The sequence below is a fragment of the Polyangiaceae bacterium genome (assembly GCA_016715885.1).
Taxonomy (GTDB): Bacteria; Myxococcota_A; Polyangia; order Polyangiales; family Polyangiaceae; genus Polyangium.
This window is the reverse complement of sequence record JADJXL010000002.1, coordinates 692,056-739,272: the sequence shown is the minus strand read 5'-3', so window position 1 is coordinate 739,272 and position 47,217 is coordinate 692,056. Positions and strand designations below refer to the sequence as shown.

Annotated in this window: 38 protein-coding genes; 22 read left to right on the top strand and 16 right to left on the bottom strand. The window is 60.9% G+C overall.

What is annotated here, in order from left to right; translation table 11 throughout:
• Positions 1-16: 16 nt before the first annotated feature.
• The 12 genes from IPM54_06580 (at position 17) to IPM54_06525 (ending at position 15,408) form a co-directional block, all read left to right on the top strand.
• A complete protein-coding gene (locus IPM54_06580; protein MBK9259488.1) occupies positions 17-160 on the top strand; it encodes a hypothetical protein in 144 nt (47 codons plus the stop codon).
• Positions 161-219: 59 nt separating this feature from the next.
• Positions 220-1,431 (top strand): endonuclease/exonuclease/phosphatase family protein, encoded by a 1,212-nt coding sequence (locus IPM54_06575; protein MBK9259487.1) that lies wholly within the window; start codon positions 220-222, stop codon positions 1,429-1,431.
• 1,683 nt (positions 1,432-3,114) lie between these two features.
• Positions 3,115-3,846: a hypothetical protein gene (locus IPM54_06570; GenBank protein MBK9259486.1), complete on the top strand. Its 732-nt coding sequence runs from the start codon at positions 3,115-3,117 to the stop codon at positions 3,844-3,846.
• A gap of 869 nt (positions 3,847-4,715) precedes the next feature.
• The gene (locus IPM54_06565; protein ID MBK9259485.1) at positions 4,716-5,999 is read left to right on the top strand and encodes a hypothetical protein; all 1,284 of its coding nucleotides are present in this window, start codon (positions 4,716-4,718) and stop codon (positions 5,997-5,999) included.
• Positions 6,000-6,133: 134 nt separating this feature from the next.
• Positions 6,134-7,030 carry a hypothetical protein gene (locus tag IPM54_06560; GenBank protein ID MBK9259484.1) on the top strand — a complete coding sequence of 299 codons (897 nt, stop codon included), beginning with the start codon at positions 6,134-6,136 and terminating at the stop codon, positions 7,028-7,030.
• A gap of 53 nt (positions 7,031-7,083) precedes the next feature.
• Complete coding sequence (locus IPM54_06555) at positions 7,084-7,923, top strand: hypothetical protein (GenBank protein MBK9259483.1); 840 nt, start codon at positions 7,084-7,086, stop codon at positions 7,921-7,923.
• Positions 7,924-8,466: 543 nt separating this feature from the next.
• Positions 8,467-9,288 carry a phosphate ABC transporter ATP-binding protein gene (locus IPM54_06550; protein ID MBK9259482.1) on the top strand — a complete coding sequence of 274 codons (822 nt, stop codon included), beginning with the start codon at positions 8,467-8,469 and terminating at the stop codon, positions 9,286-9,288.
• 13 nt (positions 9,289-9,301) lie between these two features.
• Entirely contained in the window at positions 9,302-10,021 is a 720-nt protein-coding gene (gene phoU / locus IPM54_06545) for a phosphate signaling complex protein PhoU (GenBank protein ID MBK9259481.1), read from the top strand.
• A 123-nt stretch (positions 10,022-10,144) separates the two neighbouring features.
• On the top strand, positions 10,145-11,026 hold the full coding sequence (locus IPM54_06540; protein MBK9259480.1) for an SH3 domain-containing protein: 882 nt from the start codon (positions 10,145-10,147) through the stop codon (positions 11,024-11,026).
• Between the two features lie 322 nt (positions 11,027-11,348).
• Positions 11,349-12,734: a VanW family protein gene (locus IPM54_06535; protein MBK9259479.1), complete on the top strand. Its 1,386-nt coding sequence runs from the start codon at positions 11,349-11,351 to the stop codon at positions 12,732-12,734.
• A gap of 245 nt (positions 12,735-12,979) precedes the next feature.
• Positions 12,980-14,374: an adenylate/guanylate cyclase domain-containing protein gene (locus tag IPM54_06530; GenBank protein MBK9259478.1), complete on the top strand. Its 1,395-nt coding sequence runs from the start codon at positions 12,980-12,982 to the stop codon at positions 14,372-14,374.
• Complete coding sequence (locus IPM54_06525) at positions 14,371-15,408, top strand: hypothetical protein (GenBank protein MBK9259477.1); 1,038 nt, start codon at positions 14,371-14,373, stop codon at positions 15,406-15,408. Before IPM54_06530 ends, IPM54_06525 begins: the two co-directional genes overlap by 4 nt.
• Before the next feature lie 13 nt (positions 15,409-15,421).
• On the opposite strand, the gene IPM54_06520 is transcribed toward IPM54_06525, so the two are convergent.
• Positions 15,422-17,305 (bottom strand): hypothetical protein, encoded by a 1,884-nt coding sequence (locus IPM54_06520; protein MBK9259476.1) that lies wholly within the window; start codon positions 17,303-17,305, stop codon positions 15,422-15,424.
• 38 nt (positions 17,306-17,343) lie between these two features.
• A complete protein-coding gene (locus IPM54_06515) occupies positions 17,344-17,559 on the bottom strand; it encodes a Franean1_4349 family RiPP (GenBank protein MBK9259475.1) in 216 nt (71 codons plus the stop codon).
• Between the two features lie 183 nt (positions 17,560-17,742).
• Here IPM54_06515 and IPM54_06510 point away from each other — a divergent pair, with 183 nt between their 5' ends.
• Entirely contained in the window at positions 17,743-18,981 is a 1,239-nt protein-coding gene (locus IPM54_06510; protein MBK9259474.1) for a hypothetical protein, read from the top strand.
• A 24-nt stretch (positions 18,982-19,005) separates the two neighbouring features.
• Positions 19,006-19,527, top strand: coding sequence for a cyclic nucleotide-binding domain-containing protein (locus IPM54_06505; GenBank protein MBK9259473.1), 522 nt, complete (start codon positions 19,006-19,008; stop codon positions 19,525-19,527).
• 24 nt (positions 19,528-19,551) lie between these two features.
• On the opposite strand, the gene IPM54_06500 is transcribed toward IPM54_06505, so the two are convergent.
• The 6 genes from IPM54_06500 to IPM54_06475 all read right to left on the bottom strand — a co-directional run bounded on the left by IPM54_06500 (position 19,552) and on the right by IPM54_06475 (position 25,545).
• Positions 19,552-20,520, bottom strand: a complete 969-nt coding sequence (locus IPM54_06500) for a CPBP family intramembrane metalloprotease (protein ID MBK9259472.1) — start codon at positions 20,518-20,520, stop codon at positions 19,552-19,554.
• Positions 20,521-20,575: 55 nt separating this feature from the next.
• Positions 20,576-21,343 (bottom strand): molybdate ABC transporter substrate-binding protein, encoded by a 768-nt coding sequence (gene modA / locus IPM54_06495; protein ID MBK9259471.1) that lies wholly within the window; start codon positions 21,341-21,343, stop codon positions 20,576-20,578.
• Positions 21,344-21,347: 4 nt separating this feature from the next.
• Positions 21,348-22,250: a hypothetical protein gene (locus IPM54_06490; GenBank protein MBK9259470.1), complete on the bottom strand. Its 903-nt coding sequence runs from the start codon at positions 22,248-22,250 to the stop codon at positions 21,348-21,350.
• 42 nt (positions 22,251-22,292) lie between these two features.
• On the bottom strand, positions 22,293-23,390 hold the full coding sequence (locus IPM54_06485) for a hypothetical protein (protein MBK9259469.1): 1,098 nt from the start codon (positions 23,388-23,390) through the stop codon (positions 22,293-22,295).
• A gap of 271 nt (positions 23,391-23,661) precedes the next feature.
• Positions 23,662-24,912: a VWA domain-containing protein gene (locus IPM54_06480; GenBank protein ID MBK9259468.1), complete on the bottom strand. Its 1,251-nt coding sequence runs from the start codon at positions 24,910-24,912 to the stop codon at positions 23,662-23,664.
• A gap of 474 nt (positions 24,913-25,386) precedes the next feature.
• Complete coding sequence (locus tag IPM54_06475; protein MBK9259467.1) at positions 25,387-25,545, bottom strand: hypothetical protein; 159 nt, start codon at positions 25,543-25,545, stop codon at positions 25,387-25,389.
• 13 nt (positions 25,546-25,558) lie between these two features.
• On the opposite strand from IPM54_06475, the gene IPM54_06470 reads away from it, so the two are divergent.
• Positions 25,559-25,918 (top strand): hypothetical protein, encoded by a 360-nt coding sequence (locus tag IPM54_06470; GenBank protein MBK9259466.1) that lies wholly within the window; start codon positions 25,559-25,561, stop codon positions 25,916-25,918.
• Between the two features lie 43 nt (positions 25,919-25,961).
• Here the strand turns inward: IPM54_06470 and IPM54_06465 are convergent, their stop codons facing one another.
• Positions 25,962-27,728: a hypothetical protein gene (locus IPM54_06465; protein ID MBK9259465.1), complete on the bottom strand. Its 1,767-nt coding sequence runs from the start codon at positions 27,726-27,728 to the stop codon at positions 25,962-25,964.
• Between the two features lie 56 nt (positions 27,729-27,784).
• Complete coding sequence (locus tag IPM54_06460; GenBank protein ID MBK9259464.1) at positions 27,785-28,828, bottom strand: FHA domain-containing protein; 1,044 nt, start codon at positions 28,826-28,828, stop codon at positions 27,785-27,787.
• 101 nt (positions 28,829-28,929) lie between these two features.
• Between IPM54_06460 and IPM54_06455 the strand changes: the two genes are divergently transcribed.
• Both IPM54_06455 and IPM54_06450 read left to right on the top strand, forming a co-directional pair.
• Positions 28,930-31,695, top strand: coding sequence for a protein kinase (locus IPM54_06455; GenBank protein MBK9259463.1), 2,766 nt, complete (start codon positions 28,930-28,932; stop codon positions 31,693-31,695).
• Positions 31,696-31,809: 114 nt separating this feature from the next.
• Positions 31,810-33,390, top strand: a complete 1,581-nt coding sequence (locus IPM54_06450) for a C-type lectin domain-containing protein (protein ID MBK9259462.1) — start codon at positions 31,810-31,812, stop codon at positions 33,388-33,390.
• Between the two features lie 19 nt (positions 33,391-33,409).
• Here the strand turns inward: IPM54_06450 and IPM54_06445 are convergent, their stop codons facing one another.
• On the bottom strand, positions 33,410-33,553 hold the full coding sequence (locus IPM54_06445; GenBank protein ID MBK9259461.1) for a hypothetical protein: 144 nt from the start codon (positions 33,551-33,553) through the stop codon (positions 33,410-33,412).
• A gap of 95 nt (positions 33,554-33,648) precedes the next feature.
• Between IPM54_06445 and IPM54_06440 the strand changes: the two genes are divergently transcribed.
• On the top strand, positions 33,649-35,136 hold the full coding sequence (locus IPM54_06440; GenBank protein MBK9259460.1) for a hypothetical protein: 1,488 nt from the start codon (positions 33,649-33,651) through the stop codon (positions 35,134-35,136).
• A 544-nt stretch (positions 35,137-35,680) separates the two neighbouring features.
• On the opposite strand, the gene IPM54_06435 is transcribed toward IPM54_06440, so the two are convergent.
• Positions 35,681-36,130, bottom strand: coding sequence for a hypothetical protein (locus IPM54_06435; protein ID MBK9259459.1), 450 nt, complete (start codon positions 36,128-36,130; stop codon positions 35,681-35,683).
• Positions 36,131-36,144: 14 nt separating this feature from the next.
• Here IPM54_06435 and IPM54_06430 point away from each other — a divergent pair, with 14 nt between their 5' ends.
• The 3 genes from IPM54_06430 (at position 36,145) to IPM54_06420 (ending at position 40,937) form a co-directional block, all read left to right on the top strand.
• Positions 36,145-37,695, top strand: a complete 1,551-nt coding sequence (locus IPM54_06430; protein ID MBK9259458.1) for a putative metal-binding motif-containing protein — start codon at positions 36,145-36,147, stop codon at positions 37,693-37,695.
• Between the two features lie 296 nt (positions 37,696-37,991).
• The gene (locus IPM54_06425) at positions 37,992-39,794 is read left to right on the top strand and encodes a restriction endonuclease (protein ID MBK9259457.1); all 1,803 of its coding nucleotides are present in this window, start codon (positions 37,992-37,994) and stop codon (positions 39,792-39,794) included.
• Positions 39,795-40,037: 243 nt separating this feature from the next.
• Positions 40,038-40,937: a hypothetical protein gene (locus IPM54_06420; GenBank protein ID MBK9259456.1), complete on the top strand. Its 900-nt coding sequence runs from the start codon at positions 40,038-40,040 to the stop codon at positions 40,935-40,937.
• A 170-nt stretch (positions 40,938-41,107) separates the two neighbouring features.
• On the opposite strand, the gene IPM54_06415 is transcribed toward IPM54_06420, so the two are convergent.
• The 3 genes from IPM54_06415 to IPM54_06405 form a co-directional block, all read right to left on the bottom strand.
• A complete protein-coding gene (locus IPM54_06415) occupies positions 41,108-41,866 on the bottom strand; it encodes a glycerophosphodiester phosphodiesterase (GenBank protein MBK9259455.1) in 759 nt (252 codons plus the stop codon).
• Complete coding sequence (locus tag IPM54_06410) at positions 41,863-42,882, bottom strand: hypothetical protein (protein MBK9259454.1); 1,020 nt, start codon at positions 42,880-42,882, stop codon at positions 41,863-41,865. The genes IPM54_06415 and IPM54_06410 overlap by 4 nt, the downstream gene beginning before the upstream one ends.
• Positions 42,883-43,044: 162 nt before the next feature.
• Complete coding sequence (locus tag IPM54_06405; GenBank protein ID MBK9259453.1) at positions 43,045-43,860, bottom strand: homocysteine S-methyltransferase family protein; 816 nt, start codon at positions 43,858-43,860, stop codon at positions 43,045-43,047.
• A 64-nt stretch (positions 43,861-43,924) separates the two neighbouring features.
• Between IPM54_06405 and IPM54_06400 the strand changes: the two genes are divergently transcribed.
• Positions 43,925-45,844: a hypothetical protein gene (locus tag IPM54_06400; protein MBK9259452.1), complete on the top strand. Its 1,920-nt coding sequence runs from the start codon at positions 43,925-43,927 to the stop codon at positions 45,842-45,844.
• Between the two features lie 16 nt (positions 45,845-45,860).
• On the opposite strand, the gene IPM54_06395 is transcribed toward IPM54_06400, so the two are convergent.
• Entirely contained in the window at positions 45,861-47,048 is a 1,188-nt protein-coding gene (locus IPM54_06395; GenBank protein MBK9259451.1) for an ABC transporter substrate-binding protein, read from the bottom strand.
• Positions 47,049-47,217 lie beyond the last annotated feature (169 nt).

The following is a 47,217-nucleotide window of genomic DNA, read 5'->3' as shown; positions in this document are numbered from 1 at the left end:
ATGTATCGATCTGTGCATGCTCGTGGGCCTCGAATCGAAGGCGCTCACGTTGCTTGCAACTTGCGCTCGTGATGGCCTTTTTGATCTCTTGTGGATCGACCACAGTCCGCTCTTCGCGCCCTTGCGGTCGACGAAAAAGTTCGGCGAAATTCGTGATTGACGTCGTGAAGCGCGCGCGTCCGCTTTGACGCCGCCCCTCGTCCCGACACAGAATGCGCCATGCAAAATTCCCGGTGTCGTCTCTGCTTCCCGGTTTTGACGTTTTTGATGTTCGCCGCGTGCAGCGGCGATCCCGCCGTGGGCACGTCCTCGGGCGGCGGCGGTTCGGGCACCGGAAGCGACAGCGCTGGGGGCGTCTCGAGCGCATCGAGCGCATCGAGCACGTCGAGCACGTCGAGCGGCGGCGGCCAAGGCGGCCAAGGCGGCGGTGGATCCCAAAGTGGCCTCTCCATGCTCTCGCTCAACCTGCATTGCCTGCGCCTCGACGGGACGGTGTACGCGACGAACGCCGAGCGATTCGCGGCCATCGCGAAGCTCGCCGCGGACCGCGACATCGCCGTGCTCGCCTTGCAAGAGGCTTGCGAGCGGCCCGGGGAAAAAGCGATCGATATGCTGCGCGCCGCGCTCGAGCAGGCGACGTCGTCGACCTGGACCTCGTCCTGGGCTTTCGCGCACGTTGCATGGGAAGGCACCCCGGATCAGGCCAATGAGGGCGTGGGCTTGCTCGTGCGGGGCGTTTCGTCGAGCCCGGCAGAGCTCCAGCATGCGGTCCAGGGCGCATTGCGCAGGGTCGCCCTCTCCTCGACGCTTTCGCCCGAGCTTTTCGGCCTGCGCGTGACGAGCGTCCATTTCGAGGTCTTCGAGACCGCCGCGCGGGAAGGACAAGCGCGCGAGGTCGCCGCCGCGGCGCTCGTCGACACGGCGCCTTCTTTTTCGGCCATCGTGGCCGGCGATTTCAACGACGTGGAGGGCAGCGCGACGCACGCGGCTTTTCCTGCCATGGGTTATGTCGTCGCCGACGCGGGGCTCGACCCGACGGGCATCGATCACATCATGATTCACCGCGCGGCGAAGCTCCGCCCAGTTGCGGTGGAAAAAGTTTTCCTCGGCGCCGAGGCCGTCTCCGATCATCCGGGGATTTTTGCCCGCTTCGAAGTCGCGCCCGGCGATGTGGTGACCTCGACGCGCATCACGGCGAAGGCCGATCCGGGGGCGAACCATTTCATCAGCTTGCGCGGAGACACGGCGCCGCTCTCCTGGAGCGCGGGTTTTCCCATGCGCCGTACGGTGCCGGGGGAATGGGCGTTCGTCACGACCGAGCTCGGGAGCGATTTCGAATTCAAGGTGCTGGTGGACGACACGACCTGGCAAACGGGGCCGAACGTGCCTGGAAAGAGCGGCATGGATCAGGTGGTGACGCCGGCATTTTGATCGGGCGGGACCTCGCTTCGTTCAGCCGCCCAGCGCGATCACCCGTCCTCTTCTTCGTCCTCGTCGCCCGAATCCTCTGCGGGCTGTGCCCAGGAAAAATAGCCTCGAAATGTTGCCATTGACGCGTCTACAGGGCCTTGGGTTTTCGAAGACGCGTCACGCGTGAAACCGCGGGTCACGAAAATTCGACGCGCGCATAGGATGAAAAAACCGCCAATTTCGGTGCTGCGTCCTCGCACTGGCTCGTCCCAAGCCCGACGTGGCGTATTCGTTCCCACGGTTTGAAGACGACGCATCATCGCTGTTCGCCGAACGTGCAGGTCGCCATCGCATTTCCTCGTCAGCGCAACTTGGCGCCATTTCATTGGGCCAGCACACGCGGGGCACACGTTCACATCCACAGCAAGTACGTGTCTGAGCAGCCTCGCCCATGGCTTGCGTCGTGCGTGCGTCGGTTCTGCAACGTCTTTCTCGAATACCTCCCCAAACAGCGGCAACTGGACCCTCCGGTTGCGGCGAGACCACCTGCTCTGCTGGCTGAACCGCGAGCACGAAGAGACGCCCAGCGGCAGATCTTGGGCCGCATCCTCGTCGGTGCGCGCCGTAGACACACGCACGTGCATCGCGCAAGACCCGGGCAGCCATCCGACGCAATTCGTATGCAGTCGGTGGATTGAATCACAGCCGACGTTCACCCTCGACGGACAATCCACAAGGTAGGACATAGTCGGTCCGTGCGTGTGGATGGTTTTTCTTGCCTGCGCATTTCGAGGCGCGCATAAGCGTTCACGGTTGGGTTGTCCGACCCGCATATTCTCGAAGCAGGGGTAAAGGAACGTGCGCCTTTCGAACGAAAGGATTGGCAAGGTATTGCCTGGCGTTCGCCCGTCGACTCCGAAGGGACTTTGCAATGGTTCCGTTACGATATGGCCTGGGGACGGCAATCAATCACACGAGGGGCAAAACATGAAGCGAACGAATGCATGGGGCGCATTGGGCCTCGTCGTGGCCATGGGAATGGCTGTGCCGGGGTGTTTCTTATTCGGCGCGAGCGATGACGAAGTGAGGTGGGAGATATGCGCATCGCCCATCGATTCGCGCACGCATTGCGTGTCGTCCGCATCGGGGCCAAGCGCTGCCTGGGAGCGAGCCGCTGCAAATGGAGCTGAGCCCATTGAAATGTGGGTCGAGCGGGCCGATGGTACACCGCTCGACGAGTGGGTTTCGAGCCCCATGATGGTGGACGCATATATTGACGTGGTAGAGGAGGTCCTGAATTACTTGCGGGCAACGCAACGTAATGCGGAATCGTACCATGCAAGTTTGGCGGGAAGGCTGGGTCGAGACCTCGAGCAAGCGAGGCGATTGCAAGAAAAGCTCATCGCCGACAAATCGGCCGACCCGAAAACGCGCATTCAAAAGACGCTGCTCGACAAGGGTGCCAAAGAAACGGATCCCTTGAAAGCCGAGATAACGGCGGATAAGCAAACGATGGGCGACGTGCAGGCCATCATCGACGCGGCAAAGGTCGATGCGGGGCCGTTTGCTACGCAATACAAAGCGCTCGTGGACGATTTTGTTGCGTATCGAGCGACGGAATCGACCGATACCACGGCGTATGTGACGCTTGCCAAGGATGCGTCGAATGCGACGCTCGCGGAGCTGGACGGCGTGGAAACCGCCATCGTGGATGCGGCGCATACGGCGAGCGCCAAGCCGAATGAATTGCTCGTCGCGGGGATGAAGCTCTCCGCGCAGATTCTGCAATTCGAGAAAACGTCACGCGAAGCGATTTCACCGCATGTCGACTTCATGAGCTCACATGGGGCAGTGGTGCCCGACATGACCTCGGGGGCCTTGCGGTCGATTCACGCGATGCTCGGGTATGCGCAGCAGCGCGTGGCGCGGAGCGACGCGACGGCGAAGGGCCTTTTGCTGGGCGTGAGCATGCGCAGGCAGGCGCTGCAATTGCTCGCGGACGCGCCGTCGCCGGCACGCATGACGATCGCCAATGCATTGCTGGCGAAAGCGTCGACGAATTTTGCAAACGCGGCGCAGGTGCGTGTCGATGCGATAGCTGTGGCCATGTCGACGAGCGGCAAGCTGGGACTCCCGTACCTTGCCAAACGGTATGACGAATTCGCGGCGCTTTTGCAAATGGCGCCATTGTGCAATACCGCTACATCGAGCTGGCGAGAAGCGGGATGCGCATCGATGCGGCCGAAGTTGAAGGACGCGACGACATACCTGAAGAAGACGCTGCCCGCCGAGATTGCTCAGGGGCTTGTGGTCATGAAAAATCAGGGCATTGACACGGCGGTGATAACGCGGGTGCAGAAGAAATTGGACGCGGGGGACATCAAGGGCGCGGCATTGGCGCACGACGAATTGCTTCGCAGCACGGAGGGAACATGAAACGCTTTTTTACATTCGTAGGGCTCTTGCTTGGGCTGGTCTTGCCGTCGCATGCCATGGCGGGAACGCCGTACAGCATTCAGCGGTTGTTGACGTCTGAAGATCCCTCGTGCGCCCCCGCGGCGATTGTCGAAGGCGAACCATTCTTCGACGTAAACCGGACACCACTGCCCACGTATTCGGTACCTGGTGCGTATACCGTTCTTCCGAACGGATTCGAGAGCAATTTGGCCGAGGCTGGATTCGATTCAGTGCTCTTGCGAATGGGAGCCAACGAGGTCGGCTTTCGAGCCTCGACTCTGGGCGGAAATAATTGGTGCACTAAGCATAACAATGTCGTCAATCTCGTATCCGTCCCTCTGGGCATCGAGAAACCACTTTTCGTTGTGCGTCGCGACGGCACCGCATTTTCGGGCAGCACGCAGCTCGACATGCAGCTCGAGGAAATCAATCCGCAACTGGCCATGGACATTTCCATTCTGGAAGAGGAAATCGCCAACGAACGCAAATGGCTCATTGCAAATGCCGACACCATCGCGGACCTCGCCGTTCGTCTCAATGTTCTCCAGTCGCTCGAAACCGAGATTGCCGATTTGCTCACGCGGCCGCTCGACGAAATCACCGCCGAAGACCTGGACGACATCTTGTGGCGACATTCGTACATCCTCGACGAAGCCACCCGCGAAGCATTGAAGCAAGTCCTGGCGGACCTGAAGCAAAGCATTCTCGACTTGCAGAAGGAATTGGCGAGCCTCATCTCGAACTTCGGCGACCAAGCGAATGCGGTATCGGACTTTCTGACGGGGGACGCGCGGCAAAGCGGCTATAGCCCCGACGATCCATCGAATTACGGGATCGGACCGAACGACATTCCGTGGGTCGACGTGCCCGACATTTCGGATGTGCCGGGTGCATTCGATGCGGGCAAGGATCCTTATGCGGATTATGCCGACGCGGTGATTGCATCGCTGAAAGACTACGTCTCCGGCGGCGTGGTGATTGGCCGAGCAAGCTTCGTGGCGGAAGTGCGCGCGTGGCGGTCCAATCAAGCGGCGCTCGAAAAAGCGATCAAGGCGCGCATGAGCGTATCGCAGGCGGAGGTGAATGCGTTTCTCAATGCGCAGAACAAGGTGACGACGTACCTGCAGCAATTCATGGACCAGGCGGGTTGGCTGCACGATGCCAACGTACCGCCGGACGTAAAGGCCAACGTCGATGGCGTGCTGAAAAACTTCTATGCCGACCAGGCCGAGCAACTGAAGGATAGGCTCAATGAGTTGGCGAATTCGTGGGCGCCGGAAGTGTCGAATCCGTTTTTCGATACGGTACGAGCGTTTGCGGCGGGCATGTCGGCCATTTCGGAAGGGGCGCACGACTTCAAAGACGTGATGCAGACGATCGTGCATGGGGCGACGCGTATCGGGATTGGATTCGTGCCGTTCGCAGGGCCAGCATTGGATATATGCGAAGCCGTCACGGGCAAAGAATGGTGTTTGCCGTCGGGGCGAGTGCTCAGCACGGAAGAGCGAATCTTGTCGGGCGTTGGGTTTGGCGTCGGGAAGATCGTCAAGGTTTGGAAGGGGGTATCGAGCGCGGCGATCTCGACGGAGGGCAAGCTTGCGGCAGCGGGGATTGTGAGCCTGACGGATGAGGTTGCCGAGGCGCTACATGTCGCACGGTTGAAGACTTACAAAGGGCTTTCGGGCTCGGCGAAGCCTTTGGCGAACGACTTCGAGAAAAAGGCGGCGCTTTACTTGATGAAGGACAAGGGACACAAGATGCTAGGGGTCGGAGATGACGGCGTGAGGGACGTACTCAACATACCAAGAAATGCACACGAGCCCGGCGTCTCAAGGGCGCCCGATTTTGTCTCGGTTTCGCCGGAAGGCGGTATCGTGCTCAGCGAGGCCAAAGGCATCGAGACAGGAAGCGTAGACGCGCTCCACGCTGTAAGTCAGCTTGAAAATGCAATGAAGAAGGTCGTCGAAGAAAATCTCACCGGGGAGATCAAGCGCGTTCAGCTCATCAAACCAGCCGGCGCAAAGCTCAAAGACAACTATACTGTCAAGGATGGCTATCTCCGCAACGGCGCGGGCAAGACCGTGACGATGCCGGGTAGGCCAAACCTTTTCGTACGCGTGGTAGAGCTATGACCGCTGTCGACAACCGGAACCCTGCAGAAAGCAACTCGTCACACTTCTTCGCGTGGTGTGCGGACTCGAAACGAATCGATGCGCTTGTGGCGGCTGTACGAGCGTTGGCAACGCCACCAACAAGTTGTCACGTAATGGGACGAGACGTTTCGGCGCCGGATGCTTTGAACATGCTGCGCGCCGAATTCCTCGTGAACGGGTACGCGTCGGCGTTCGTCGACGTTCGCTCCACCTCTGGCCGCTCGCTCGAATTTGGGATATCCGTGTGGAACGACGTAATGCCCGGCCGCGTAAGAGGTCCGATTGACGGTTCGTTCTGGAGGATAGGCGCTCTGTTTCCGCAGCAAATACGCGCTGCAAGAAAGCATCGCGTGCGCCAATTGGGCGTCGAAGCCGCCATCGCATGCCATATCGCCATGATCGATATGGAGGACATTCTCCTGCGCATTTGCACGTCCGATGCGGCCATTACGACGGGCGGATGCAGGAGCTGGTCGACCTGGGAACCTCCACTCGACATGGGCGCGACGTACCATGCTGACGGCTATGTTGCGCGCGATCTGGCCTTGTCGTGGATCCTTCTGCACGACAAGACGCAATCAGATTTCAATCTGGATCTCGATCTCGGGCTGCCCATCGATGTGCTACGCGAACGCGTCGCTGCGGCACCCGCTGGAGCGACGATATCGATCCCACGCCGGGGTGAGATCACGCGCGAGCAAGTGCTTGCCACACTGAATACGCCTCCTACGTCGCTGCTCGATGCGCTGGAGACAAGCGCTGTCCCGGATACGGAATGGCAATCCGTTGAACCAGCGGCGCGCCATCACCTCATCGAAGGGGAAGTACATCCGCCCGCGACAATCGAAGTCGGTGTAACGTCCCGCGAACACATCCGCTTCATCGAAACCCACGCCCCCTTCCACGTCCGCCGTCTCCCCAATGGCGGCGTCATGCTCGCCACGCACCCCTATCGCACCCTGTGGCCCCTCTGGGCCGATGCACTCGCCCTGCTCGGCATTCGCTCCTGACGCACCGCCATTTTCTCCTTGACGCCGTACGCCGACCGAGAAAGATTCCCAACATGGATCCTACCTTCTCCGCGCTCATTCGGCTGAATCAATTCTCGACCGGTCGCCGGTTGTATACGTTCCATCGCGTCATCGCGATTGCCAAAAAGATGGACGCTACCGTCGTCGAGCTGCTCGTCGCAAAAGCCATCGAAGCCGATGGACATACGTATACCCTCGAACAGCGTTGGCAGCTCATACGCCGAGGCGGAAAGACATCCGCCAAGCAGCTCAAAGCGCAAAATGCCCTCCAAAAACTCGACGGCCAAATCGATCGAGCGCTCTCCGGTCTGCGCGACGGCGCCGAGGCAATCATCAAAGGCGCCGATGACGACGAAAAAGACCTCGTCGAAGAGGTCGAGTTTTTCCTTCATGAAGCTTTCCCCAATGGCGTCCACGCCATTACTGCGAAATCTTATCCCGAACAGCTCGTCGCCGTTGTCGCACTCCTCCAAAAACTCGACGGGAGCCTCGACCCGCTGGTTCAAAAGCTGGGCCTATCCGTCAACGTGGCCCGCATCAAGAAGCTGACTGCGCAATACGACGAGCTTCTCAAATCGACCGATACGCTCGAGTTTGGCCAGGTGAAAGCCGCGCGCGACGTCGGTCAGAATTACCTTTATCGCATCGTGGCCAAGATCATGGGCACATACGACGCCCCCGACGGCGATGACGCCCAAAAACGCGCCGCATTGCTCGCCCCCATTCTCGCGCAAAACGAAGCCATCAGTAACTATATACGCTCCCGCCGCAACGTCCCCGACGTGGATCCCAATACAGGTGAGGAACAAGTCGAAGGCGTCGTCGCAGAAGGACCCGAAACGCCCGAGCCGAATGCCGAAGGCCAAAGCTAGGGCGCTTGAATGGCGCGACCCGGCCTCCAAAGGTCGCGCAATCGGCACCAAGATCCCCCCGCCTCCTTCATATCGGTCGTGCAATCAGCACCAAGACCCCGGCGTACGGGCGCGAACGGTCATGTAGCGCGGCCCATGACCCCGGCACACGGGCGCGAACGGTCATGTAGCGCGGCCCAAGACCTCGGCGCACGGGCGCAAGCGGTGATGTAGCGCGGCCCAAGACCTCGGCGCACGGGCGCAAGCGGTCGTGCAGGGCGGCCCAAGACCTCGGCGCACGGGCGCGAACGGTCATGTAGTGCGGCCCAAGACCTCGGCGCACGGGCGCGAACGGTCATGCAGGGCGGTCCGAGACCTCGGCGAACGGGCGCGAGCAGTGATGCTCGGCGGTACAAGGCGACCTTGCACAACCCCGCACTCCCACTGTCATCACCCTGTCACACGCTCGGACTACCCTCCCTCGACGACGATGCCGGCACCTCGTTTGAACACATACGATCGACCCATCGCGCCGCCCGCCAGTTTGTCCCAGCAAGGTACCGCATGACAAACCTCAACGTCGGCTCGACCATCGAGTCCGTCCCGCCGCCGAACGATGCAGACGCCGCGATCACCGTGAAGATCAAGACCGACGATCTGCACGCGTGGTTCGGATCTTCGCTCGTGCTCGACGGCATCACGCTGCGCATCGTCGATCGCCAAGTCACCTCGATCATCGGCCCTTCCGGATGCGGCAAGACCACCCTGCTCCGCTGCTTGAACCGTATGCACGAAGAGACGCCCGGCGGGAGGATCTCGGGACGCGTCCTGCTCGACGGCGTCGACGTGTATGCGCACGAGACAAACGCCGCGACCATTCGTCGTCGCGTCGGCATGGTCTTTCCCAAACCCAATCCTTTTCCTCACATGAGCGTCTTCGCCAACGTGCTCGCGGGCCTGCGCCTCAACGGCCTTCGCACCTCGCGCCCCGAAGAAGTCGTCGAACGATCGCTCCGCCAAGCGGCTCTTTGGGACGAGGTCAAGGATGACTTGTCACGCCCCGCTCCAAGCCTTTCGGCGGGCCAGCAACAACGCCTCTGCGTGGCGCGAGCTCTGGCGCTCGAGCCCGACGTGCTGCTCATGGATGAGCCTTCGAGCAGGCTCGATCCCGTGGCAACGAGTCACATGGAGGAGCTCATCCACGATCTGCGCGACACGCTCACGGTGGTACTTGCAACACAAAACATTCAGCAAGCAGCTCGCGTCAGTGACTACACGGCGTTCCTCTACATGGGAGAACTGGTAGAGTTCGAACGCACCGAACGCATCTTTACGAACCCTCGCGAAAGCCGCACGGAAGACTACGTGACGGGCAAGTTTGGTTGAGTTGAAGAGAACGATGCCCCAGGCACAGCACACGAGCCGCGTCTACGAAAGCGAACTGCGCACGCTTCGTGATCGCTTGCTCCTCATGGGCGGCATGGTCGAAGACATGGTGACCAAGTCCATGCGCGCGCTGACGACACGCGACACGGCGCTCGCGCGAAGCACCATGAAGATGGACCGTCGCATCAACCGACTCGAGTGCGAGATCGACGAGCTGTGCATGCGCATCCTCGCAATGAGGCAACCGGTCGCATCCGACCTACGGTTTGTCACGACCGCACTCAAGATCGTCACGGACCTCGAACGCATCGGCGACCTGGGCGTGAACATTTGCGAACGCGTCGCGGAGCTCAACACGGAGCCTGCGCTCACGCTGGACCTCGACCTTGCCGAGCTTGCGGATCAAGCCACGCTCATCGTGCACGAAGCGCTCGAGGCGCTCGTGCATCGGGACGTCGAACGCGCCATCGAGCTGCTTGGGCGTGATGAGGTCATCGACGCGCAATACTCGCGCATCTTCGAGCGGCTCTTGGCGCACATGGCGCAAGATTCGACGGCCATCTACCGAGCGACGCGGATTCAGTCGATCGCCAAGTACCTCGAACGCATCGGGGATCACGCAACGAACGTTGCGGAAACCGTGGTGTTTTTGGTGAAGGGTAAGGACATTCGGCATCGTTGGCACGACGTCGGATCGGACGACGAGGGCGATTCGGAAGCAGATCCCGCGTGACGGCGTTTTGCAGGTGTGTTCGAGCGACGGTCACGTGGAAGTACACCTCAAAACTTGCTGGTCCCCCCTTCGGGCGTGCTACGCAAAGCCGCGATGGCGAACGCAGCGCGTCCTCGAGTCCACATGCCCTCAGCGGCGGAAGATCGGCCCGCGTGGTCACGCGTTGGCATCATTGCGGCCACGGGCTTCATCCTTGGCGTTGCATGGCCGAAGCTTGCGGGTGTTCACGTAGGACCCAACGTTCCGGGTGATCTCAAGGCGCAACCGGACACGGCTGCGTCTGCATCCGCGGCGGCTCCGCCTTCTGCAGCGCCAGCACTTGCGGCCCCTGCGCCCGCGCCGTCAGCGGCCGCATCGGCCGACGCGCCACTGAAGCAAACGGTCGTGGTGGGTCCGGGCAAAATCACGAGATGTTCGGACAAGAGAAACAAGAAGATTTCCGATTGCGGCGAGCTTCAGCTCGACCCGGTGGCCGTCCCGAAGCTCGAGGGCCTGGCGGAATGTGCATCGGCGGTAGGTGTTTCCGGCAAGCTCGTGGTGGGCTTCGAGATTGATTTCGAGAAGAAAGAAGTTCACGTCGTACGAAGTCGGAAGGACAAACCCACGGTGCCATCGGGGGCGGTGCCAGGCATTGTGAAGTGTGCAGCCAAAGCTTTTGGCAACGTGCCGCTCGAGGACGTGCCGCACAAGCATCGGCACTATACGGTGCAATACGGTTTGACGTTTTATCCGCCGGGATCCGTACCGGAAAAGCCCGAGGGGGCGGCGCCGGCGGAAGGTGACGAGCCTGCGGCGGGGTCGACGACGAGCGAGTCTGGGGCAACGGGTACTGCCGTGGTCACATGGGACACGGCGCTCGTGCGCAAGGAGCCGAAAACGGGCGAAGTCACCATGCGTCTCGTGCGTGGGACCAAGGTGAAGATCGTCGGCAAGCGCAACGAGTGGTACAAGATTGAATCGGGTTCGAAGACGGGCTGGCTGTACCGCGGCGCAATGGGGCTTTGAGAGGGGGGCGCCTCACCCCCTAACCCCCTCTCCAACTTCGCGTCACTGCGTGACGCTGCGTGGAGAGGGGGAACTACACAATGATGCTGCGATCCTTTCTCCCCTTCTCCAACGGTAGTGGCAAAGCCGCGGAGTTGGAGAGGGGGTCGGGGGGTGAGGAGCAAGAACCGGCGGCCATACCCCAGGTCAACTTGGCCCCAATTCTCAAGATTCTGGAAATATTTCCACCAGGAATGATAACCTCGGGCCCCGAGCGTTCTCATTCGCGATGTCTCCTCCAAGCTTGCCCCCAGAAAGCTCGAATCGTTCAGGGCGCCGCATCATGTGGCGCCTCGTTGCTTGCTCGTTCGTCACGCTGACCGCCGCGGGCGGAGCCTATGGGGCCGCTCGCGAGATCCTGCCCGCCGACGGCCAAGTTGCCAAAGGCGTTCGTATTGGCGGCGTCGAGGTATCCGCAGGATCTGCGGAGACGATCGTCGAATCGCGAGCACGCGCGCTGCTCGATCGCCGCCTCACCCTGACACTCGGCGCAAATGTGGTGCTCGAAACGACGTACGCCGAATTGGGAGCCACCATCGATACGGACGGCATTGCAAAAAGGATTGCGTCCGTGGGTCGCGAAGGAGAATGGCTCGACCGCGTCGTGGATGCGCTGGAAGCTCGCAGAGGAACCATTGACGTTCCGATTTCCATTCGATTGCCCATCGAGCCATTGGCAGAGCGTCTCGAACGGCTGAAGGAAGAAACGGATACGTCGCCCCGCGGCGCTCGATTCGATTTTGCGACGGGAAAACCCACGGCGGACGTACCGGGTCGATACGTCGATCTGTATGCTGCGGCATCGGCCATTGAACGGGCAGCCCAATCGACCGAATCGCGGGTCGTGATTCCGATGTTCGAGATTTCGCCGCGCGCATCGTCGGCGGTGGTCGCCAGGATCGACAAGTCGAAGGTGCTGGCGACGTATTCGACGCGTTATGGGTATGTCGGCGGGCAAGCGGGACGCGCGCAAAATGTGGTACGAGCGGCCGCTGGAGTCGACGGCGTGGTGCTCTTGCCGGGCGAAATGATGAGTTTCAATGAGGAGGTCGGTCCGCGCAGCGAGGAGAATGGTTTTACCACGGCCCCGGAAATCTACAAAGGTGAAATGCGCGAAGGCATTGGTGGCGGCACGTGTCAGGTCGCGAGCACGCTACATGCGGCCGCATATCTCGGAGGTTTCGACGTCGTCGATCGGATCAATCATTCACGCCCGAGCGGCTACATTCCGATGGGCCTCGATGCAACGGTCGTCTATCCGCACGTCGATTTGAAAGTTCGTAATCCGTACCCCTTTCCCATCGTCATCCATGCCATTGCGGAAAAAGGCAGTTTGACAATGGAGATTCGTGGCAATGGCAGCACCGATGCCGTGGAATGGACCACGGCGACGATCGGCGTTTCCCCATACAAGCGCAAAATCGAAGAACACGCGGGTCTTGCCGAGGGGAAAACCATCGTCAAGCAGAAGGGCATTCGAGGTTATCGCATTCGAAAAACGCGCATCATTCGCCCATTGAATGGAGAAGCGCGTGTCGAAGAAAAAACGGACGTGTATCCGCCGACGTTCGAGATCTTCATGGTCCCACCAGGTACGGATCCCGCCGCCTTGCCGCCATTGCCATCGGACGAGACAAACGCGAAACCGACCGAGCTGAGCCAAGGTTGAAATCCGTTCCGAGGCAAACTCGGATCCGCGCTGGCCGTCGCACGCTCGCGGCAGTTTTTCCAGGACCGAACGCGTACGAATTCTCGTAGCGCACGTCGCATGCTTTGTCCGCGCTTGGTTGCTCAGGACACACCATCACCATCACGTCGTTCGTCTTGAAGACCGCGACCAGCAACGTCGCTCTTGACGCGGGGCGCAGTTCCTTGTCCCATCGTGGCCCCCAACGCCGACCTCTGGGAAATGCCGTGCTCGACCGCATAAAAGAACGAATGAACGCGCGGGAACGGCTCTCCGACGAGATCCGGGCCATCCTCGAAAAGCAAGAGATGGCTGCCGAGCGGGCGGTGAACTATGTGCGCGGAGGCTTCACCGCGTTCGCGCTCAGCGCCGTGGTGTTCGTGGTCCCGGACGCGCAAACGCCGACGTCCACGAAGATTTACACGTTCATGCTCGGGTCCTGGCTCATTTATGCCTGCGTCCTGTTCTTCTTTTTACGGCGTCGAGATCTCTACTACCGCCGCCTCAAGTACCTATCGATCACCGTGGATATGACGCTGATGCAGATCAGCGCCATTGGTTCGCTCTTCAACCATTCGGGCATCTACGAAGTCTATCGAACGCCGATGATTTGGGTCGTCATCGCGCTCTTCAACGTGATGGCGAGCTTGCGCTACAGCGTCGCTGCATGTCTGTACTCGGCCGCGCTCGTGGTGATCAACAACGCGATATTTTTGCCCATCGCCATCAAAGTTGCGAATCCGCCCCTCGTCAGCCACTCGGTCTACCTGGGCGAAGGGCTGTGCCTCGACGACGTCGTCTACACGATCATCTTTACGGCCACGAGCGGCGTGTTTGCCGCCGTCATTGCGTGGAACTCACGCAGACTCATCTTGCAGTCGGCCAGCGATTCGCTCTCCCGTGAGCGCCTCGTGCAGGACCGCGATCGGCTCGCGAAGTACTTCTCCAAAGACGTCGTCGACCTGGTGCTGAACAACCCCGAAAGCTTGGGTCAAGGCGGCCAACGCATGACGGCCACGGTGCTGTTCGCGGACATTCGCAACTTCACGCAACTGTCGACCGTCATGCAGCCCGAGCAGGTCGTCGAGCTGCTCAACCGGTACTTCTCGACGATGGTCGACATCATCTTCAAGAACGGCGGAACGCTCGACAAGTTCCTGGGTGACGGGCTCATGGCGCTCTTCGGCGTGCCCTACCCCATCGAGAAGCCCGAAGAACGGGCCGTGCGTACGGCGCTCGAGATGCTCGATGCGCTGACCGAAATGAACCGTGAGCTCGAGGCGAAGGGCATGTTGCGACTCGACATCGGCGTGGGCATCAACGCGGGGCCGGTCGTCGCAGGAAACATCGGCTCGTCGCAACGTCACGAGTACACGGTCATCGGCGACACGGTGAACTTGGCCGCGCGCCTCGAAGCGCTCAACAAAGAAACGCGAACGCAGATCCTCGTTTCTGCGTCGATTCACAACGCGATCAAGAATTCGTTCCGCACGCGACAGCTCGGACCCCTGCGTATCCGCGGCAAACCCGAGCCCATCGAGGTCTTTGCCGTCATGCCCACGGACGCCGATCTCGACGCCACACCTGCATCCATGATCCCCGCGTCGTCGAGCTTCATTTGAGCACGCCGCACGAGGAGCCGTTTCAGAGCTACCGCGCCAAGCAAGCGCTCATCGACGCGGCATGGGAACGTTGTGAAGGCCGATTTGCCGCATTGCCCGCACCACTGAGCGACCTTGCCGCGCAGTTTCTCCGCTCGATCGCCGACGCATCGGGCTCGCACCGGTCGTACTTCTCGAACCCCGTTGCTCCTCCGCTGCTCTACATGCCCCTGTGGCTCATGGATGGCCTGTCGCGTGATCGCGATCGGTCGCGCGCCGACCAAACCATGGTGCGCATCTTGGCGGCAACGATGCAGGGATACATCGGGGTCCGCTTGCAAGATAATGTTCTAGACGAACCGACGCGCGGCGACCCCCATTTGCTTTTGCTCGGCAATACGTGCTTTTCCAACATGATCGTCGAGCTGTCGACGGCGCTCGGAATGCACGGGATCGCGTTTTGGCCGGCGCTCGATCGAGCCATCGTGGACTTTTCACGCCTGACGCTCGCCGAACAGCATGCGGTTTTGCGCGACGAACCTTACACGGTCGAAAGATTCGACGAGCATGCGGACAAGGTGGCGTTGGCTCGCATTCCATTGCTCGCCGTTGCCGCCATTGCCGAACGACTCGACTTGGAGCCAAGCATCCAGGCGCTCGTGCATCAGCTTGGAATCGCCTACGGCATTGCAAATGACGTGCTTGGTTGGCCGCGTGATGTGCGGAGTGGTCATCGGACGTGGCTGCTGGGATGCGCGGGATTTGCGCGAGCGGAATGGGAACACATCGGCGCGATGCCGGAAGGTGCCGAGCGCGATGCGGCGTCGTCCGCAGTCGTCGAAAAGCTGCGCACGGCGCTTTACGAAGGGCGGCTCCTTCGCGACGCCATCGCACGGGCGATTGCGGTGCACCGCGATGCGATGGAGACGGCCCGCGCAGCGGGACTCGTGGGCTTCGACGACTACACGGCGGAACGGATTGCGTGGCTCGAAATGTTCGATAAGCAAACGACGCTCATGACGCTGAGGCGTGCGCTGCTTTCGGCAAGGTCCTGAATCGCTCGCGAGACTACGCACGCAGTCGATCACGCGCGCGAGCGAGCGCATACAGGCACATGGCGGCCGTGATCGTGCGCGCCCCATGCGCCGCAGGAGCATTGTCTTTGCCCACCGTCAAATACAACGGCTCCGATGGCCAAAGCCCATCCGGTCCTTGGTGAGCCATGAGGTACGCGAGCAAGGGCCACGGGTCGAAGGGCTTTTCGTGCACACAGGAAAGAGCTGCAAGATGGCACGCCGTGGAAAGGACACGCCCTGCACTGCCATCCATATGGCATGCGGCCTTCGTGGCAGCCCAGAGCTCCGCTCGGACGAGCTGCATGTTTGCAAGCGCCGCCGCATCGTCGATCTTTGCGTCGACGGCCTCTGCGAGCCGCAACAAGATGAAACGCGTATAGGGCAAACCATAAAAAAACACCGCGTTCATTCCTTCCGTTTGCCACGTGCGGAATGTCCAATCGACAGCACGCTCGAGAAACCGCGGTGGTAATGGCAAGTCCATTTCGGCAAGCCCGATCAGAGCATTCGCAGAAGCCGCAAGACAACGCGATCCGAGCCATCGGGGAGCACCAGCCGGAATGCTCTCGCGCAAGTCCTGCTCGAACCAAACGGGAATGGCTCCATCGGAAGCGGTGTTGCGCACGAGCACTTCGACGGGCCAAACGAGGGATTCGGTGAGCCCCGGTTCAGCCGGGATACGCGCTGCGAGCTGAAGCGCCACCCCTAGATCATCCGCGTCCGGCGGGATGCTCGGAAAGTCCTCGAAGTACGGAAATCCATCGATGCGCCGAAGCTCGAGAAGGCGCTTCGCTCGCTCGGTGATGTCGACCGATGCTGCCGACAATGCCAATGCACACAGGCCCATCGGAAAGAGACGAGCCACGCAGGGGCGCGTAAAAAAGCCGCCCCACCGCTGAACGTCCCATGCCTCTCGAAGCTCGGGATCCTCGAGCAGCGCCTCGACGGCAAGGAGGATGCTTCGATCGAGCTCGGCCGCCAAAGAAGGCGGCTTGGCAAAGCCGAACAGCCGCATGCTGTTCGTTTTCTGCGCGATGGTTTCGCTCGCTTTGCCCACGAGCGCCCGCGCAAGCGAAAGCTCGCGTCCACCCCATGGCTTCGTCGATTCGTCGGCCCACGTTTCGCACGCAGTGTTGATACGAGATCGAACAGTTTGATGACCAACGAAGGACAAAAGCGGCAGTTTGTCCGGGGCGGGCTTGCATGCGATCACCACGGCAAGATCCAACCTCGATGTGAGATCGTCGTCCGCCGAGATAACGCGCCGCAGCACATTGGGCGTCAAGAAATGCGCGGTTTGCCGCGTTGCGAGGAGCACTTCGAGCGACAGGCGAACGAGTTTGCCCATGGCACGACCGGCCAGCAAAGCGCTTGGTCCGAGCGCCTTCCCTGCGATGGCGAAGAGCAGTTTTCCGAAGCCGTAATCGAGGAGAGGTGACGTTTCTGAAGCGCTGGCAGCAGGGTTTGTCGCAGCGTCATCCAGGTGAATGACGACGTCGTCGATGGCCTGCGCGAGATCTTGCGGCAGCGTCGCATGCGCTCGTTCACGGGATGCGAGCAGCAGCCATTCGGAGGGTGTCGGCAGGACGTCGGGCGAGTGCATGGGCAAACCCGGCCCAGACAAACGCGAGATGGCGTGATTCGTCGCAACGAGCAGCAAAGCGATTCGGCGAAGACCGAGCGTGTCGGCAACGCCGTGCAGGTCGGCGAATGCCACGATCGTGTCCACGAGCGCTTCGATGCACGGCTCGTGGCAATCGAGCACTGCGAACGCACGCGTGGTTTTTTCGACGAATTTCGGCGAGAGCCCGTCGGACAACGGTGAAGGCGGGGCCATACGAGTCGACCGACAGGACGGATCGGCAGCTTCATCCATGGGAAACGCATGGATGCATTGGCGCGCTTACGGGAAAATCAGGCTGCGGCGTCGCGATGGGCTACGGCTTTTTCGAACGCCTCGAGATCTTCCACCTTTGCCGTCTTGATCGCTTGAATCACTTCGGGGGTGGCTTCGTATCCCTCGGCTTCGAGCGTTGCTTCCGGTGATGCGAGCAAACGATCCATGAACGATTTGTCGCTCAATGCATGCCCGATGAGATCTTCGACGCTCTTCTTCTTTGCGACGGTCATGATGACACCTTCCGTCTGCTCGCCCCTCTTGACAACTCAATCGCGATCGGGCGGCGGTCGAATACCTGGATACACGTACGGACGGGCGCGTGTCAAGAAGCCGTCCCGTGCGTTCTTTGCTTCGATCTGCCGCCATGGTAGGCTCAGTCGGAGGGCTTCTTACCCCCATGGGCGCTCGACGCAATGAATGACAAGGCGAAGCCCGAACTGGAACTTTTGATTCGGACTCGAAGCTCGAGCCCCGATTCGAGTGGATCCTTCGTCACCAAGCGCTACGTGGCCAATCAAGTGGCGCTCACCGTGCGTCCCAAACGCATCTCGGACGACAGCTACGAGATGCAGGCGCAATCGCGCAAGGACAACAAGGTCTCGTACGTCATTCGCCATCTGGAGTCGGACAGGTACTTGTTCCTGAACGAGGAAGAGTACTTCCTCTGGCAGAAGATGGACGGGCTGCACACGCTGCGCGACGTGGCCACGGCCTACTTTTTGAAATTCGGGTCCTTCGATTTCCGCAAGATCCAGCGCTTTCTCGATCGCGCGCGTCAGGACAAACTCATCGTCATCGCCGAAACCGATTTGATGAGAAAGTCGCTCGCCGACACGACGCTTCCATCCACGTGGCTCGGCAAGTTCTTTGAACGAGTGCGCTCGATCGACTGGCGCATGTCGAACGTCGACAAGCGCATCAGCGCCATCTACAAGCGAACGAGCTTCATGTTCACGCGGCCCGCCTACGTGATCTACGCAGGGCTCTTCATCGCAGGCTGCGTGTGCCTCTTCGATCACTACATACGCAGTGGAGCCGAGGTCGAATGGGCGGTGCGGCTGATGCTCTTGCCGCTCTTGCTGCTCATGATCGCCGGGACGTTCGCCCTGCACGAACTTGCCCACGCGCTCGCCTGCAAACACTTTGGTCGTGAAGTAAAAGCGTTCGGTTTCACCTTCTTGAACCGCATGGTTCCCATCGTCTACGCGGACGTGACCGACATCTGGATGTCGACCCGCAAGGCTCGAATCGCCGTGAGTTTCGCCGGTCCTGCGTCGGGATTGATCATCGCCGCCGTCGCATCGCTCGCCGCGAAACTGTTGCCATTCCATACGGCATCGTCGTTCTTGTGGCTCTACGCCCTCATCGCCTTGATGCTGTCGCTCGGAAGCCTTTATCCGTGCCTGTTCATCGAATCCGACGGTTATCACCTGCTCAGTGACGCATTGCGTATGCCGGCGCTGCGCGAGCATGCGCGCCGCTTTTCTCAAGAGCGCCTCAGCCAAATCATCAAACCCCGCTCCAAGAAACAGCTCGCCAAGAAAAAGCTCACCAGCGACGAATGGATCTACTTGGGCTACGGCCTCGCCTCCGTCCTGAGCATTGGTGCTAGCATCGTCATCACCGTTCTCTTGGTCATCGCGCACATCTAATCGGACAAACCCCCGTATTCATCGATGCTTTTCTCGCCAAAGCCACTACGCAAAGATCAGATCAAGGAATGCGTACGCTCGCTCAAGCGCATCACTTTGTTTGCAGACTGGTCCGTCAGCGAGATCGAAGAGTTTGCCGCCTACGTGCAACTGTTGCCGTGCCCGGCGCAAGAGGTCGTGCTTTGGGAAGGTGATGCGGGCGATGTGCTCTACATGATCGCCCAAGGAAGCGTGGTCGTTTCCCGCAAGCTCAAGGGCGACGTGGAAACGGTGATATGTCGCCTTCACGCGGGAGACTTCTTCGGCGAGCTCGACGTCATCGACGATCAATCCGCGTCGGCCAACGTTCAGACTGAAACGGACTGTCTCTTCTACACGATCGATCGCGACACGCTCTACCGCGAGCTCGAACGCAACAGCCGTTTGCAGTCGAAGTTTTTGCTCGCGCTGCTCAAGGAAGTCGCCAAGAGGTTGCGCACGACAAACCAGCGCCTCACCGATGCGATCTTGTGGGGCATCGATGCGACGTCGCTCGATACGGGCTGAGAGAGCGTCCGGAAAAACCACGCATCATGGAAGCGCCTGTCCGGTCGCGTCGCTCGCTGCGTCGGCCGCACTCGCCGCCGTACGTCGCCATGCACGATGGGCCCAAAGCGCCATCACGAGCATCGACCCTGAAATGAGCACGCCACCTTCGCTCACCCAAATCGCAGCGCGCGTTTTGTCCGTCGTGCATTCACTGAGGAATGCGACGATGATGGAATTCCATGCGGCATGCAGCACCACGGGAGGCCAGATGCTGTGCGTTTCGAGCCGCAAGCGTGCGAGCAGCGAGCCGAGCGACACCATCGTCACGGCGAACAATCCAAAAGAAAGCATCTGGTTGGAGCTCGGATTGTAGTGGCCGCTGAGCACGAGCGGAGCGTGCCAAAACGCCCAAACGAGACCGCTGACGAGCACGGGATGGCGAATGCGCGCTTGAATGAGACGCGTCAGCAAATAGCTCCGCCACCCGATTTCCTCGCCGATGGCGAGCGGCGCCATAGCCAAAATGCCAACGGTGAGGGCGATGAGGAGCCCGGCCACGGAACGCTCGAAAGGCGAGCTTCCAGGTATCGCGATACCAAGCGGATGCGTCACCGGCGGAGCGAATTCGGCGAGCTGTAACGCAAACGCGAGCGAGAACGCAGGAATGCCGACCGCAAGCGGATAAAGGACGCCGTACAACATCCCGCGTCGCGACCGAGCATCGATGCGAAAGGAGATGTCGCGAAAACCTTCGCGCATGACGAGCCGCGCAACGATCGACGCAACGGCAGGAACGAACACGAGGGGTAGGAATCGGCCCATGTCCAGACCGTTCCGTACGATGTCCAGCTCGAGCGGTAATGACGCCGCAACGAGCACGACGAAGAACACCGCAAGTGCCCGACGCGCTCGCTGCACCGAATCCATCGCCACCTGCACTCTTGCGGAGCTTAGCCGCCCTGCTCCCGGCTCGGGAAAGTTTTCCTCGGTCATGTATCCGAGGATCATCATTGTCGTGTCACGTTTGTCAGGGCGCGCCAGGTGCGAAACACAATTCTCACGCCCATCAAGGCGGGCCAAACCCAAACGACTCGAAAACCCGCATTCCAGCCGCCGACGCCATAAAATTGACGAATTTCTGCGCGCTCACCCGATCCTGTGACTCTGCGACCACACCTGCCCAAATTTCCGGACGCGGCGCCCATGGACCTTTGGCCACGTCGAGCACCTCAATGCCTTTCACACCCTCGATCTCCGTCCGATACACAATCGCCGCCGCCACCTCACCTCGCTGCACGTAAGCAAGCACCGCAGCAACGTTGGCTCCATGAACGACGCGCCCCGAGAGTTTGTCCCAGAGCGCCAGGCGCTCGAGTGCTTCGCGGGCGTATTGACCCACGGGAACGGAGCTTGGATCACCAATGGCCAATCGCTCACCCGCAGGAAGTGCATCGAGCGTGGGGAACGTGATTTTCGCGCTGCCCTCGGGGCCTATGAGCACGAGCTCGTTGGTGCCAACGACCTTGGTGGTCGAGCCATCGACATGGCCAGATTGCACGAGTTTGTCGATGGGTGCTTTGCTTGCGAAAACGACGACATCCATGCCCGCGCCCGCCTGAACTTGGCGCGCAATGTCACCGGAAGCTCCATACGTCACCGTGATTTGTGCCGAAGGCTGCTCTTTTTGGAATTCTTTGACGAGCGCGGGAAGAGCGTGCCGCATGCTCGTTGCGGCACCAACGATGAGCTCGTGGGGCGTAGGTTTGGACTTGCAACCCATTGGCAGGATGGTCGCGACGAGCGCGGAGACGAATATGCGGCGCCCTTGGTTCATGGATTCACGGCGAGCATGTGCCCTGCTTCCATCGGGCGTAGGTGAACATGAAAAAGTCGTCGACCGCGGCTTCCATGGCGGGCGAGAGCGTGAAGATGGGGTGACATGGATCTTGATTGCAATTTTGACTTTCGATGCCTTTGTCGATGTGCCGTCTGGCGGCGACGAGATCCAAGAATGCTCCTTGTTCGTCGACGGTGCCCACGGCGATTTTCAAGACGAACGGGAAGAGCCTATTTTTGTCGAAGGTGACTTGCGCGTCGCCCGAGAGGTAATTGCCGCCCATACCAGCGAAGTGACACGTTTTGCAGGCACCGAATTCGGTGGGTTGGTCGGGTAAATTAACCATTCCCGTCGCTTGCCAATCTTCCCACGTCATGCAATTGCCGAATTGTTCCAGCGCTTCGTACAGCGTGACAGGACCCGTACCGGAGCCGCCGCCACCTGCACCACCTTCGCCTTCGGGTGCATAATATTCTTCGCCGACGAATTCGCGTTCTTTGATTTCGGCGAGCAACCAATCCGAAACGAGGATCTGTTCGTATGCTTCGAGCGCCGGTCCCGTGTGTTCGCCCTTCAAGAGAAACCAGCTATTTTCGGGGTAAGCGATCATCAACTTTGGATATGCTTCGATGCGCGCATACGAATTGCTGGCGTCGACGCCCATCCATTGGGGCGCATCATTGTATCCGAGCGAATGACAAGGAGTGCAACGCGTGGAAAAAATGGGATAGACGTCCCGATCGAAGAGCTCTTTGGCGGTAAAATAACCGTCGTCTGGAATGTCCCCCGAACCGCTCGTCGGAAGCGGAGCCAATCCATTCGAAGGTGTCTCTCCACAACTGAATGCGAAAACACCCAACACCAGGAAAAACGATGGGATGACAATTCGTTTTGCGTAAGCCATGTCAAATACCTCCGCGGACGACCGCGCCCAGTTGAATCTCCATTAGCGGAATAGCCCGAGCTGGACGGAATTACAGGGACCGCCATCCTTGGCCACGATACCGGCGAATTGTTTTTCGGGCGGGTAGATGTAGCCAAAAAAGGTGCACATCTCGTTCTTGCCAATGCCGTAATGCACTTCGACGTCCCGTGAGTTCACGAATGTGCACTGGTGCCGAATTCGCTCGGCATCGTCGATGTTCAGCGCCGGGTCGTAACGGCGGATGTCGCTTTCTAGGTCGAAGGCGCCGTCGTCGAACACTCGTTTTTCGCCGCCGCTGAAGGGCAACAGGTCCACTGTGAAACATTGTGCGAGGTCGTGGGTGTGGGGCATGATCATGGCGATGTTGCCGCCAAACGCCGTGCAGGTAGCTTCCACGACTTCGGTGGTATGCGGCGGAATGGAGAATTCTTCGACGTTCACGACGAATGGAGCCACTTCCTGCGTCAATTCGGAACGTGGCATGGTGAAAAAGTCGTAAACGACTTCGATTCGCTGCGATTCGGTGCGCGTGTTCAAAAAGTGAATACTCGTCGCAATTTCGCGCGTGGTGTCGAGGACGTACCCCATACCATTGCCGAACGCGATGGTCTCTTGGCCTTCGACTTGCGTCGAGTTCGCAAAAAGGACGTCGGGGATGCCTGCACCGATATTGACGAAGGGATCCGAAGCGCCTGGATGACACTCGGGGTATGGATTCGGACCGAGCTCTTCTTTGATGGGTTTGGCAACGACGTTGGAATGATGAAGGCCGGTCGTCGTGTAAAGGCGCGCGGCATGAACGACGTCGTGCGTAAGATCCGGAATGGGCCACGACAGACAAAGGCTCACCTCTTCGCCAGGTGCGAGCGTTCGGGGCGGCGCCACGATGCGAAAACCGCTCTTCGGAGGTGGCGGCAGGTGGAGCTCGGTGAGGGGATCGCCATAAGCGACGACGTTATCGGGGTCGAGCTGGGAGGATGGCTCGTAGCGGGCGACGGGATCGAGGCACGCGCCGCGAAAAAGCACGAGGCCTTCGTCGCAGACGATGGGATCGGCCGTGCAACCGGCGAGGGGGATTGAAGCAAGGAGGACGAAAAGCAGGGGTTCGAGCGCGCGCATCGGGGAGCATTTTGGCGCGTTCGAGGGAGGTTTTCTAGAGCTCCGCGTATTTTAATGAGAGGGAAAGAGTTGGGGAGTTTGGGGGGAGTCGGGTCGCGAACGATTTGATGAAGGGAAAAATCGGGGGGTTTGGGGGGGCCGAGCCTCGCCGTGCTTTTGTGCGAAGCGCAAAAGCACCGGGAGGCGAGCCTCGGCCCCCCCAACGTGAACCAAGCCTCGCGAAGCGGGCGTCCCACGCCCGCGAAGCGAGCGTACAAACCCTGGCCCGGTCTCAATAACCGCTCTCGTGCATGAACGCGGAGTTGATGTCGAGCGCCTTCGATCGACGGGCCGCGGGAGCTGCGGCAGGCGGAGCCGAAGCGGCAGCGCGTGAGCTTTGTCGGGCCGACTCCATTCGTTTCGCCACCGTGAGCACGCGTTCCTTTTCCTTGGCGTCACGCACATTGGCTGCCACCGCCGCGAGCTTTTCCTGCGCTCGCGCAAACGTGTCCTCGGCCGCATCGAATCGTCCGGCGCTGACGTCTTGCGCGGCAGCGATCGCAACCTCGGCAGCTTCGTGCACCGCTGCAATCGTTTTCGCTCGATCGTTTTCATGCTTCGCGACGACACCCGGTTGATCGGTGACTTCGTACCGCGCCACGACTTCTTGCACCCGCGACAAACCCTGCTCCGCTGCATCCTTGAAAAACAGTCGAACGCTTGCAAGCGGCTGCGACCCGACGACACTCGGTTCGTCAATCCGAACCTTCACGGCCATCTCGCGATGCTGTCCGCTGAACATGGATCCGAGCGGAATGCGAAGACCACTCGTGCCCGCGGGCATCGTTCGAGCTCCGGCAACGCTGACGAGCGACACGCCAGGAGCAGGTACGATTTCGACAACCACGTCGGTCGCTCGCGTGGAGTTGAAGAGGCGTGATTCTTCGGCAAGGACGGCGGTCATGTCGTCCGGTGATTCGATGTGGTGCAATCGGCCGCTCGAACGCACGGCGAGAGCATTGAGCGTGCGTTCGTCATAGTCGAGACCGACACCGATCGCGGTGACTTGAATGCCGTGATCGGCTCCCTTTTCCGCGATGCTGCCAAGAACGTCGGTGGACGTGGGACCCACGGTAGCAACGCCATCGGATACGACGATGACTCGACGAACGGAATGGGTCGTCGGACTGGCTGCAACATGAAGCTCGCCGGTGCGCAATCCATCGAAGAGGTTTGTCCCGCCCGCTGCACCGAGCGACCTGATGGCCGAATGGGCTTCCATGCGCGTGTGCGGGGTAAGGACGGACGTGACAAACCTGACGCTAGCTTCATCGGAGAAAGAGTGGATGGAAAGGATGTCGCCATCGGGCAAACTATCGACGAGGCGGCGAGCTGCGGCACGAGCGTGTTCGATTTTTTCTCCGCCCATGGATCCGGATGTGTCGACGACGAGCGCGACGGAACTTTTTGAACGCAAACCAGTTTGTCCAGATGGAACATCGATCCACACACCGAGCGTCGTTTCACGTTGATTTCGCAGGATGAAATCACTGATCGGCGCGGCGCCAATCCACGCACCCCCGGCGCGCGGACCGTCGTGCACGTCGGCCGCGACCTCGACGGGTTTGGCCGCAGCGGTCGAGGTCATTTCCTTGGCGCTGGCAAGAGTATTTTTGGGGGCGGATGTAGAAGTGATTGTCGCGGGGGCAGTGGAAGCACACCCCGCGCAGACGGCGGCGGCCAAAAAGGCGATCGACTTGGACAGCATGCCCGCTTGTACGTGCGAGATTTGAGAAAGATCTAATTTGGATCCGGGCCTGGCCATCCATTCGAACCCGGGGGGTATGGGGGGCGTCCGTAGCGCCTTTTTACATCCAAACCATCCGCGAAGTAGCTATTGCCATCTGCAACGATTGACGCCTACGCTTCTCATAGCTCGCGACCCGTTTGGCCGCGGGCGCAGATGACAAACGCTGGCGACGAATTCGACGGCAGGAAGTACAGGCTGTAAACAGTTTTACGTCGCCCCAATGAGGAAACTCTTCAGCGCCGTAAAACCCGCCACGCGAAACTCTTTGCCACGCAAAACATCTGTCGAGACAAACTCCCAGAAAGGCAGCTCCAGCGAAAGCAAGAGCGGCACCCAAAGCAGTTCTCGCAACGTCAGCAATCGCAAGGAAGACAGCCCCGTGAAAACAACCGCAAAGAAAGCAGCCCCCGCAAAGAAAGCAGCTCCTGCAAAGAAAGCTGCTCCCGCAAAAGCTGCACCCGCAAAGAAAGCGGCGCCGGCGAAAGCTGCGGCTCCCGCAAAAGCTGCGGCGCCGGCAAAAGCCGCCGCCAAGAAAGCAGCTCCGGCGAAAGCCGCGGCTCCCGCAAAAGCCGCCGCTCCCGCAAAAGCCGCTGCAAAGAAAGCTCCGGCAAAGGCTGCCGCCAAGAAAGCTCCCGCAAAAGCCGCCGCGAAAAAGGCTCCCGCGAAAGCCGCCGCGCCCGCAACCACCGCAGCTCCGGCAGCAGCGCCCGCACGCGGACGCGCCAAAAAGTCCTCGTGAGCGCACAGCGTCGCAACACGTAATCGTCCCGCCCGCGTCACTTCTACGAATTCAAACGATATCGTCGCGACAAACGCGCTCTCGATCGCTTCGATAGCGCGAGAGCCACCACGAAGAGCGCCGACACGCCGCCAAACGTGCCGCTCGAATCGCGCGCAGCCGTGCAATCACATCCTCGTGCATCCATGGGCAGCGCTCCGCCCGCACCGTTTGTCGGAGCAGTACCACCCCCGCCACCATCGCCACCCGCGCCACTCGATGCGCTCGAAGTTTGTCCTTCGTCGCCAATGATGATCGAAACGTCATGGCTCGCAACGAGCTCGGGCGGCGATGCTCCAAGTGCGTCGTAAACCTCGAGCAGCTCCTGTCCGCTTGCATCGGTGACATTGGCATCGGCCAAGTGTTCGACGTACTTGCGCGTGATGGGTTGGTAATAGACGCGGGCCGAAAGCGTGCATGCCCCCGCCACATGCGAGGGGATTGTCAAGGCAAATGATGCGTCGTCGAAATGACGAAAGCCCTCCGCCATGTTGCCATAGTCGATTTCAGACGTCGGGAACGTACCGAGCGCCCCGATGAAACCTTTGGGCGGAATGCGCGTGTCCGACAGAATCATGTCGTGCCGTGCAAGGTCCTCGGCAGGTTCGGCGGCCACTCCATTCCACCTTCCATGCTGAGCTCGATACACGTGCGTCGAGGACGCATCGACGATTTCGCCGCTTGCCGGGTCGTATCCACCAAGAAGAAAGGTTTCTTCGCCGTCGGGCGTCGCGAGCACGACGGCGATCCACGCGCGACGCCCCTCGGCATACCCCGTGGGGAATTTATGCCCCGAAAGGTTTTCGACGCGCACGGTGATGTCAATGGAGGAACCGGGTGGCGCATTCGTCGGAGCCTCGAGAAGCTCGACGCGTGCAGCGGAGCGGAGCGTCTTTTGGGTACGTTCGAGCGCCAGGGCGAATGCGTCGGGGTAGGCATTTGCGCGCGCGACGTCGGTCGCCATGACAGCTTGGATGCCGAATAGGTTTGCTCCAACGAATGCGTGATTGCGTGGTTTTTCCCGAACGGGCGCGAAAGGCGTCGTGGCGACGGGTAAATCGTCGGCAGCGCGTTCCAAGTGACAATCGATGCAGCCTGCACCACCAGGCGCCGCATAATCGCTGCTTTGCCATTCTTGGTACGTTGTATCGAGCGGAAATTCGAGCGCCGTTTGCATGCCGCTCGCGTCGCGCAACGTTCGAATGGGGTTTGTCACTTGATGACATTGGCCGCAAAAGTGCGACGTCGACAGAGCTGGGTCGAACGCCGTTTCGTGAATGGGAACGCTGCTATCGGAATAGGGGCCGCGTTTGTGCAAATCGTTCGTGTAGACGATTTGCGCATTGGCTACGTGATAAGGCGCCTCGGGTGGACCCGACGTGACGGCTCGATGGCAGGTGTCACAACCAATGCCTTGCATGTCGACATCGTCGAATGCGCTTCCATCGGGCGGCGTCGCGTGACCTCGCACGAATGCAATGGGAGAATGGCAGCGCAAGCAGAATGTTCCGATGCCGGGTTCGTCCTGATTTGCAATCGCCAGAGCTGCTCGAAAAATGGGATCCCTGGCCGCATTGCCCATCATCGTTCCGGCCCAGGAATCGTGCGGCAAGTACGTTTTGTCGCCCGCAAAGCCACCACCATGACAAAGCGCGCAACCGTCGGCGCCCGCGAATTGCCCTCCCAAAGCAAGCTCGCCCGGCTTGGTGCCCGCGAGGTCGCCGAGCCCCGCGTATGCGGAAGAAGACGTGAATAGGAGCGCGAAGGCAATGGTGAGAGCGCGCAGATTCAAAGGAGCATGGTGCACGACGACCGGCCTCGCTTTCTTCAAGCTTCGGCGTGTTCGAGTTTGGCCCAATCGAGGATCATATTCGACCCAAATTCGAGCCGATCGTGGTCCTCGAGAATCAGCGCCTCGACCCCCTTGCCAGCTTTGCGCACTCCATTGGTGCTGCCCGTATCGATTGCCCATACATCGGAACCAATGCGCACGAGCAGCAAGTGTACACGGGAAACGTTCTTGTCGATTTCGCCCAGCGACAAACCACATCGTTCGTAACGCCCAATCAAGAGCCCCTGTTCGAGCCGTTCGGCCGATACGCTGCGTTTCGCTTTGGCCGTGCGAGATTGCAGGCGAATCGTGGCCCAGGCCAATTCAGGTTCTTCGTCATCACCGAGCAGCAAAGGGGGCGCGAGCGTCGTGATGCGCGAGTTTTCATCGAAACTGCGATAAGGACTGCCCTTTTTCTTGGGCGGAGGCAATGCATTGACACCCGCGCGACGCGAAGGCGGAAGAGGTGCGCGCCTGTCGATGAAAGAACGGGGAGGCATCGCGTCCCACGCTTCGGTGCTACGACCGGGCCATTTGGTATTGGCTGTGCAGGGCAAAAACCAAAGCGCAAAGGGGCCGATGGCAAGATACGTCGGCCCGTCGGACACCACGGCGCAATTCTTGTTTCCATCTTCCGTGGAAAATGGCTCGCGCGTATTGAGGTCCCACAAGCGAATCATGGGCACGCCAGGTTCGTCTTCGAGAACCAGGGCGACGACGTGGCGCAGCGAGACGCGCTCGGAGGGCAGTCGAATGCGGCATTTCGTATGCCGACCGATGGTAATGGCGCAGCCCGCTTCACCAAGCTCGGCAGCCATCAGTCGCATGTCTTTGTCGACGACACCAATGACGAACCCTGGGCGACGCGCGGCTCGAGCCAGATCGGCGAGACGATCGTACGCTACGAGAAACGCTTCGCGCGGCCCGGGCGCCGTCGCGTCACGCTCGCTGCCCTCGACGTGAAAGAGCGTGTTTTCGTTCCGCAACATCGGCCCGAAAACGCCCGTCGCTTCCGGATCTTCTTGGTCACGTGAACGCATCGGTCGACGTCCATTGGTGCATGGAAGGTTGCGGAGCGCAAGGCTCACGAGCACGAAGCACACAGTCGCATCGGGGAGATTCGCGATATACTCCTCCGCGCATGACCTCCCTGGGGTCCGACAACGACATGACGACGACCGTGCCGGGCGAGACGGATCTGGCGAGCGAAGGCTCGATCACGCACGATCCGTTCTTGGCGAAGGTTGCGCGTGTGCCCTCGCGCGAAGATGGTCCCGTGCACGTCGCGCAAGCAGGGGACAAGTTCGGTCGCTTCGAAGTGCGCGGAGAGCTTGGACGTGGAGGGATGGGGATCGTCTATGCAGCGGTCGATCCGACGCTGGGGCGCGAAGTCGCGCTGAAGGTGCTGCCTGCATCGGGCGACGTGGAAAGGCGCCGGCGATTTTTGCGCGAAGCGCGATCGGCTGCGGCGGTGACGCATCCGGGCATCGCGACGGTGTTCGAGGTGGGCGAGCAAGACGGCACGGTATTCATCGCGATGGAGCGCGTTCGCGGTAAAACCCTGCGCGCCTGGCTCGACGAAAACCGCCCCGTCCCAATCGTTGCAGCACAAAAGATCGGGCGCTCGATCGCGCGAACGCTCGCCAAAGCGCACGAACTAGGCGTTGTACATCGGGATCTGAAACCCGAAAACGCAATGCTGACCGAAGATGGCGACGTAAAACTGCTCGACTTCGGCCTTGCCAAGGTCGTGGGTTCCAAAACATTGGATGACGACTCGACGACGGAAACGCAAGAGGGGCGCATCATGGGCACGCCGTGTTACATGTCGCCCGAGCAAGCTCGCGGATTGCCCGTCGATGCGCGGAGTGATGTTTTTTCGTTCGGCGTGATGCTGTACGAGCTGCTCACGGGCAAGCGACCGTTTTCAGGTTCGACGTCGGTGGACCTCATGGCCGCGATCACGCGGGACGAGCCGGCTGCCGTAAGTGAGGTCGAACCGGGCGTTTCTGCGGAAGTTGCAGCGGTCGTCCATCGGTGCCTGCGCAAAGCTCCGGACGATCGCTACGCGGATGCGCGTGCGTTGTCGCGCGATTTGGATGCAGCGTGCGAGGTATCGGCGCTTCAGTCGACACTTCCGCAGGGGCCGATTTCACTCGCCAATCCGCCAAAGCCAAAACCTCGTTTGTCAAGGCGAATCGTAGGCGTGTTGGCAGGTTTGTCGTTGGCGGCCGTTGCGAGTCTCGGGTTTTGGAAAGCGTCGACGGGTCCGGGGCCGAATGCGGAGGCCATGGTGAGCCCTGGCGGATCGAGCTCGTCGGGGATGGCGATGATGGCGCTGCCGTCGCCCAAATCGGGAAAAGCAGACGCAGCCGAGGCGTACCGCAAAGGAATGCTCGAATTTCGCAAGGGTTCGTCGTGGGGTCCGAACCTCGTGCATGCGACCGAAATCGATCCGACATTGGCCGAGGCGCATGTGCAGCTCGCAGCAGCGGCGCTATTCAATTCCGCTGCGGAGCGGTCACGCGCGCATTACCGAAAGGCGATGGACCTCGTCGATACGCTATCGGACGAGGATCGCGTCCTTTTGAATGCAATCGAGCCACTTCTTTTGCGTCAGCCATCGGATTGGGCCGAATCGATTCGACGTTTTTCGAAGGCCGTCGAAAAGTTTCCGAACGATGCGCATTTTTGGTTTTACCTAGCCATTGCCACGGCCAATTTCGAAGACTTCGCCAAGGCAAATGGATACTTGAATCGCGCCATCGCTCTCGACCCAGGGTTTGCTCACGCTCGAGTGCTACTGGCCATGTATACGGCGTACGAGGGGCGGTTCGAGGCGGCCGAACAAGCCGCGGAGCAATGCTTGAAGGTCGCACCGGAATCGACTTTGTGCATGGACCTCATTTCGAGGCTTCGATTGCGCGAGGGTAAGTGCGAAGAGATGGCGCAGGTTGCGCGTCGAATGATTGCGGCGAGCACGTCGCGCACGCTCGGTGAGATCGTGCTGGCCGAATCGCTTGCAGCTCGAGGTCAGCCGCTGGCGACGGTCGAACAAGCCATTGCGCAAGCCGAGGCGAGCCGTCAAGAGCTGCCGGTTGCGACGACGGTTGCCACGAAAAAGCAATTTACGACGTTGCGATTGTTCGCGCGGATGTTGGCGGGTGACTTCGAAGGTGCCGAAACGCGTGCCCGCGAGCTCGAAGCGCTGACGCAAACGAGCCACATGCAGGAAGAGCGAGGGGCTGCGGCCAAACTGCTTGCGCAAATCATGTTGGAGACGGGACGGACGCGCGAAGCTGGTGAAGTCGTCATGGCTTTTCTCGATCGGCGCGATGCATGGGAACCGACGCCGAGTGCCGAGGACATTGCCATGGCCAAAGACGCGACACCGTTCTTGCTGTTCGCGGCGGCGGAATCGGAACGGCTATCGGCCGCGGAACGAACGGAACGGCGAGATGCTTGGCTCCGTGATTGGGAAGCGCGCGCGACACCGATTGCGAGAAATTATTTGTGGATGCATGCTCATGCGTCGACGGCGTACACGGCGGAAGAAGCCAAAAATGCAATCGATGTTTTGTCGCGTCAGGCTCCCCTGCCCCCTTTCCGGCCCGAAACGATGGCCGATGCGTATGTGGGTCGCATGTATTTGCTGGCAGGCCGACCAGATGACGCCATTACGTGGCTCGACGGAGCCGCTCGAAGTTGCGCCGCACTTCAATTCCCATTCGAGCACACGCGAGCATTCTTGTGGCTCGGGCAGGCAAAAGAATCGAAGGGGGACACGAAAGGAGCTTGTGGAGCGTATCAAGTGGTGCTCGACAGGTGGGGACAAGCCAAACCGAAAAGCGTGAGCGCCGGACAAGCCCGAGCTCGGGTGAAGGCGCTTGGGTGCAGGCCGACGTGATGCCAGGTTAAAATCAATTGGTGAGATAGACAACCGTCGAACATCGTGTTCAGTGATGTCAAAATGTTCTTCGAGCTGTTGGCTGCTCGGGAATTCTGAGATATCTTGCAATGGATGAAGAACCTTGCCCTCATTTGCACGTTGGCTTCGCTGCTCGGTGCAGGCATCGTCGGTTGTGGTCGCACTGATTTTGACGACATATTTGCGACGACGTCGGTGGGTGGAGGTGGCGGGGATGGGGGCATTGGGGGCGCTGGCGGAGGTGGCGGCGATGGTGGCATTGGGGGCGTGGCGGGCAGCGGGGGAAGTGGCGGCACGGCTGGCAGCGGGGGCGTGGCGGGCAGCGGCGGCGTGGGTGGTGTCGCGGGAAGTGGTGGCGGCGGTGGTATGGGTGGCGTTGGGGGCGGCGGTGGCGCTGGAGGGAATTGCACGACCGAGGTTTGCGATGGTGTCGACAATGATTGCGATGGCGCGGTCGACGAGGGCAATCCGGGTGGCGGAGCGGGGTGTTTGACGGGGCAGCTCGGTCTTTGCAGCACGGGGGTGCAGACGTGCAAGGATGCAGAGATCATTTGCTCGCAGCTTTTCCCGCCAGTTGCGGAATTGTGCAATGGGCTGGACGACGATTGCGACGGGCCGATCGACGAGGACGTTGCCGACGTCGGAAAACCTTGCAATACGGGGCAACCAGGTGTGTGTTCCGTAGGCATTACCGCGTGCATGGGCAAGCTCGTGTGCAATCCGACGACGGCGCCGCAACCTGAAAGCTGCAATGGCATCGATGACGATTGCGATGGTATTGTCGACGATGGCAATCCTGGCGGGGGCGGAGCGTGCGACACGGGATTGCCGGGCATTTGCAAGGCGGGGGTGTTGACGTGCGAAGCGGGAGCGCTCGTTTGCAAGGGCAGCGCGCCGCAAGCGGAAGCGTGCAATGGCATCGATGACGATTGCGACGGCACGGCGGACGACGGCAATCCTGGCGGGGGATTGGCGTGCATGACGGGACAACCGGGCGTGTGCGCTGCAGGGATGACTGCGTGCAGCGGCGGAATGATTGCTTGCAATGCCACGCAGATGCCTGCGCCGGAATCGTGCAACGGGCTCGACGATGATTGCAATGGGTCGACGGACGAAGGCAATCCTGGTGGGGGCGTCATGTGCACGACGGGGCTGCCGGGCGTGTGCGCTGCGGGCATGACGACGTGCGCAGGTGGCGTCGTTAGTTGCAATCCGACGCAAGCGCCATCGACCGAAGTATGCAACGGCATCGACGACGACTGCAATGGCGCCGTGGACGAGCTGGCGATATGTAGCTGCACGGTGGCGACCTTCGAAGGGCGCGAATACCGTTTCTGCTCGAATGTGCTCACCTTTGCGAATGCGTCAGCGGCTTGCCAAGCTGCCGGGTATCACCTCGTGAGCATCGGTTCTGCGGGGGAGGACAGCTTCGTTCATAATACGGCGGTCTCCGTTGCGAACATGAAATGGTGGATTGGCCTGAACGACATCGCGGTCGAAGGCACGTTCGTCTGGACCGACGGATCGCCCGTCGCGTACACGAATTGGGAGCCCGGGGAACCGAACAACGTGGGCAACGAGGATTGCGGGCAGATCAATCGGTTTTTCCCGAAGGGAACGTGGAACGACGAGCCTTGCAACCAGGCATTGCCGTACATTTGTGAAAAGCCGTGACGGCGATATCCGAAACCGTTCAGCTCGACCCTGGAGTGGGACTTCCAAGCACTTCGTCCAGCGTCGAGGCGCTCAGCACACGCAACTCCATCGCTTCGAGCTCCGCTGCTGATGCTGCATCGATGCGCGCGAGCGTGAAATAGGGCATTGGCGCTGCGCGCATCGATCACCACGGCACGAAACGAACAATCCCTCTGTAAAGCTGGCGAATTTCAAATATTCGAGCCACTCGAAGCAACTCATGAAAGCGAGATCAACATGAAGAACCGCTTCATACTATGCCAGGCAGATCGCCATTTTCTCGGTGATCTGCCTTTGTCGATGTGGATCAATTTGCTTGCGAGAGCCATCAGCTCGCACCTCGAGGATTGGGCTGTCGTCGTCGAACCAATGGTTTCAGCGACGCTTTATCGTCCAGATCAAGAGCCATCGTCACTCGTACATTTCCATCGAATGGATGCCCTCGTTGCGGAAGTCGCGGCACGTTTGCCGGCATCGCGAAACGTGCGGGCCACACAATTTCTGACCCTGCGACCTGCCGACGACGCGACTTTGGTCGAGTTCGTTGGAGGGGATCCGCAATTTTTCCATGGTGTAAGCCCTTTGCTCCCGTATTCGGACAGGTTTGCAGCATCGCCTGCGACAATGATCTCGTGGTTGCGGCCGAAAGAAGGGAGGATCATGCCGGCAATTTTATTGCCCCCCGAGCCATCAGGACATGCAGGCGCTATTTCGTTTTATCACATTGCCGATGGTTGGAGCGCTCCCGATCCACCAGAACGGGACGCCTGTCGAATGCGCGTGAATACTGAAGCGATTCCGATCGCGCATGCCGAATCGAATTGGATGAATGTGGATCGTAGAGTACGAATGTCTTTCGAACGTTGGGCGCGTACGGTGACGAAACGTCGAGTGGGGGTGTCGATCAGCGGCGGTGGTGCTGCGGTCATGCGCTTGGTGCCTTTGTTTCGGGCATTGGAAATGGCGGGGGTGCCCATTGATTTGCTCTCCGGGGCCAGTGGTTCGACCGCATTTTCTGCGTGCTACGCCACCGGGGGGCTACCGCGTGTTTTGGCGTTGGCGGAGCGCGGTTTGTCGATATTGATTACCGCAACCCTCACTTCGGTCATCACTTCTTCCGTCGTTCAGCGCTACATCGACAATTTCTTGGAAGGCTGCGGCGTCTGCAACACTGAAATTCGCGTCGTTCCCATGGCGATGACCCTGCCTCCAAATGCAGCGCCTCGGCCATCCGTCGTGGTCGATGGAACGTTCGGACAAGCTGCGCGCGCGAGCGGCGGCATTCCAATGATTGGGCCCTACGCGGTGGACGGTACGCGGCACTTCGACGGTTCCGTCATTGCAGGTCTACCGCCGCCGAACGTCTTGAGGCAATTCGGTGCGGACATCGTTTTCGCGATGAACGTGCTTGCAGTACCCGCAAGTCGCTTTCCCGGCGAAAACAGCGCGATGTTATCCAAGCCCTTGGGATTCTTCTACCACCAATCGCTGCTTGGACGCATTGCGGATACCATTTCGGCAGCGTCGATTCTGGTGCACACGATCGCTGAAGGCCATGGCCGCACTGCCGATGTGTTCATCGATGCCCCTCCACGCAATTGGGCAATATTCGAACCGCCGATGCTTTTCAATTCTCGCAAATATGCGACGATCGGTCTTGGCGCAGGCATCGATCCCGATACGGTGGCTGCCGAATGCCTATCCAGGTGGCAAGCGCTTGCGTGAATCACGGCCAGCCCTCGCCTTCTCGAGTGTGGTCATTCCTGTCGGGCTCCGCACGCGGCGCGTCCGTCATGGCCAGCGTGTTTTACCAGGCGAACGGTCTCGTGAAAGAGATAATAAGGGAAGATGGTTCGTGTGGGTATTCTGTTTGCGAAGGGCGGTTTTTCTTGGCGCGCTGACGACGAATGGGCCGTCGTCCAAAGTCGCAATCTTTGGACCCCTGCGCGACGCCAAAAAGAAAGCCGAAAGCCGGTCACGAGCCGTCCCCGCAGATACCCAAACCACTTCCGAACCGGATCCGACCGGCAAGTAACCCCATCCGTTGCTCCCTACCCCCGTCGAGACCGCCTCTCGAGTGGTTCGGATTGCTTCACGAGGGGGTCCAGACCGTGGTTGGGCGTGGGTCCCCCTCAAGTGGTTTGGGTTGGGAGCCCGGGCGGTCGGAACTGATTGCAAAGTGGTTCATTGGGACGCAATGGCGGATCGGACCGCATTGCAAAGTGGTTCAATGCCGCGCAATGGCGGATCGGACCGCATTGCAATTCCTTCATCCATCCCCACGAGGCTTGCGCACACGAACGGGCGGCAATGGTCCCGCCTTATTGGGCACGAGCGCATCGGTTGCCTCGCGCTGATACGCCCCAATCGTCGCTCGCACGATGGGCGGAAGAAACACGTGTTCGAGGTCCACGGATGCAAGTGACGCCGCAACGGTCGCGATGCGATCGACGAGCGGCGCGCGCTGATCGACGATGATCACGCGTTTGCCCCGGACGACGCAAAGCCCTCCACGCCACTTGCGCGCGTCCGACAAGTTTGGATCGAAGGACTCGGATCGGACCGTGATGTCCGCCTTGTTCGCTGCGCGCACGAGCTCGTCGAAGAGCCGTCCGAGGTCCATGCATCCGGAGCGTACGCCCATCGTGCACACGTGGCGCGCTGGTTTTTGGTATCGTCGTTTTTGGGTCTCCATCCGCGCGTCGCCGGGAAGACCCACGGTGGAGACTCGTCGTGCGCTTGACCTTTCGTTGGGGGCTGATTCTGACTGCGCTCGCGGCGCCCGCCGCATGGCTCGCACCTGGATGCGGAGCACGCACGGACATCGAGGACTACGAGGACTACGAGGGAGAAGAAGACGACGCGGCAATCGATGCGCCCGACGAAGATGGCGGCCCCGATGGGCAAACGGATGCTCCGCCGGATGTGCAGTTCGATGTGGTCGACGATGTGCCGATGATCGATGTCGTCGAGGACGTGAGCTTCGACGTTGCAGAAGACGTCATCGAAGATGCACCTCAAGACGTGACTGAAGACGTCGTCATGGATGCACCCGACGATGCTCCGATGGATGCACCCGACGATGCTCCGATGGATGCGCCGGACGATGCACCGATAGACGCGCCGATGGACGCGCCCGTCGATGCGCCCATGGATGCTCCCGTCGATGCACCGATGGATGCACCTGTCGACGCGCCAAACGATGCGCCAACGGATGGTCCATGTGGTGACTTCGATGGTGACAAGTACACGTCGTGCGATGGCGACTGCGACGAGAGCGATCCGAACATCAACGCGGGTGCGTACGACTTCCCGAACGGCGTGGACGATGATTGCGACGGCGTGATCGACAATCCGTTCATCGCGTGCGGCACGGGTCTCGAGTACACGTCACAGGATCCGATCGACTACGCGAGGGCCATCGATCTGTGCCAGCAGACGACAGCCGATGCGATGGGAGCGAACAAGCGGTGGGGTCTCATTTCGGCCGAGCTGCGTTTGGCGGATGGAACGGGCAGTCCGAGCCCGCAGTCGCACGCGATCATCACGTCGATGGGCACGGTGCTCGGCCCGCGCGCGAATGAGAACTTCGTGCTGTTGTCGACGGGTTTGGCGGCGACACCGGGGCAGCCGTACTACCAGTTCGGGACGCCTCAAGGTGGAACGGATTTCGGCACGGCATCGGCGCTTCCGCAGGGGTGGGGCCCGACGAACAAGGCGGGGTGTCCGCTGCCGTTCGTCGCGACCGCGTTCAACCCGGTGAACCTGAAGATCCAAGTACGTACCCCGACAAACGCCGCGCGATTCGCATTCGACCATGGGTTCTGGTCATCCGAGTACCCGGAGTACGCGTGTTCTCCGTTCAACGATTTGTGGGTGGTGTTGTTGAAATCGGGTGCATCGGGAATCGCGAACAACCGCAACGTGGTGTTCGACAATCAGGGCACACCTGGTTCGGTCAACGTCAACTTCTTCGATCGGTGTGTGGCAGGACCAACGGGTTGTCAGGGCACACCTGGTTTCAACTTCTGTGCGGGCGGCAAGAGCGAGCTTGCGGGCACGGGCTACGACGAACCCATCGTCGCGTGCAACAACGTGCTGAGCTCGGTCGGGGGCAGCACGGGATGGATCACGACGGAGGCGCCGATGCTCCCGGGCGAAATCATCACGGTCGAGTTCGTCGTGTGGGACTCGTCGGATGGCATTTTCGACTCGGCTTCGATGGTCGACTATTTCCGTTGGTTGCCAACGAGCATCTCAACGCCGAAAACGTTCCGACCTTGAGTGGTGGGAGCGCAGTTTTGCGTTGCGATCGGCCGGACCCAGCGAACGGCAGGGCGCATTTTTCCGGACGCGCGCATCTTCGTTGCTTTCGTCGACGACCATGGTTGACGAGTCGCTCACGGCATGATAGTCGGACTTCATAGCGTCTACGGCCGAGTGGGAGCGAATGTGCGTTTCCCGGCCATATCGGGCATCAGGCCCAGCGCGTGACGTCGACCAAGCACGAACGGCACGTGCGACGCGCACCAACGCGGAGCGCCCAGGAGTTGTTGGGGCGCCCGAAGGGCAAGATAGAAATGACGTTTACTGATGCAGCGGCCGAGGTGCTTCGCCTTATCGGCAGGCCGCTCCACTACAAAGAGATCACGGACATCGCGATAGAGAAAAACTTGCTCAGCCACGTCGGCAAGAGCCCCGAAGTCACGATGGGCGCACGGCTCGCCGCGATGCTCAAGAAGGACTCGACGGACACGCCGCTCATCCGCGTGAAGCCTGGCGTTTTCGCCCTCCGCGAGTGGGACGAGAAGACGCTGCGCGCAGGGGCGGATGGCAAGAAGGGCGGCCGACGGGGCGGCCGGCAGGATGTTCAGGCCAAGCGCGTCGAGGCGGAAGTAGAAGACGAAGCCGCCGTCGAGACGGTGGAAGAAGAATCGACCGAAGAAGTGGCCGAAGCTGCGCCGGTCGAAGCAAAGGACGAGGTCGAAGAAGAGGCCGAAGCTGCTCCCGCACCGGTCGAAGCAGCCGTCGAGGAAGCGGAAGAGGAACAAGCTTACCCGGCGGTTCTTCAGCTTGCGGATGCTGCACCGCCGCCGCCTGCGCCTCGCATTTCGGCACCCGTGCGCGCACGGGTCGAAGACGAGGACGTGGAGGCGGAACCGCCCGCGCCGGATGAGGTGATGCGAGCGGAAGCCGTTGCAGGCGCCGCCGAAATGTTCGACGAGGAAGAAGACGACGACCAACCCATCCTGGGTGGATCTGACGAGCGACCTGGTATCGGTGCCGTCGATGGGGGCGATGGTCGTCGTCGTCGTCGTCGCCGTCGCCGTGGCCGAAGCACCAACGGCGAGCAGCAGCCGGGAATCACGTCGAGCGGCGCGCTTCCGTCGTACATTGCGACGCCGGCGTTCGAAAGCCGCGCACCGCGAGAGCGAGACCGAGACCGCGATTTCGGTCGCGATCGCGACCGAGACCGAGATCGCGACCGAGACGTGTCGCGCGAAGGACGCGACGGAATGGCGACCGAAGCCGTTTATCGCGGACCGCAAGTCATCGAGATCGGTCAGACGGAATCGCATGCCGCGCTCGACGACCTTGCAGGCCGAGAGCTCGCGGATGCGGTAACGGCCATCTTGTCGACGTTCGATCGCAATGCGGGCGCGGTGTCGCTCCGGCAGATTGCGGAAACGGCACAACGTCGCGGACGGCTTTCCGGTGATGCACAGCTCGTGCAGTCTCAAGTTGCAGCCGCCGTTCGTGCGGACAACGCGCGTCGCGTTGCCGCAGGCCAAAGGCCGCGTTTCCGATTCGCAGGTGGCCGCGTGGCCCTGACCGATTGGCTGCTCTCCGGCGACCTCGCGCGGCTCGAGCAGGAAGCGCTTTCCGCGGTGGAGCGGTACCGAGATGCAGCCCGACGCGCGTTTGCTCGAAAGCTCGGCGAGCTTCCTGGACACGCGTTCATCGAAATCTGCGTCCTGGCGCTCGAGCGCATGGGCGTGGGCCAGCTTCGTGCAGTTCGCCGTGCAGGCGCTCCGGGGGCGGAAGCGCACTTCTCTGGCGTGCTGAAGACGTCGGGCGAGGACATTCGCCTTGCGATCATCCTTCGCCGCGACGGCCGCGAGATCGGCCGTGAGCGTGTCACGGAGCTGCGCGGATCGCTGCACCACTACGGCCCGGCAACGGTCGGCTGGATCTTCACGAGCGGCCAAATCCTGTCGGGCGCTCGCGACGAAGCCAGCATCACGGGCACGGCCCCCATCGCCCTCTACGATGGCCTCGCAGTTGCCCGGCTTTGCGAGGATAACGATGTCGCGGTCATCCGGGCTCGCTTGCCCATCGCAATCCCCGACGTGGACATGCTCGAAGCCCTGCGGGCTTCGTGAGTTGATTCCGGGTCGGGATATGTAAGCTCGCGTCGCGCGCGTGGAACGCGCGCTTCGCGAGGCTTGGTTCACGTTGGGGGCCCGAGGCTCGGCCCCCCCAAACCCCCCGATTTGCCTTTCATCAAGCTGTCTGTTTCTCCATGAAGGAGAACCGGTTGCTCTGCAGCCCCGAATTTGCCCTACTTCGAACCGAACGGCGCTCCTGTTGACTCGCCCCACATTTCCTGCAACGGTCCAGGCCGCATGCGCGCTGCCCTGTTCCTCGCACGGATTTGCCTCGCCGCATCCGCAATCTTGATGACTGCATGCGGCACTGCGCCGCCAAAGTCGGTCTTTCCATCGGCCGACGCAGCCTTGGGCCGGATGAAAGCCACCTATGCCTGCGTCAACGGCGTCCAGGGTACGGCCAAAATCGACCGATTTGCCCCCGAAGGACGCATTCGCGGCGAGGTCTTGCTTTTCGCAGTCAACCCGGATCGCGTGCGCTTCGACGTCATCAGCCCCTTCGGCGCGCTGATTTATACGCTCACCGCCGACGGCGAGCGCTTCCAGATGCTCGATACGAAGGAAAAGCAATTCCTTTATGGGCCAGCAACCCCCTGCAACCTGGCCCGCATGACGCGTGTGCCGATCCCCGGCCATGCGCTCGTCTCCATTTTGCGCGGCGAAGCACCCCTCTTGGCGCACCAGCCAAACGCGGCAACCATGGCCTGGGATCCCAAGCAAGGTCACTACCGCGTCATCATTCCCAGCACCCGCGATGCGCGCCAGGAAGTGCATCTTGCCGTCCGGCCCGATGATTGGGACAAACCCTGGGCCGAGCAGCGCCTTCGCGTCAAGTACGTGCTCGTCTCCCAGCGCGGAGGCGACCTGTACACCGCCGAACTCAGCAACCACGCTGCCGCCACCACGGCCCCGCCACGCGTCGACCCGGAAGGCATCGACGATCCCGTCCCTCCCAGCGGTGGCCAATGCGATGCCGAGCTACCCCGGTCCATCCGCATGCGCGTCCCACACACCGAAGAGGACGTCATTTTTCAGTACAAAGAGGCTCATTGGAACCCGCCCATCGTCCCAGGCGCCTTCGAACAGCCCACGCCCGGCGGAGTTCGCTCCATCTACGTGACGTGCGACGGGCCGTAATGAAGGCCGGGTCTTGATCTGAACGCTCGCTCCGCGCGCGTGGGACGCGCGCTTCGCGAGGCCAGTCACGATGGGGGGCTCGCAGGCGGCTCTATAAGTCTTTTGGGCTTCGCCCAAAAGACGAGCCGACTGCTCTGCCCCCCATACCCCCCGGGGGCCATGTGCCGATCTCAATCCGCAAACAAAGCCCGAACCTGTCCAGGCACGTCCGTAATGATCCCGTCGACACCCAGCGCGGCAAGGTCGGCCGCTTCACGCACGTCATTCACCGTCCACACGTTCACCAGCAGCCCACGTCCCAAGAGACGCCGAACCACCACGTCACGCGTCAGCGTACGCTCGATATGTAAACCATCTCGCCATACCGATCCGGTCTCCAGTGCCAGCGTCGACCACTTCGATCGATGCACCAAGAGCGCTCGCGGCGTACGCGGCATGAGCGCCGCAAACGTCGCAAGAATCAGCGGATCGAAGCTCGACACGAGAATCGGCAAGCAGGGATCCACTGCCGCGAGTTGCCGCGCCGTCGCATGCGCCAACGCCAAGCGCTGAGGAACCCCATGCTTCATTTCCACGTTGACCCGCAGCCGCCGAGCTCGCGCCAGACCGAGCACCTCACTCAGCCGCGGCGCGCGCTCCCCACCGCCCACATCGATGCGCCGAATTTCACCGTACGGAAGCTCAGCCACGCGGCGGTGATCCCGACCGCCCGTCACGCGGTCAAACGCCGCGTCGTGCATCACCACGAGCTCACCGTCGGCACTCTGCCGCACGTCGAGCTCGATCCCATCGGCGCCATCGTTGGCCGCTTTCTCGAATGCCGACAACGTATTTTCAGATTCCCCCGAGCAACCTCGGTGCCCGTACACCCATGGCCTTCGTCCGGGCTTGCGTCGAAATACATCGATTCCAAGCCCGAAATGGCTCACGAATCGAGCTCCCTCGCGATCGCCGCCGCAACCTCACGCGCTCGCGCCACATCCGACAGCGGAAACGTGGCCGCACCGACGACCGGATGCCCCCCGCCATCGTAACGCCGGCAAATCGACGCGATGTCGTGCCGTCGCTCGACACCGGACCAGGGATTGTACCCGACCGACACCTTGCAATGATGCTTTGACCTCAAAACAGTCACCGAATACACGCATCGGGGGTACAAGGCGTACGCAATGAACTTCAAGCTCGCGTCCATGGCGGCATCCGAAAGGTCGACCAGGACCACGCTGCCCATCACGACGCCGTTCTGTCGCACGCGAGCTGCAAACGCATCCTGAGCGACCGCTATGGGACGAAAGAGCCGAGCTACTTGCGGGTCTTTCGCGACCTCCTCGACGGGCTTTTCCAAAAGCTTCGGAACGATGCCGCTCAGAAACGCGCCATCGCCGTGATGCTCGACGACCGCCGCGAGCTGAAGCACGGGCTCGCTTCGATCGACCGCTTGTTCAGCCGATGAAAAGCGAGCTGCGTCGATGATGTCGGCCCACCGGATGAGCGGTTCGAGGTCCTTGCAACCGACGTCGAAGTGCTTCGCAGCAACGTCTGCAATGAGCTTCGTGCAGGAGCTGTAGGTGGGTTCGTAGAAGAGCCGCGTTGGGCCTTCTACCGAGTGTTTTTCGAGCGCCTCGTTTTGTTCTTCGACGGATCCGAAACCGGTCACGTGATGATCGAAGAACCAAGTGAGTCGCGGGCTCTTGGTGTAGCGAAAATCGAGGATGGCGTTTTCGTCACCGTCGAGCCAGGCCTCGGGGATCATCGACATGCCGGGGCCATAGCCGCACGAACGGTAGCGAAAAGTTCGCTGCTCACTCGGGGCGATGCTGCGCACGAGATGATGAAAGACGGCGGCGCTGGCCATGCCGTCGAAGCAGTGTCCGTGCGTCGCGACGACGACGTTTTTAGGCTTCTGCACGTGCGAAGCGGTAGCACGAAGGCGGCAAACCGGCATCCGCACGAATGAAGCGGGAGGCAGGTCAATCTCCAAGATGGTTCGTCGTGCAACGTTTGCCCGGCGAATTTCGCCAGATCTCCCGGTGAACGAAAGGAACTCGAGCGACCGGCCGACGAACACGGGGCTTGCCGTCGGGCACCCTCGACCGAAAGTTTGACGTCATACGAGCTCGTGCAAACGCCCCAACGCACGAACGTGCGCCGGCCCGAGCCCGCAGCATGCTCCGACAAACGTTGCACCCAGACGAACCCACTCGGCAGCAAGCTTCGCGTAACGTTCGGGCCCATCGGGCGCATCCGTCCAGCCGAGGCCATCTTCCGGAGGGCCCGCATTCGCGTACACGCCGAAAGGCACACCCACCCGCGCGAGTCGTTCGACGTACGGGAGCGTTTTCGTCGCTCGTGTGCAGTTGATGAGCACCGCGCTCGCACCGCGCGCCAAAGCTTCGCGCGCACCTCGTTCGACGTCGTCGGGTGAGAGCAAGTCTGCATCGGGCCCTGCAGTGAAAGCGACCCACGTGGGCAAACCCGTAGCGACGGCTTCTTCGGTTGCAACGAGCGCTTCGCCCACGTGCGGAAACGTTTCACATAAGAGCAAATCCACGCCAGCATCCGCGAGCACTTGGCACACCTCGCGATGTTCGGCGCGCGGGTCTGGTGGCGACAAATCCGGCCGGTAACAATCTTCGAGCGGCGCGATGCAGCCCGCGATGCGATGCGACGGCGGAACCGACGAACGGGCAATTGCGACGGCTTTTCGTGTGAGTTTTTCCCAACCGTCCCCCGCGCTGCGGCGCTTCGTCCGAAACGTATTCGTGGTGTGCACCGTGGCGCCTGCCGCCGCGTAATCACGATGAATCGCAGCTACGATGTCCGGCGCGACTTCGAGAGCGCGAGCACTCCAGAGCGGTTCGGGAATCGACACGCCTCGCGCGATCAGCTCCGTTCCCATGGGGCCATTCAGGATCGTCACCATCGCCCTTCAGCCTATCGGTAGGATGACGCGACCGGCGCTCGATCGACAGAGAGAACCTGCACCCATGAGCTCATCCGCTTCCGCGAACGTCCCGCGTCACGCCACGCATCGCTACTACACCGCGCTCATCGCGGTCGGCTTGGTGTTCGCCGGCATCGGAGCGTTTTCCCTGGTGAGCTTCGTGGGCAGCGCCGACGACTTCTCCATCGCGCTCCGACTGCTGACCTATGCCAGCATCTTTGGCGGCACGTTCCTCGCTCTCGTCGGAAGCAAGGGAAGGCAAGCAGGCTCGGGCGTACAACTCGTCAACACGTCGTTCGATCTCATCTCACGTGGACGCCTCGTCGATGCCGAAAAGATCCTCGACGACGTCGACAGGACGAACAGCAACATGCTCGTCAAGAGCGTGTCCGCGGTGCAACGAGGTCTCATTGCCATGCGTCGTGGCGATGCAAAGACGGGTCTGCAACATCTCGATCGCGCGATCGATACGAAGGGCGGCTACTTTTACCGTGCGTCGGTTCGAGTGCAGACGGTCAATGCGCGCGGCATCCGCGCGTTTTTACGCGCCGCAACCGGCGACCGCGAAGGCGCTCGCGCCGACATCGAAGCGCTCCGCAAGAGCCCCGAGGTGCTGCCTCAAGCGCTCGCTCGCGCTGCGCTCGCCGAAGCCATCTGCATCGAGCGCGAAGGTGATCGGGACAAACTTCGCAAACACCTCGCCGAACATCGCGACCTCCTGTTCGACGTCACCGATCGCCGCGAGCGCGCCATCGTGAGGGCTTTCCAGCGCATGCTCGAAACGACCGCGACGAGCGTGTATCGCAAGAGCGCCAAGGTGGACACGAACGGCGAAGAACCGCCGCTCGTCGATTGGGTCGCGCAGCTCGTTCCAGCCGCTGCACCGTTCGTCGAGACAAAACCGATCAAGGACACGGCAGGCGACTTGCCGACCGCTGTCGCATCCGAGAGCGGCAAGAAGGCTGTCGAGGTTGCACGCAAGAGCGCCGAAAAGACGTCGCAGAAAGGTTTGTCTCTCGGCATGCGGGTCGTGCTCGTCTGGGCGGCAGTCCTCGGGCTCTTCTACGCGGCCGTGCAGTTGGGCACGTCGGAAACGTACGATCCGCAGACCGATACCTGGGAAGAACCGCTCATCGATCTGCACGTTTTCCTTAACATGTTCACCTTCGCCGTCATCGCGGCCGTCGGTGGCGCAATCGGCTATCGCATATGGCTCACGATCAAGGCTCGGCGCGAAGCACACGAGCACTTCGCCGCACTCAACCTGGCCGCCCAAGGAAAGCTCGATGCCGCCGAAGAAACGCTCACCAAACTCGCCGTCGGTCGTTTCCCCTTGATCAAAGCGCAAGCGTACCTCGCACTCGCCAACATCGCCGAACGACGAGCCGACCTCGCCAAGTCCCTCGAACATTGTGACAAGGGCATCGCGTGTTTGTCGCAGTACGTCATGCGCATCTCGGCGTCGGACATTCTGCTACCCGACTTGATGTCCCAGCGCGCGTTTGTCCTGGCCGTCATGGATCGTCACGACGAAGCCGAAGCCGAGCTCGCCGCGTTGCCTCCCGCGTATCCGTACCGCAGTCGCGCGCTTCTGCGCGTGCGCCTCGTGTCGCTCGCCAGGCGAGGTCACCTCGAAGAAGCTGCCAAGCTCGCCTCCGAAGCGGGCCTCGACTTGCCGCTCACGGCCCGCGACGAGCTGCTCGCCGACAGCGTGTGCGTAGCGTTCAAACCGGAGAGCGTCGGCGCAGGAGAACTGCCGCGCATCCGGCGAGAAGTACGCACCGTCGAGCCGCTACGCCGGTGGCTCGACGCAGTCGCTCCGTCGGTGCTCGAAGCGCTCGAAAAGGTCACCGACGAGCCGGTGGTTCGCAGTGACGAACACGCCGCCGAAGCAGAAGCGATGGCCGAAGCGGAAGCGGCGCGAGAAGAGGCATCTCTTCGTCGCGCCGCTCAGCTTGGTTGATTGTTTCGCCAGTGAACTATTTCGCGGGCTTGTCGCCGATGACGTCGAAGTACGTGAACTTCTTGTTCTTGATCTGCACGATCACGATGGGTTTGTCCGCGTTGCGCTCGGCGTTGATCGTGATGGCCCCCGTCGCCCCTTGAAAATCTTTCGTCTCGGCAATCGCGTCACGAATCGCCTCGGGCGTCTCGGCCTTCGCTCGACCCATCGCGTCCGCGAGAAGCAGCGCTGCATCGTACCCCGTCGCCGCCATGGACGACGGTTCATGCCTGAAGCGTTCGCTGTACTTCTTGACGAACGTCTTCGAAGCTTCCGACGGCATGTCCGGCGAGAAATGGTTCGTGAAGTACGCGCCTTCCATTTCTTCACCCGCGTCGTTCACCAGCGATTCGGCGTGCCAACCGTCACCGCCGATGAACATCGAACCGGGGATTCCGGCTGCTTTGGCTTGCCGCGCGACGGGCACCATCGCGTTGTAATAGATGGGCGCATAGACCATCTCCGGGTTCGCGCCCTTGATCTCGTTCAAGTACGTCGTGAAGTTCGTTTCGTTTTTGAGGAAGCTCTTCTCGATGACGACTTCCATCCCGAGTTTCTTTGCTTCCGTACGAAACACATTCGCCAAACCCGATGAATACAAGTCGTCGGACGCGTAGAGGATCGCAACCTTCTTCTTGCCGAGTTTTTCCGAGACGAACCGCGCACCCATCTGCCCTTGGACATCGTCCGTGAAGCAAACGCGGAACACGAACGGCCCTACCTTGGTCACGTCCGGATTCGTCGACGACGGCGTGATCATCGGGATCTTCTTCTTGTTCGCAACGATGCCGCCCGCCTTCGAACGCGACGACGCAACCTCACCAAGCAGCGCCAAGACTTTGTCGCGATCGATGAGCTGCAAGACTTTGTTCGATGCCTCTTGCGGGTTCGACTTGTCGTCCTCGAACACGACCTTGATCTTCTTGCCTTTGACGCCGCCTTTGGCATTCACCTCGTCCATCGCGAGCTCGATGCCCTCGCGCGTATCCTGACCGAATTGCGTCTCGGCCCCGGACAAGCTCAGGTACGCCCCCACCTTCCATTCGGCTGCTGCAGCAGAGTCGCCCGTTGCTCCTGCGTCGGTTTTCTTGCCGCACCCCAACCCCAGCGCAGCAAGCGCAGAGAGCGCCATGGCTGCCACGACAAAACGCCGTCGTCCGAGCATGTTCACAGTTGCCTCCAGTCGTCCCGATTCATGAAACAGAAGCCGATCGTAGACGGGCCCCCGAGCCCCGCACAGAACGACGCTCCGTCTACACCCTAGAGCGCAATACGTCAGCCCAAATGTTCAATCTCAGCCCCAGACGGACGGCACATCGACACGGACGAGCAGC

Bases quoted from the DNA above. Each gene is read 5' to 3' on its own strand.
- IPM54_06580 (MBK9259488.1), top strand. From the start codon at position 17: ATGCTCGTGGGCCTCGAATCGAAGGCGCTCACGTTGCTTGCAACTTGC.
- IPM54_06575 (MBK9259487.1), top strand. From the start codon at position 220: ATGCAAAATTCCCGGTGTCGTCTCTGCTTCCCGGTTTTGACGTTTTTG.
- IPM54_06560 (MBK9259484.1), top strand. From the start codon at position 6,134: ATGGGACGAGACGTTTCGGCGCCGGATGCTTTGAACATGCTGCGCGCC.
- IPM54_06555 (MBK9259483.1), top strand. From the start codon at position 7,084: ATGGATCCTACCTTCTCCGCGCTCATTCGGCTGAATCAATTCTCGACC.
- IPM54_06550 (MBK9259482.1), top strand. From the start codon at position 8,467: ATGACAAACCTCAACGTCGGCTCGACCATCGAGTCCGTCCCGCCGCCG.
- phoU (MBK9259481.1), top strand. From the start codon at position 9,302: ATGCCCCAGGCACAGCACACGAGCCGCGTCTACGAAAGCGAACTGCGC.
- IPM54_06540 (MBK9259480.1), top strand. From the start codon at position 10,145: ATGCCCTCAGCGGCGGAAGATCGGCCCGCGTGGTCACGCGTTGGCATC.
- IPM54_06535 (MBK9259479.1), top strand. From the start codon at position 11,349: ATGTGGCGCCTCGTTGCTTGCTCGTTCGTCACGCTGACCGCCGCGGGC.
- IPM54_06520 (MBK9259476.1), bottom strand. From the start codon at position 17,305: ATGGATGAAGCTGCCGATCCGTCCTGTCGGTCGACTCGTATGGCCCCG.
- IPM54_06515 (MBK9259475.1), bottom strand. From the start codon at position 17,559: ATGACCGTCGCAAAGAAGAAGAGCGTCGAAGATCTCATCGGGCATGCA.
- IPM54_06510 (MBK9259474.1), top strand. From the start codon at position 17,743: ATGAATGACAAGGCGAAGCCCGAACTGGAACTTTTGATTCGGACTCGA.
- IPM54_06505 (MBK9259473.1), top strand. From the start codon at position 19,006: ATGCTTTTCTCGCCAAAGCCACTACGCAAAGATCAGATCAAGGAATGC.
- IPM54_06500 (MBK9259472.1), bottom strand. From the start codon at position 20,520: ATGATGATCCTCGGATACATGACCGAGGAAAACTTTCCCGAGCCGGGA.
- modA (MBK9259471.1), bottom strand. From the start codon at position 21,343: ATGAACCAAGGGCGCCGCATATTCGTCTCCGCGCTCGTCGCGACCATC.
- IPM54_06490 (MBK9259470.1), bottom strand. From the start codon at position 22,250: ATGGCTTACGCAAAACGAATTGTCATCCCATCGTTTTTCCTGGTGTTG.
- IPM54_06485 (MBK9259469.1), bottom strand. From the start codon at position 23,390: ATGCGCGCGCTCGAACCCCTGCTTTTCGTCCTCCTTGCTTCAATCCCC.
- IPM54_06460 (MBK9259464.1), bottom strand. From the start codon at position 28,828: ATGCGTTCACGTGACCAAGAAGATCCGGAAGCGACGGGCGTTTTCGGG.
- IPM54_06455 (MBK9259463.1), top strand. From the start codon at position 28,930: ATGACCTCCCTGGGGTCCGACAACGACATGACGACGACCGTGCCGGGC.
- IPM54_06450 (MBK9259462.1), top strand. From the start codon at position 31,810: ATGAAGAACCTTGCCCTCATTTGCACGTTGGCTTCGCTGCTCGGTGCA.
- IPM54_06445 (MBK9259461.1), bottom strand. From the start codon at position 33,553: ATGCGCGCAGCGCCAATGCCCTATTTCACGCTCGCGCGCATCGATGCA.
- IPM54_06440 (MBK9259460.1), top strand. From the start codon at position 33,649: ATGAAGAACCGCTTCATACTATGCCAGGCAGATCGCCATTTTCTCGGT.
- IPM54_06425 (MBK9259457.1), top strand. From the start codon at position 37,992: ATGACGTTTACTGATGCAGCGGCCGAGGTGCTTCGCCTTATCGGCAGG.
- IPM54_06420 (MBK9259456.1), top strand. From the start codon at position 40,038: ATGCGCGCTGCCCTGTTCCTCGCACGGATTTGCCTCGCCGCATCCGCA.
- IPM54_06410 (MBK9259454.1), bottom strand. From the start codon at position 42,882: ATGCCGGTTTGCCGCCTTCGTGCTACCGCTTCGCACGTGCAGAAGCCT.
- IPM54_06405 (MBK9259453.1), bottom strand. From the start codon at position 43,860: ATGGTGACGATCCTGAATGGCCCCATGGGAACGGAGCTGATCGCGCGA.
- IPM54_06400 (MBK9259452.1), top strand. From the start codon at position 43,925: ATGAGCTCATCCGCTTCCGCGAACGTCCCGCGTCACGCCACGCATCGC.
- IPM54_06395 (MBK9259451.1), bottom strand. From the start codon at position 47,048: ATGCTCGGACGACGGCGTTTTGTCGTGGCAGCCATGGCGCTCTCTGCG.